Raw genomic sequence first — 57671 nt, forward strand, 5'->3', positions numbered from 1 at the left:
ACGTGCGCCAGGTGCGCAAGGACTGCGCCGCGGTGATCCTGTACACGGCCGAGAAAGCCACCTGGATGGCCGGCGAATCGGTGCAGATCCTGGGCGGCAACGGTTATATCAACGAATACCCGGTGGGCCGCCTGTGGCGCGACGCCAAGTTGTACGAGATCGGCGCCGGCACCTCGGAGATCCGCCGCATGCTGATCGGGCGCGAACTGTACGCCGAGACCATGTGATGCCGGCGTGACACCTGGCCGGGGGCCGGCATTGCGCCGGCCATCGCACCAAACAGCCAGCGCCGGTTTCCCGAACCAATTTACAATCTCCGGAACTTGTCGTCGTCTCTTCCTCGCCACCGGCCCGTGCCATGTCTCACTTCCCCAAGCTGCTGTCCTCGCAGATCGCGTACGACGTGGCCCGCACCATGCTGGACGGGTTCGACAAGCACTACCGCCTGTTCCGCGAAGTCAGCCACCAGGCCAAGCTGAGCTTCGAGGCGGCGGACTGGCACGGCCTGCAGCAGCTCCAGCGCGACCGCATCGCCTTCTATAACGAACGCGTGCGCGAGACCAGCCTGATCCTGGAGGACGAATACGATGCGGAAAACATCGAAGACGAGATCTGGCAGCAGATCAAGCTGCACTACATCGGCCTGCTGACCAACCATCACCAGCCCGAGCTGGCCGAGACCTTCTTCAACTCGGTGTGCACGCGCATCCTGCACCGCTCGTACTTCAACAACGACTTCATCTTCGTGCGCCCGGCCATCTCGACCGAGTACATCGAGAACGAGGAGTCGCCGACGCGGCCCACGTTCCGCGCCTATTACCCGGGCAGCCGCATCGGCATGGCGGCCTGCTTCGAGCGCATCGTCCACAATTTCCAGCTCGAACTGCCGTTCGAGGATCTGCGGCGCGACATCGACTACGTGGTGCGCGCGCTCAGCGATTACTTCGGCGACTTCCGCATCGCGCCGAATTTCCAGGTCCATGTGCTGTCGTCGCTGTTCTTCCGCAACAAATCGGCCTTCATCATCGGCCGCGTGCTMAACGCCGACCGTACTTATCCGCTGGCCATTCCCATCGTGCACACGCCCGAGGGCAAGCTCTCGCTAGACACGGTGCTGCTCAAGAAGGAACAGCTGCTGATCCTGTTTTCCTTCACGCATTCGTACTTCATGGTCGACATGGAGATTCCCTCGGCCTACGTCACCTTCCTGCGCGACATCATGCCGCGCAAGCCGCGGGCGGAAATCTATACCTCGCTGGGGCTGCAGAAGCAGGGCAAGAACCTGTTCTACCGGGACTTCCTGCACCACCTGCAGCATTCGTCGGACAAGTTCATCAGCGCGCCGGGCATCAAGGGCCTGGTGATGCTGGTGTTTACGCTGCCTTCGTATCCCTATGTGTTCAAGGTGATCAAGGACTACTACCCGGCACCCAAGGAAACCACGCGCGAGCTGGTCAAGTCGAAGTACCAGCTGGTCAAGCGGCATGACCGCGTGGGCCGCATGGCCGACACGCTCGAGTATTCCAACGTGGCCTTCCCGCTGTCGCGCTTCGACGATGCGCTGGTGGCCGAGCTCACGCTGCATGCGCCGTCGATGATCGAATACCAGCGCGGCAAGGACGGCGGCGAGGAGATCGTGGTGCGCCACGTCTACATCGAGCGCCGCATGACGCCGCTCAATATCTGGCTGCAGGAGGGCACGGAAGCGCAGGTGGAGCATGGCATCGTCGAATACGGCAATGCCATCAAGGAACTGATCGCCGCCAATATCTTCCCCGGCGACATGCTCTACAAGAACTTCGGCGTCACGCGCCACGGCCGCGTGGTGTTCTACGACTACGACGAGATCGAGTACCTGACGGATATCAATATCCGTCGCGTGCCGCAGCCGCGCAACGAAGAAGAAGAGATGTCCGGCGAGCCCTGGTACAGCGTGGGCCGCCACGACATCTTCCCGGAGACATACGGTACCTTCCTGCTGGGCGACCCGCGCGTGCGYGCCGCCTTCCTGCGTCACCACGAAGATTTCTTCGATCCTGMCATGTGGCAGGCTCACAAGGACCGGCTGCTGGCCGGTCAAATCCATGATTTCTATGCCTATGATGTCAAAGAGCGTTTTATCAACCGCTACGGCACGGCCGACGCTAGCGCCTTGCCTGGCGACGTGCCGCCCGCCACTGGCGAACCCGTTCCCGCAAGGAGAGTCGCATGAGTGATGCCATCGCCCAGCTGTTCCGCAACAACCGCGAGTGGGTCGACCGCGTCAACGCCGAGGATCCCAGTTTCTTCATGCGCCTGGCCAACCAGCAGGCGCCCGAGTACCTGTGGATCGGCTGCTCGGACTCGCGCGTGCCGGCCAACCAGATCCTGGGCCTGGCGCCCGGTGAAGTGTTCGTCCACCGCAATATCGCCAACGTGATTGCCCACAGCGACCTCAACKCGCTGTCGGTGATCCAGTTCGCGGTGGAAGTGCTCAAGGTTCGCCATATCACCGTGGTGGGCCACTACGGCTGCGGCGGCGTGAAGGTCGCGCTCAAGCGCCAGCGCATCGGCCTGGCCGACAACTGGCTGCGCCATGTGCGCGACGTGGCCGACAAGCACGGCGCCTACCTCGGCACCATCACCCGCGAGGAAGATGCCCACACGCGACTGTGCGAGCTCAACGTGATCGAGCAGGTCAGCAACGTATGCCAGACCACGGTGCTGCAGGACGCCTGGAGCCGCGGGCAGGAAGTCACCGTGCACGGCTGGGTCTACGGCGTGTCCGACGGCCTGTTGCGCGACCTCGGCATGGCCGCCAGCAACAACGACGAACTGCACGAGCAGCTCGACGCAGCCTACCGCCAGTTCGGCGATCCGCCGCAGGCTTCGATCCGCTGACGCTAGCGACGCGGCGCAGCACCAGCGAATAACAGACAGGGCGGCCCTGCCGCCCGCCATTGCCAATATCACTGGAGACATTCCATGCAAGATCCCGTTGTCATCGTATCCGTGGCTCGCACGCCAATGGCAGCCTTCCAGGGCGAGTTCGCCGCGCTGACCGCGCCGCAACTCGGCTCGGCCGCCATCCGCGCCGCGGTGGAGCGCGCCGGCCTGGCGCCGGAGCAGATCGAGGAAGTGGTGTTCGGCTGCGTGCTGCCCGCCGGGCAGGGCCAGGCGCCGGCGCGCCAGGCGGCCCTCGGCGCGGGCCTGACGATGGGCGTGGGCTGCACCACGGTCAACAAGATGTGCGGMTCSGGCATGCGCGCCGCCATGACCGTGCATGACGCGCTGGTGGCGGGCGCCTTCGAGATCGCGGTGGCGGGCGGCATGGAAAGCATGACCAATGCGCCTTACCTGGTGCCCAAGGGCCGCAGTGGCTACCGCATCGGCCACGGCATGATCTTCGACCACATGATGCTGGACGGCCTGGAAGACGCCTATATCCGCGACGAGAAGGGGGGCGGGCGCTCGATGGGTACCTTCGGCGAGGACTGCGCGGCCAAGTACGGCTTCACCCGTGCGGCGCAGGACGAATTCGCCATGGAAAGCGTGCGGCGCGCGCAGCAGGCCACCGAGCGCGGCGATTTCCGCTGGGAGATCGCCGCGGTGACGGTGCCGGGCCGCGGTGGCGACACCGTGATCGACACCGACGAAGGCCCGCGCCGCATCAAGCTCGACAAGATCCCTTCGCTCAAGCCCGCCTTTGCCAAGAACGGCACCATTACCGCCGCCTCGTCCTCGTCGATCAACGACGGCGCCGCGGCGATGGTGATGATGCGCGAATCCACCGCGAAGCGCCTCGGCCTGGAACCGCTGGCACGCCTGCTCGGTCACACCACGCATGCGCAGGAACCGGGCTGGTTCACCACCGCGCCGGTGGAGGCCATCGGCAAGCTCTACCGCAAGCTCGGCTGGACCACCGACAGTGTCGACCTGTTCGAGATCAACGAAGCGTTCGCGGTGGTGCCGATGGCCGCCATGCACGACCTCAAGATCCCGCACGACAGGGTCAATATCCACGGTGGCGCCTGTGCGCTCGGTCACCCCATCGGTGCTTCGGGCGCCCGCATCATGGCCACGCTGATCGGCGCGCTGCGCAAGACCGGCGGCAAGCGTGGCGTGGCCAGCCTGTGCATCGGCGGCGGCGAAGCCACCGCCGTGGGCCTGGAAATCGTCTGAGCGCCGCCGCACCGGCGGCAACGTGGCGGCCCGCCGCTGCGTGGCCGCCTGCCTGAAACCCGACAAACAAGAAGGAGTACGCCTTGCCTACCGCTCTCATCCTTGGTGCCTCGCGCGGCATCGGTCTCGAATTCGTGCGGCAGTACCGCGCCGACGGCTGGCGCGTGCTGGCCGTGGCGCGCAGCGACGATGGCATCGCGGCCATCGAAGCGCTCGGTGCCGAGGCGCTGCGCGCCGACCTGACCGATGCKGGCCAGGTTGCCGGACTGGGCTGGAAGCTCGACGGCGAATCCTTCGACGTGGCGGTCTACAACGCCGGCGTGATCGGCCCGCGCACCGAAGGCGCGCAGCCGGTCTCGCGCGAGGATTTCGACGCGGTGATGCATGTGAACGTGCTGGGACCGATGATGGCGTTGCCCCTGCTGTTGCCGATGGTCGAGACCGGCCGCTCGGGGCAGGGCGGCGTGCTGGCGGTGCTGGCCTCGCGCATGGGCAGCATCGGCGCCATGGACAGCAACCGCAGTTGGCTCTACCGCGTCAGCAAGGCGGCAGCCAACGCGGCGCTCAAGGCCGCCTCGCTCGACGCGCGCCATGCTACCTGCCTGGCCTTCCACCCGGGCTGGGTGCAGACCGACATGGGCGGCAAGGAAGCCGACATCACGCCCCAGCAGAGCGTTGCCGGCATGCGCCGCGTGATCGCCGGCGCGACACGGCACGACAACGGCGGCTTCCGCAACTACGACGGCGGCGTGATCCCGTGGTAAGCGCCACGCCCGCCGCGCCGCAGGCGACCGCCTTTCTTACCGCAACCACAACCACAACGCCATCAGTGACCTGACATGCTGCTCACGCCCGAACAGGAAATGATCCGCGACGCCGTGCGCCAGTTCGCACAGCAGGAAATCGCGCCGCACGCCGCCGCCTGGGACCGCGACAAGGTCTTTCCCAAGGCCGTGCACCGCGAGCTGGCCGCGCTCGGCGCCTACGGCGTGGCGGTGCCGGAGCAGTATGGCGGCGCCGGGCTGGACTATCTCTCGCTCGCGCTGATCCTGGAGGAGATCGCGGCCGGCGACGGCGGCACCTCCACCGTCATCAGCGTSAACAACTGCCCCGTGTGCAGCATGTTGATGGCCTTCGCCAGCGAAGCGCAGAAGCAGCAGTGGCTGGTGCCGCTGGCGCGCGGCGAGATGCTGGGCGCCTTCTGCCTGACCGAGCCGCACGTYGGCTCGGACGCCTCCGCGCTGCGTACCGCCGCCGTGCGCGACGGCGACCACTACGTGCTCAACGGCGTCAAGCAGTTCATCACCAGCGGCCAGAACGCCGACGTGGCGATCGTGCTGGCGGTGACCGACAAGGCGGCCGGCAAGCGMGGCATCAGCGCCTTCGTGGTGCCGACCACCACGCCCGGCTACGTGGTCGCGCGCATCGAGGACAAGCTCGGCCAGCATTCTTCCGACACCGCGCAGATCCTGTTCGAGGATTGCCGGGTGCCGGCGGCCAACCTGCTCGGCGAAGAGGGCGCCGGCTACAAGATGGCCCTGTCCGGGCTGGAGGGCGGCCGCATCGGCATTGCCTCGCAAAGCATCGGCATGGCGCGCGCCGCCTTCGAGGCGGCGCTGGCCTACGCCAAGGAACGCGAGAGCTTCGGCCAGCCGCTGTTCGCGCACCAGGCGGTGCAGTTCCGCCTGGCCGAGATGGCGACCAAGATCGAGGTGGCGCGCCAGATGGTCTGGCACGCCGCGTCGCTCAGGGATGCCGGGCGTGCGTGCCTGAAGGAGGCCGCCATGGCCAAGCTGTATGCCAGCGAGATGGCCGAGGCGGTCTGCTCGGCCGCCATCCAGGTGTTCGGCGGCTATGGCTATGTCAGCGATTTCCCGGTCGAGCGCATCTACCGCGACGTGCGCGTCTGCCAGATCTACGAAGGCACCAGCGATATCCAGAAGATCCTGATCGCGCGCGCGCTATCCTGACGGCACTTGTCCCCCGCGGGCCGGCGGCAAGCCGGGGACAAGCCAACGCACCACCGAAGCACCGAAGCACCGGATTCATCGCAGCATCGACCCCCGGCCAGACCCCAGGAGCCCCCCAGAGACCATGAGCGCCGCCATCGATTTCTACTTCGATTTCTCCTCGCCCTACGGCTACTTCGCCAGCACCCGCATCGACGAGCTGGCGCAGAAATACGGCCGCATCGTGGCCTGGCACCCGATCCTGCTCGGGGTGGTGTTCAAGACCACGGGCAGCGCGCCGCTGCCGCAGGTGCCGCTCAAGGGCGAATACTGCTGGCTGGATTTCGAACGCACGGCACGCTTCCACGACATCGAGTACCAGCGCCCGACGCATTTCCCGCTGCCCACCACGCAGGCCGCGCGCGCCATGCTATGGCTGCAGAACCATCACGGCGACGACATCGCCACCGCGTTCGCCAAGGCGGTCTACCGCGCGCTGTTCGTGGACGATATCAATATCGCCGAGCCGGCCGAGCTGGTGAAGCTGGCCGAGCCGCTCGGCATCGATGCGCACGCCATGGACGCCGGCGCCAGCAGCTTCCAGATCAAGGACCAGCTCAAGGCCGAGATCGAGGTCGCCATGGCCAAGGGCGTGTTCGGCTCGCCCTTCGTCATCATCGACGGCGCGCCGTTCTGGGGCTTCGACCGGTTCGACCAGATCGAGGCCCTCCTCAAGAGCCGGCGCCCGACGGAGCTGCGCGCGGTGGCCGCCAGCCCCGCAAGCACACCCGGCAACACAGATAGCAGCAAGGAAAAGAAACCCGCATGAATGCCAGCATCAAGCCGATCCGCCATCCCCGCTTCGATTGCGTGATCTTCGATTGCGACGGCGTGCTCGTCGACAGCGAGCCCATCGTCAACCGCGTGCTCAACCAGATGCTCAACGAGCTTGGCATCGAGATCTCGCTCGAGGATTCCACCAGGTGGTTCCTGGGCCGCGCGGTGCGCGAGGAGCTGGACAATATCGCCCTCAGGCGCGGCGCGCCGCTGCCGAAGAACTGGCTGTCGCAATGGCTGGCGCGGCGCAATGCCGTGCTCGAGGCCGAGGTGCAGGCCGTGCCGCACGTGCGCGAGGCGGTCACCGCCATCGCCGCGGCTGGCCTGCCCATCTGCGTGGCCTCCGGCGCGGACCGCGTCAAGGTCAAGCTGCAGCTGAGCCGCACCGGACTGGTGGCACTGTTCCAGCAGGATGAGCGCGAGCACATCTTCTCGTCCACCGAGGTCGAGCGCAGCAAGCCCGCGCCCGACGTGTACCTGCTCGCCGCGCGCACCATGAACGTGGAGCCGTCGCGCTGCGCGGTGATCGAGGACAGCCCGGCCGGCATCACCGCCGGCGTGGCGGCGGGCATGACGGTGTTCGGCTACGCCGCGCGCAACGATGCCGCCTCGCTGCTGGCGGCCGGCGCGCGCAGCACCTTCACGGATATGCGCGAGCTGCCGGGGCTGATCGGATGAAGGCGCGCGCGCCCGGCGCCGGCGCCTGTCCCTGCGGCGGCGGCGACTATGCCGCCTGCTGCGGGCGCTTTCACCGCGGCGAGGCCTTGCCGTCCAATGCCGAGCAGCTGATGCGCTCGCGCTACGCCGCCTATGTGCTGGGCGATGAGAACTGGCTGCGCCAGACCTGGCATCCGTCGACCTGCCCGGATGACCYGGCTGCCGATGCCGGCGCGCGCTGGCTCGGCCTTGCGGTCAAGGCGCACGCGCAGCAGGACGAGACGCACGCGCAGGTGGAGTTCGTCGCGCGCTACAAGGTCGGCGGGCGCGCTTTCCGGCTGCACSAGCGCAGCCGCTTCGTACTGGAGCCGCGCGCCGCCGGCGAGGCGCCGCGCTGGCTCTACCTGGATGGCGACATGCTTGGGGAGACACCATGACATTGAAAGCCGCAGCAAGCAGCAAGAATGCAGCCGCGCATGAAAGCGCGCATGAGACCGCGCATGAGACCGAATACCTGCTGTACGGTTTCGCGCAATCCGGCAATGCCTACAAGGTGGCCCTGCTGCTGGAGACCATCGGCGTGCAGCGCCGGCGCCAGTTGTGGACGCCGCGCTTCGTCGACTACTTCAACGGCGAGACCCATACGCCGGAGTATCGTGCCATCAACGAGATGGGCGAGGTGCCCGTGCTCGAGTTCGACGGCCGCCGGCTGTCGCAGTCGGGCGCCATCCTCGACCTGCTGGCGCAGCGCCTCGATGCATACGGCCCCGCCAGCGAGGTCGAGCGCTCCGAGGTATTGCGCTGGCTGCTGTTCGACAACCACAAGTTCACCGCCTACACCGCCACCTACCGCTTCCTGCGCACCTTTGCCAAGGCGCCGGATCCGGCGGTGCTGCAGTTMCTGCGCCAGCGCTGCGAAGGCGCCTGGAGCGTGCTCGACGCGCATCTGTCCGGGCGACCGTACGTGCTGGGAGAGCGTCTGACCATTGCCGATTTCTCGCTGGCCGGCTACGTGTTCTTCGACKACGAGATCGGCGTGCACTGGCGCAAGGAGTATCCGCGCATCCATGCCTGGACCGAACGCCTGCGTGCGCTGCCGGGCTGGAAGCATCCGTACGATCTGCTGCCGGGGCACCCGCTGGACAGGCGGGGCTGAATCCGGCGCCCGGGCTGTCCTTCTAGCCGCATTCGTCGGCGCAGTCGATGGCCCCGGTCAGCGGGGTTTGGGCATGCGAGGCCACACCGCATGTGGAGATACGCGCATGCTGACGGCGAGATGCCGGGGGCCATGGCCTTCTTCGTGGTTCGTCGCTCAACACGCTGCTAACGTGTAAAGCCGGGAATGTTTGCCAAGGGACCGGGGAGCTCCCTACCATGACTCTCCCCAACGCGCACGCCAGTGCCGCCCGCCTGCCCCCCCGCGCAGGCAGTGCAGGCCGCAGGCGCGCTCAACAAAGGAGGGTTTCCTTGGAAAACCAGTCCCAATCCCTGCCGCCAGTGCCCGCCGCGCCTTCGCTCGGCGAGCGCAGCCTGCGCGCGGTGTGGCATCCCTGCACGCCGCTGCGCCCTGACGCCGGCGAGCCGCCGCTGGCGATTGCCCGCGGCGAGGGCCCGTGGCTCCATGGCGAAGACGGCCAGCGCTATTTCGATGCCACCAGCTCGTGGTGGGTCAACCTGTTCGGCCACGCCAATCCCGATATCAACGCCGCGCTGCGCGCGCAGCTCGATACGCTCGAGCATGTGATGCTGGCCGGCTGCACGCACGCGCCGGCGGTGGAGCTTGCCGAGCGCCTGTCGGCGCTCACCGGCGGCGCGCTCGGCCATGTCTTCTATGCCAGCGACGGCGCGTCCGCCGTCGAGATCGCGCTCAAGATGAGCTTTCACTACTGGCGCAACACCGGGCTGCCGGGCAAGCGCGAGTTCGTGTGCCTGCGCCACGGCTACCACGGCGAGACCGTGGGCGCGCTGGCGGTGACCGACGTGGCGATCTTCCGCGACGCCTATGATCCGATGCTGATGCAGTCGCATGTGGTGATGTCGCCGGATGCGCGCCAGGCGGCGCCGGGCGAAAGCGCGGCACAGGTGGCGCAGCGTGCGCTGGATGAGCTCGAAGCGCTGCTGCAGGCGCGCGGCGGCCAGATCGCCGCGCTGATCGTCGAACCGCTGATCCAGTGCGCGGCCGGCATGGCGATGCACGATCCGCTTTACCTGGCGGGCGTGCGCGCGCTGTGCGACCGCTACCGCGTGCACCTGATCGCCGACGAGATCGCGGTGGGCTGCGGACGCACCGGCACCTTCTTCGCATGGGAGCAGGCGCGCACGCAGCCGGCGGGCGGCGCGGATGCAGGGCCGCTGCCGGCGCACCTGTGGCCCGATTTCCTGTGCCTGTCCAAGGGCATCAGCGGCGGCTACCTGCCGCTCTCGCTGGTGATGTCGCGCAGCGCGCTCCAGCATGCCTTCGTCTCGGCGCCGCACGAGCCGGACCGCGCCCGCAGCTTCCTGCACTCGCATTCCTACACCGGCAATCCGCTGGCCTGCCGCGCCGCGCTTGCCACGCTCGAGCTGTTTGCGCGGCACGACGTGGTGGCGCACAACCGGCTGCGCGCGCAATGGCTCGCGCAGGCCATGGCCGGGCTGGGCGCCGATGCGCGGCTCGAGCAGGTGCGCCAGCGCGGGCTGATCTGGGCCGCCGACGTGCGCGAGGAATATGTGCCGGTAGGCGCCGGCGATTTCGCCGCGCGCTTCCACCACGCCGCGCGCGCGCACGGCGTGCTGATCCGCCCGATCGGCCGCACGCTCTATGTCATGCCGCCCTACGTGTTCGACATGGACATGGCGCAGTGGCTGGCGGACCGGCTGCAAGCCACACTCGACACGGTACTGCCCGGCGCCTCGGCGCCGCAGGCGGCGCCGGCGCACCCCAAGGAGATACGCGATGCTGCTTGAACACCTGACGCTGGCCGCCGCCGAACGCGACGGCCAGGCCCTCACGCGGCGCCGCCGCACCGCGCACACCGCCTGCGCTCCGCACCAGGAAGTCAGCGACGCCTGCGGCGGCGAGCGCCATGCGCTGCTGACCTTCTGCAGCAACGACTACCTCGGCCTGGCCAATCATCCCGCGCTGATCGAAGCCCTGGGCGAAGGCGCGCGCCGGTACGGCGCGGGCAGCGGCGCATCTCACCTGGTGAGTGGCCATTCGCAGGCCCACCACGTGCTCGAGAGCGAGCTGGCGACCTGGTTCGCGCCGCATATCCCACATGCCGGGGCGCTTTACTTCTGCACCGGCTATATGGCCAACATGGGCGTGCTGAGCGCGCTCGGCAGCGCCGATGCCACGCTGTTCTGCGAGGAGCTGAACCACGCCTCGCTGATCGATGGCGCGCGCCTGGCCAGGGCCAAGGTGAGCCGCTATCCTCACCGCGACGTGGCCGCGCTGGACAAGCTGCTGGCCGAGTCCCCCACCCCGCTCAAGCTGATCGTCACCGACAGCGTGTTCAGCATGGATGGCGACCTGGCGCCGCTCGATACGCTGCTGGCGCTGGCCGAACGGCACGACGCCTGGATCATCGTGGACGATGCGCACGGCTTCGGCGTGCTGGGCGAGCAGGGCCGCGGCGTGCTCGAGCACTTCGCGCTGACCTCCCCGCGCATCATCTATATCGGCACGCTGGGCAAGGCCGCCGGCGTGGCKGGCGCCTTCGTGGCCGCGCATGGGACCATCATCGATCACCTCGTCAACACCGCGCGCCAGTACATCTACACCACGGCCGCGCCGCCCGCGGTGGCGCATGCGGTGTMGGCCAGCCTGGCGCTGATCGCCGGCGAGGAGGGGCACCAGCGCCGCGCCCACCTCGGCGAGCTGATCCGCACCCTGCGCGGCGGACTGGCCGGCCTGAGCCGCGCCGCCGGCTGGCGCCTGGGCGAGAGCGCCACCGCGATCCAGCCCGTGATCGTGGGCGACAACGTGGCCGCGCTGGCCTTGTCCGCGACGCTGGAAGCGGACGGCATCCGCGTCGGCGCGATCCGTCCGCCCACCGTGCCGGCGGGCACCGCGCGCCTGCGCATCACCTTGTCGGCTTCGCATGCGCAGGCCGATGTGGAGCGCCTGCTGGCCAGCCTGGGCAGCGTGGTGCCGCGCAAGGAGATGGCATGAGCGTGCAGCCGTTCGCCTGTTTCGTCACGGGCACCGATACCGGCGTCGGCAAGACCCACGCCAGCGCCACCTTGCTGCATGCGCTGCGCGCGGCCGGCCGGCGCGCCGTGGGCATGAAGCCGGTGGCCAGCGGCAGCGAATGGCGCGGCGACCACTGGCATAACGACGATGTGGCCCAGCTGCGCGCGGCCAGCGCGGTGGACGTGCCGCAGGCGCTGACCTGCCCCTTCTTGCTGCGCACGCCGGCATCCCCGCACCTGGCCGCCGCCGCGGAAGGCGTGCGCATCACCCGCGAGCCGATCCGCGCCGCCTTTGCCGGATTGCAGGCGCGCGCGGACGCCGTGGTGGTGGAGGGCGTGGGCGGCTTTCGCGTACCGCTCGACGGCGCGCCCCCCGAGGCGGGCGGCTGKGACACGGCCGCGCTCGCCATGATGCTTGACCTGCCGGTGGTGCTGGTGGTGGGCATCCGCCTGGGCTGCCTMAACCATGCGCTGCTCACCGCCGAAGCCGTGCGCGCGCGCGGCCTGCACCTGGCCGGCTGGATCGCCAACCGMATCGATCCGGCCATGGACCTGAGCGACGAGAACATCGACACGCTGCGCCAGTCGCTGGATGCGCCCCTGCTCGGCACGCTGCCGTGGCAGGTGCCGCCGGCGGAAGCCGCCAGCCGGCTGGCGCTCGCGCCGCTGCTGGCCTGAGCCGGCGCCAGCCTCACGAATACCGCAAGACATCCTGGAAAAGACAACGATCATGACCAACACGACCTTTGCCGGCGAGACCGTCGCCACCATCTCCGCCGACAGCCTGCGCCAGACCGCGCGCCGCTTCACCGAGGCCGCTCCCGCCAAGCCTGGCGACTGGGCCGTGGCCGACGTCGCGGCGCTCTACGCGCTGCCCTTCAACGACCTGCTGTTCCGCGCCCAGCAGGTGCACCGCGAGCACTTCGATCCMAATGCCGTGCAGCTCTCCACCCTGTTGTMGATCAAGACCGGCGGCTGCGAGGAAGATTGCGGCTACTGCCCGCAGAGCGCGCACCACGATGCCGGCGTCACGGCCGGCAAGCTGATGGCGCTGGACGAGGTGCTGGAAGCCGCGCGTGCCGCCAAGGCCAGCGGCGCCGGGCGCTTCTGCATGGGCGCGGCATGGCGCAGCCCCAAGGAGCGCCACCTGGAGCCGGTGATCGAGATGGTCAAGGAGGTCAAGGCGATGGGCCTGGAGACCTGCGTCACGCTKGGCATGCTGGAGGCCGAGCAGGCGCGCCGCCTGAAGGATGCCGGCCTGGACTACTACAACCACAACCTCGACACTTCGCCCGAGTTCTACGGCGAGATCATCACGACCCGCACCTATCAGGACCGCCTGGACACCATTGGCCATGTGCGCGACGCCGGCATCAACGTCTGCTGCGGCGGCATCGTCGGCATGGGCGAATCGCGCGACGCGCGTGCCGGCCTGATCGCCCAGCTCGCCAACATGGACCCGTACCCGGAATCGGTGCCCATCAACAACCTGGTCGCCGTGGAGGGCACGCCGCTGGCCCACGCCGAGCCGCTCGATCCGTTCGAGTTCGTGCGCACCATCGCGGTGGCCCGCATCACCATGCCGCGCGCCATGGTGCGCCTGTCGGCCGGGCGCGAGACCATGGACGACGCGCTGCAGGCACTGTGCTTCATGGCCGGCGCCAACTCCATCTTCTACGGCGACCGCCTGCTGACCACCGCCAACCCGCAGGCCGACCGAGACCGCGCGCTGCTGGCCCGCCTGGACATCCGGACCGAGGGCTACGCCGGCTGACCTTGCCGGCATGGCGGCACAGGTTGCGTGGCGGACGCAGCGCAAGGCCCCCGGTGCCTGCGCGAGGCGGTCCGCCACGCGCACCACGAAGCCGGCAGCCATCCCCATTCCCCCGCTCCTCTGCMATCTCTGCGAAAATACGACGAAACGCGACAAGAACCCCACCGTGGAGAAGAGATGAAGTTGCAGCTGTATGTGCCGGACGGCCGTTACCAGCCCTGGACCGACGGTTTTGCCGAAGCCCTGCCCGAGGCGCAATGCGTGACCTGGGAAGACAGCAAGAACGAGCGCGCCGACTACGCCGTGGTGTGGCGCCCGCCGCTGGAAATGCTGCGCGGGCGCACCGACCTCAAGGCTGTGTTCAACCTTGGCGCCGGCGTGGACGGCATCCTGCGGCTGCGCGACGCTGACCCGCAGGCGCTGCCGGACGGCGTGCCCATCGTGCGCCTGGACGATGCGGGCATGGCTGCCCAGATGATCGAATACGTGACGCACGCGGTACTGCGCTACTTCCGCCGCCTCGACGAGTATTCGCTGGCCCAGCAGGCCGGCAACTGGCGCTTCCTCAAGCCGCATCGCCGCGCCGACTTCACCGTGGGCGTGATGGGCGTGGGCACGCTCGGCGCGCAGATCGCGCAGGCGCTGGCCGGCTTCGGCTTCCCGGTGCGCGGCTGGAGCCGCACGGCACGCGAGATCGAGGGCGTGCAGGGCTTCTCCGGCGAGGCTGGCCAGGCCGGGTTCCTGGACGGCCTGCGCGTGCTGGTCAATGTGCTGCCGCTGACGCCGGAAACCGAGAACATCCTGGACGCCGGGCTGCTCGGCAAGCTGGCCAAGGGCGCCTACCTGGTCAACGTGGCGCGCGGCCCGCACCTGGTCGAGGAAGACCTGCTGGCGGCCGTGCAGTCCGGCCAGATCGCCGGCGCCATGCTCGACGTGTTCCGTACCGAGCCGCTGCCGGCCGAGCATCCGTTCTGGCGCGAGCCGCGCATCACCATCACCCCGCATATCGCCGCGCTGACCCTGCGCGAAGACAGCATCGCCCAGATCGCCGGCAAGATCCGCGCGCTCGGCGCGGGCCAGCCGATCGCCGGCGTGGTCGACCTGCAGCGCGGTTACTGAAGACACACACAGGAGCGCGGCGTGCGCGCCGCGGTCGAAGACAGCACAAGGAGGAGACGCCATGACCCTGCCCAACTATGTGAAGATCGTCGAGGTCGGCCCGCGCGACGGGCTGCAGAACGAAAAGGCGATGGTGCCGACCGAGGTCAAGGTCGACCTGATCAACCGGCTCAGCGATGCCGGCTTCGTCAATATCGAGGCGGCCTCGTTCGTCTCGCCCAAATGGGTGCCGCAGATGGCCGACGGCGCCGACGTGATGGCGCGCATCCAGCGCCGCCCGGGCACGCTGTATTCGGTGCTCACGCCCAACCTCAAGGGCTTCGAGGGCGCGGTGGCCGCCGGGGCGGACGAGGTGGTGATCTTCGGCGCCGCCAGCGAGGCCTTCTCGCAGAAGAACATCAACTGCTCGATCGCCGAGTCCATCGCGCGCTTCGAGCCGGTGGCCGCCGCCGCCAAGGATAAAGGCCTGCGCCTGCGCGCCAGCATCTCGTGCGCGCTGGGCTGCCCCTACCAGGGCGAAGTGCCGGTGCACGCGGTGGTGKACGTGGTGCGCCGCATGCGCGAGCTTGGCTGCGACGAGATCGACATCGCCGACACCATCGGCGTGGGCACGCCCGGCCGCGTGCAGGAAGTCATGCACGCGGCGGCGGCGGAGTTCCCGGCCGACCGCCTCTCGGGCCATTTCCACGATACCTACGGCCAGGCGCTGTCCAATATCCTGGCCAGCATGCAGGCCGGCATCTCGACCTTCCACGCCTCGGTCGCCGGTCTCGGCGGCTGCCCTTACGCCAAGGGCGCKACCGGCAATGTCGCCACCGAAGATGTGTTGTACATGCTGCACGGCATGGGCATCCACACCGGGATCGACCTGGAGCAGGTGGTGCGCGCCGGCGATTTCATCTCGCAGTCCATCGGCCGCGCCAACAGCTCGCGCGTGGGCCGCGCGCTGCTGTCCAAGTGGGCGGCGGCCGCCGATGCCGCTGGCGCCGCGCCTGCCTGCGTGTGAGACAGATACGGAACAGATGATATGAACGATCGCTCCCTGCATGGCTCCCTGGATAGCGCTGATGCGTCGGCGACGCTGCCCGAGGCGGCCCAGCGCGTGGCCGGCCTGCTGGCCGGCCTGGGCCACGCCAAGCCCGTGGTGATGCTGCCGGCCACCGGCAAGACCTCGGCCGAGGCCGCGGCCGGCCTCGGCTGCTCGGTGGCCGAGATCGCCAAGTCCATCATATTCCGCCGCGTMGCCGACGATGCGCCGGTGCTGGTGATCGCCAGCGGCAGCAACCGCGTCGACGAGGCCAAGGTGGCCGCCGTGGTCGGGCCGCTCGGCAAGGCCGATGCGAAATTCGTGCGCGAGAAGACCGGCTATGCCATCGGCGGCGTCTGCCCGATCGGCCACGCGGTGGCGCCGGTGATGCTGCTCGACAGCGACCTGTTCCGCTACGACAGCCTGTGGGCTGCCGCCGGCCATCCGCACGCGGTGTTCAACCTCACCCCGCAGGAGCTGCAGCGCATGACCGGGGCCGCGGTGGCTGACGTGGCGCAGCGCGGGCTGGCATGATGCCGCGGCGTGCCCACCGCGGCTGGCACTGACGCCATGTCGCGGCTTTCCCGCCTGGTCGCCGAGCTGACGCGCGGCGCGCAAGCCGCGCAGCACGCGCAGCCGGTGCCGTCGCCGTGCCGCAATGTCTGCCGCATGGATACGGCCAGCGGCTACTGCGAAGGCTGCCTGCGTACCATCGAGGAAATCGCCGCCTGGTCCGGCAGCGACGACGCCGGCAGGCGCGCGACCTGGGCGCGCCTGCCCGCCCGCGCCGCGCAACTGGCGGCGCAGGCCTGCGCGGGACCGCGCGCCTGCGACACCGACTGAGGTTTCCCGACAGAAGTTTCCCGACAGAAGTTTCCCGACTGAGGTTGCCCATGACTGCTGTCCACGATCCTGCTGTCATCGATTGGTACTTCGACCCGATCTCGCCGTTCTCCTATCTCGCCTTCGAACGGCTGCCGCGCGTGCTGCCGGCCGGTGCGCGGGTACGCTACGTGCCGGTGCTGTTCGCGGGCCTGCTGCGGCACTGGGGCAATGTCGGCCCGGCCGAGATCGCGCCGAAGCGCCGCTTCACCTTCGAGCATGTGGCCTGGATCGCGCACCGCGACGAGACCCCGCTCGCCATGCCCGCCGTGCACCCCTTCAATCCGCTGCCCCTGTTGCGGCTGGCGGTGGCGCTGGAGCTGGACGGCAGGCTGTCGCGCGAGACCCTGGCGCCGCTGTTCGGTTTCGTCTGGCAACAGGGGCGCGTGCCGCAGCAACAGGCGGATTTCGACGCGCTGTGCGCCACGCTGGGCGTACCCGCCGCTGCGCTGGCGCAGGAGGCGGTGAAGGCGCGCCTGCGCGAGCACGGCGAAGAGGCGGTGTCGCGCGGCGTGTTCGGCGTGCCCACCGCCATCGTGCAGGGGGRTGCCGCGGGGCAGCTGTTCTGGGGCCTGGACGCGCTCGACATGCTCGGCGCCCGGCTGCGGCAGGATCCGTTCTTTGCCTCCGCTGCATTTCGCGCCGCCGGCGCGCTGCCTGTMGGCCCGGGCCGCGCGGACGCGCCGAAGCCCGCCGGCCAGTAGCAGCGCAGCGGCACGACAAGCCGTACAAGAGCAAGAGCAAGAGCCGGAACAAGAGCAAGAACAAGAGACGAGACAACGCCAGATGCCCGAACCCTTCACGCCACCAGTCCTGCCGGCCACCCTGCGCGTGTTCGAGCGCGGCTGGCTGTCGGCCAACAACATCCTGTTCCTCGACGGCGACGACACCGCGCTGGTCGATTCGGGCTATGTCACGCATGCGCCGCAGACGCTGGCGCTGGTCGAGGCCGGCCTGCGCGGCCGGCCCCTGCGGCGCCTGGTGAACACCCACCTGCACTCCGACCATTGCGGCGGCAACGCCATCCTGCAGCGGCGCTGGCAGCCGCGCACGCTGATTCCGGCGGCGGAGGCCGCCGCCGTGCAAGGCTGGGATGACGACATGCTCAGTTATCGCGCCACCGGCCAGCAATGCGACCGTTTCGGCTTCGATGACGTGGTGCAGGACGGCGATGTGCTGCGCCTGGGCGGCATCGACTGGCAGGCGGTCGCCGCGCCCGGGCACGATCCGCACGCGGTGATGCTGTTCGCCCCGCAGGAGCGCATCCTGATCTCGGGCGACGCGCTGTGGGAGAACGGCTTMGGCGTGATCTTTCCCGAACTCGACGGCGAGAGCGGCTTCGCCGAGCAGGCTGCGGTGCTGGAGCGTATCGCCACGCTCGGCGCGCGCGTGGTGATACCCGGCCACGGCCGGCCCTTCACCAATCTGGCCGCCGCGCTCGACGTGGCCGGCGCCCGCCTGGCCTACCTGCGCGCCGACCCCGCGCGCAACGCCGCGCATGCGGTCAAGGTGCTGCTGAAGTTCAAGCTGCTCGAGCAGCAGCGCATGCCGTATGGCGCGCTGCTGGCATGGATGGAGCAGACGCCGCTGATGCAACGCATCCATGCCCGCTTCATGGACGGCGAGGATCTTGGCGGCATGCTCGGGCGCATGCTGGCGTCGCTGGTGAAGGCCGGTGCGCTGGCGATGGAAGGCGCGGACGTCTGCAATCGCGACTGAGCGGCGGCGGCGCCCTCGTTTTCCGTTTGATCGCGCCAGCCGGACGCCGTAGCATGTAGGCAAGCGCCCCGACCATTTGCGAGGAAGCCGCCGATGCCTGTMTTTCCCGTCGTATTGCTCCAGCCCCTGGTTGCCCATCTTTCGCCCTCTGCGATCCACGCGCACGGCGCCGACCTGCTGGTCGAACTGGCCCCCTTCCTGCTCGGCGGCGCACAGGTGCGCACCGCGCTGCGGCTCGACGGCCTGAGCCTGCCCAGCCGCAGCCTGGCAGAGCTGGCGGGCAGGCGCCTGCGTTTTCCGCTCAATCCCGAGCCGGGCTACATCGACGGCTCGCTCTATGTGGAAGGCCGTCACCACGCGGTCGACGTCAGCGAGCTGCGCTTCGGCGAGCTCGACGCGCAGGGTCTCGACGTGGCGATCGAAGGCCGCATTCATTTCGATGACGGCGCCGGTTTCGACGACACCGCGCTGAGCCTGGCGGCCCGCATCGCCGCGCCGCTGTCCGAGCCCGAGCTCGATGCCGCGATCGACCGCGCCGCGGCCGAGGCAGGCATCGCCAGCGCGCGCCAGGCCGGCAAGGCGATGGCGATCCTCAGCCGCGATCCGCGCCTGCGCCATGCCGACATGGCCCTGCTGCATGCGCGCGTGCAGGCCCGCCTGCTGATCGCCGGGGCAATGGCCCGCGGCGGCGGGTCCCGGCGCTGAACGGTGACAGGAACGCGAGGACACACCATGCAAGCGCTCCACGGCCAGGGCTTCCAGCTTCGTCCGTTTCGCTACACCGACGTGCCGCAGTTCGTCGCGGCCGTGCATGAATCGCTCGACACCGTGGGCAAGTGGATGCCCTGGTGCCACGCCAGCTACAGCGTGCGCGATGCCGAGAGCTGGTTCGACATGTGCACGGAAGCCATGGGCACCGGCGAAGCCTATGACATCGGCGTGTTCGCGCCGGACGGCAGGGAGCTGTACGGCGGCGTCTCCATCAACCAGATCAACCGCGACTACAACTTCGGCAACCTCGGCTACTGGATACGGCAGAGCCGCCAGCGCCAGGGGCTTGGCGCGCGCGCGGCCGACCTGATGGCCTGCTACGGATTCCACCGGCTCGGGCTGACGCGGCTCGAGGTGGTCGCCGCGGAGAACAATGTGCTCAGCCGCGCGGTGGCGGAGAAGATCGGCGCGCAGTTCGAATGCATCGCACGCAACCGGCTGGTGCTGCACGGGGTACCGTGCGCGGCGGCAATGTACTCGCTKGTACCGCCGTGGTACCAGGCTGCCGGCCAGGCCGGCAGCGCGCGGAAATCAGGCGCCGCGTGAGGCGCTACTTCGTGATGGCGAACGCGTAGGTCCGTTCATCCTGCCTCGGCACCACCTTGTAGCCCTTCCTGGCCGCCCAGACATTGATCTGGAAATACAGCGGGATCACGCCATAGTCCTTGATCCCGACCTCGGTCGCCTCCTGCAGCAGCTTCTCGCGCGCACGGTCGTCGATGGTGGTCAGCGCGGTGGTCAGCTTGGCATCGAGTGCGGCATTGCTGTAGCGCCCGCGGTTGGATGCGCCCCAGCCGCGGGCGGGATCGTAGGTGGCCAGCAATGACTTGAGCGAGGAGCCGGCTTCGCCGGTGTCGGCGCCCCAGCCGGCCAGCATGAAGGAGAAGTCGAGCTTGTTGGCGCGCGTGAAGAAGGTGGCGGACGGCATGGCTTCGACGCGCGTCTGGATGCCGACGCGCGCGAGCATCGAGGCGATGGCCTGCGCCACCTGCTCGTCGTTGACGTAGCGGTTGTTGGGCGCGTGCAGGGTAAGCTGGAAGCCGTCCGGGTAGCCGGCATCGGCCAGCAGCTTCCTGGCCGCGGMGGCGTCGAAGGTGTCTGGCTTGAGCGACGGCACGTAGCCGAACAGCGTGGAGTTKACCAGCTGGCCGGTGGGCTCGGCGGCGCCTTCCATCACGCGCTCGACGATGGCCTGGCGCGAGATGGCATGCGAGATGGCCGCGCGCACGCGCGGGTCCTTGAGCGGGTTCCTGGCGAGCGGCTTGCCGGCCTTGTCGGCGGCGAAGGGCGTGACGTCGCGGTTGCTGTCCAGGTGCAGGTACATCATGCGGAAGGTCGGCACCTTGAACACGCTCACGTTCGGATCCGAGGAGAGCTTCCGGATATCCGAGGTGGGCACGTTCTCGATGACCTGCACGTCGCCGGCCAGCAGCGCGGCCACGCGCGGGGCGTCGCTGGTGAGGATGCGCAGCGAGACGGTGTCCCACTCGGGCTTGTTGCCCCAGTAATTGTCGTTGCGGGCCAGCTCGATGCGGTCGCCCTTGCGGAAGCTGACGAACTTGAAAGGCCCGGTGCCGACCATGGCGCGGCCGCTGTTGAAGTCGTCGCCGGTGGCATTCTCGGCGACCTTCTTCGACACCATGTAGATGGTGGAGAGGTCGTTGGGCACCAGCGGGTACGGCCCGTTGGTGGTGATGCGCACGGTCAGCTTGTCGACCGCGACGATGTCCTTGAAGCCCTTGGTGTAGATGGTGTACGGCGAGGGGCTGTTCTTGACGGTGGCGGGGCGGTTGAGCGAATAGACCACGTCGGCCGAGGTGAATTCGCTGCCGTCGTGGAATTTCACGCCGGGGCGCAGCTTGATTTCCCAGGTGGTGTCGTCGACCGGCTTCCAGGACAGCGCCAGGGCGGGCTTGAAGCGCATCTTCTCGTCCTTGGCGATCAGCGCTTCGAACATGTGCTCGGCCACGTTCGCATTGGGCGTGACGTTGTGATAGTGCGGGTCGAGCGAGGTGATGTCGCCGGACAGGCCGATGGTCAGCCCGGCGGCCATGGCGGACGGGGAGAGCGATGCGCAGGCGAGGCTTGTGGCGAGTGCTGCGGCGCCAAGGGCGCGGCGGATGATGGTCATCGGGTGGTCCCTGTTGGCTTGGAGCGGTGAGGCATTGTCGGGACTCGCCGGCGCGGGTGTCAAGGCGGGCCGACCCGCAGCGCCGGATGCACCGCGGCGAGGCGGCGATGCACGCTGCGCGTGCTTCTTTCCGCGTGCCTTGCCGCGCTTTCACCGTGGCAAGGCACGGGCGCGGTGCGACTGGCCTGCCGCGAATCGGCGCGACTGTCCCTGTGCGGCCTGGCGGCCTGGCCGTATATTGGATGCAGCGCGCGCAGCCGCGCTGTCCGCMAATGCAACTGCAAGCTCCCGACGACCATGCTGAAGATCCTGGGAAAGGCCTCCTCCATCAATGTGCGCAAGGTGCTGTKGTGCTGCGACGAACTTGGCCTGCCCTTTGAGCGCGAGGACTGGGGCTCGGGCTTTCGCGCTACCGATACGCCGGCGTTCCTGGCGCTCAATCCCAACGCGATGGTGCCCGTGCTCGACGACGGCGGCTTCGTGCTGTGGGAGTCGAACGCCATCATCCGCTACCTGGCGGCGCAATACGGCGGCGCGGCCATCTATCCCGCCGCCCCGCGCGTGCGCGCGCGCATCGACCAGTGGATCGACTGGCAGGCGTCGGAGCTGAACCCCGCCTGGCGGTACGCCTTCATGGCACTGGCGCGGCAGTCGCCAGCGCATCAGGACGCTGCGCTGGTCGAGGCGTCCGTCGCAGGCTGGTCGCGCTGCATGGGCATCCTCGAGCGGCAACTCGCCGCCACCGGCGGCTATGCCGCCGGCAGCAGTTTCTCGCTCGCCGATATCCCGCTCGGCCTCTCGGTCAACCGGTGGTACGCCACGCCGCTGGCGCACCCGGACTATCCCGCGGTGGCGGCGTACTTCGCACGCTTGCGTGGCCGCGCGGGGTTTGCCCGGCACGGTTGCAACGGCATTTCCTGAGGCGGGCGGCCTGCGCCGCCGCTCAGAACGAGGTGCGCAAGCCGATCTTGACGTTGCGTCCCGCCAGCGGCGCGATGTCGCGCAGGATCGAGGTCGAACTGCGGGCGTCCTGGTTGGTCAGGTTGTCGCCGCGCAGGTAGATCAGCGTCTGGGTGCCGGCCATCTTGAACTTGTAGGTGATGGACAGGCCGAGCAAGGTATAGCCGTCGGTGGGCGTGTCGTTGGCCGGCACGCGCGATTGCCGCGCGGCGTAGGTCACGTCCGCGCGCGCGCCCCAGGGCCCCGCGCCGTAGACGATCGCGCCGCCCAGGCGCAGCGGCGACAGGCGCGGCAGCGGCTCGCCGGTGGCGCGGTTCTCGCCGTGCACGTAGTCGGCGCGCGCTTCCAGGTCGACGGTGTCGCTGCCGGTCAGCAGCTTCTGCGCCACGCGCGCGCGGCCTTCGGCCTCGAATCCATACAGCGTGGCCGGCACGCCCATGTACTGCATCACCGGCAGCGCGCCGGCGCTGCCGGGCGTCACGAAATCGCCTTCCGCGTCGCGCGCGGTGCCGGTATTGGTCAGCGCCAGGTAGTTCGAGAAGCGGMTGTAGTAGCCAGAGATGCCGGCGCTGTGCGGGCCGGACTTGAAGCGCAGGCCCAGGTCCAGCGAGGTGGCGCGTTCCTTGGCGGCGTTGGGGTCGCCTTGCTCCCACGAGCCGGTGGCCACGTGGGGGCCGTTGGCGTAGAGCTCGTAGAAGGTGGGAGCGCGCTCGGTGTAGGCCAGGTTGCTGGTCAGCGACCAGGCCGGGGCCAGCTTGTAGAGCAGGCCGGCCGAGGCGCTGCCGGCGTTGAAGCTGCGGCTGGCGTCGGAAAAGCGGTCGTTGCCGTCGGCATGTGCCTTGACGCTGGTGTGGTCCATGCGGCCGCCCAGGTTGAGCTTGAGGTCGCCGTCGGCGGTCAGCGGCATTTCCTCGAAGATGAACAGGGCGGCGTTGTCGGTGTCGGTGCTCGGCACGAAGGCTTCCTCGCCCAGCGCCGAAAAGCGTGTCGAGCCGAACTGGGTGCCGATCACGCCGGTCATGTTGCCGATGCGCGCATGCTTGGCTTCGAAGCGCGCGTCCCAGCCGTTGTTCTTGAAGATGGTGCCGGTCTGGCCGGACTCGATTTCCTTGTGCTCGTAGTCGGTATAGCTGAACTTGCCCTTGACCGACTCGATGAAGCCGCCGGTCTGGTTGGCCAGGTTGCGCGCTTCTCCCTCGAGCGCGAAGCGCTGCTGGCGCATCTGCAGGCGCACGTCGTCCTCGGCCGGGKTGCCGTACTCGTTGTGGTACTCGCTGTAGTTGGCGCCGACGAAGCCGTCGACCCAGGTGTAGGAGCCGCCCAGCGAGCCGCCTTGCTGCTGTGCGTTGCTGTTGGGCAGGCGGCCGTAGGCCTCGGATTCGCCTGCGGGCAGCGGCTGGCTGTTGCGCAGGCTGGCGCTGCGCGCATAGCCGGGGATGCGCAGGTCGCTGGTCTTGCGCACGAAGCCGTCGGCGTGGACGGCGAACTGCCCGTTGCCGGCCTCGACCAGCCCGCTGGTGCCGCGCGCGCCGTCGCCGCCGGCGGTCGCGCTGGCGTCCACCGTGCCGCTGACGCCCTCGATCGGCTCCTTGGGGATGCGGTTGTCGATCACGTTGACCACGCCGCCGATGGCGTTGCCGCCGTACATCAGCGCGGCCGGCCCGCGTACCACTTCGATGCGCTCGGCCACCAGCGGGTCCACCGGCACCGCGTGGTCGTTGGAAAGCGTGGAGGCGTCGATGGTGCTGCCGCCGTTCTGCAGCACCTTGATGCGGTCGCCGTCCAGGCCGCGGATGATCGGGCGGCTGGCGTTGGGGCCGAAATAACTGGAGGACACGCCCGGCAGCTTGTCCAGCGTCTCGCCCAGCGTGCTGGCCTGGCGTACGGCGAGGGCGTCGCCGCCGAGGCTGGAGACCGGCGCCACCAGGTCGGTGAGCTCGCTGCCGAGCGGATTGGCGGTGACCACCACTTCGCGCAGGGTCGCGGCTGCCGGGGTGGCGGCAGGGGCAGCGGTGGCGGAGGTGGCCGGCGCGGCGGGAGCGGCAGGCGTGCCCTGCGCCAGGGCGCAGGTGGAGGCCGAGGCGATCAGGGCCACGACGGCGGCCAGCGGCGTGCGCCGCAGGAAATATTCTTGTTGGAGGCGGTAAGACATGGCTCGCGGTGCTCTTGGATGCTGTCGAGCGCGCGGCGCCGGCGCCCGCACGTGTGCCTCGGGCTGCCCGGCGCGGCAGGAAGGCGCGGGCGGCGGCGGGCACGGATTGCGGATCGTGGCGCGTTGCGTCAGGGAACGGGCGGCGGCATGGCTGCCGCGGCCCGGAAATCAGGCGAGAGCGGAGACGGCCGGAGGCGCGCGCGAGTGGAAGGGCCTGGCCGGCGGCAGGTCAGGCTTGCGCCAGCCCTTGGTTGGCGGCAGCGGGGATTGCAGGTGTGTCAGCGCCGGCAGGGCCGGCGTGCCGCAATGGCTTGCGGCCACGGTGGCGCCGTCGAACAGGACGCAGAAGTGCCCGGCCAGCTTGAGCGACAGCGGGGTGTCGGGTTCGGGCTGGGCCACGTGTCCGGACGCGCTGGCCGCGGCGGCGGCAACGGCGGCCGGGAATTCGTGCGTGGCGCTTTCGCGCTCGCCGGCCAGCGCCGGCGCATACAGCAGCCCGCCGTGATGGATGCGGTGGGTCAGCCCGGCATGCTGGGACAGCAGCAGGCATAGCGCCAGCCACAACGCCGGCCACAGGCCGAGGCCATGCGCGCGGCGGCGCTGCAGGCGCTGCCAGKGAGGCAGAGGCTTAGTGGCCATGCCCGCCGTGCCCGTCGTCGTGGCCATGCGCGTGACCATGCGCGTGGCCGTGATGATGGCCATGGCCGTGGTCATCGCAGCCGCAGTCGTCGCCATGCACGTGATCGTCGTCCAGGCCATCTTCCCAGGCCGGGAACGGGTCGGGGTAGCTCGCCCAGGCTTCGGGGCCRCCCGCCATCTCGGCATCGGTCAGCAGACAGGCGTCGAGCAGCGCTTCCAGCGCGGGGCGGTCTAGGTCCTGGCCGATCAGCACCAGTTCCTGGCGGCGGTMGCCGAAGGGAGCGGGCTGGCCGTCCACGGTCATGTCGGCTTGGATCTCGGCGCGGCTGTCTTCTTCCTCGGGCCATTCGGACGCATCCAGCGCGGCCCACCAGGCGCCGGCGCCGCCGTGGCGGCACACGCCGCCGGCCTGGCCCCAGGTGCCCGCCGTGTCCATGCGGGTGGCCAGCCAGAAGAAGCCCTTGGAGCGCAGCACGCTGCCGTGCTCGCGCAGCCATTCGGTGTGGATCAGGTCGGCGAAGCGCTGCGGGTGCAGGGGGCGGCGGCGGCGGTAGACGAAGCTGCCGATGCCGTAGGCCTCGCTTTCCGGCACATGCTCGCCACGCAGCTCGGCCAGCCAGCCGGGGGCGGCGGCGGCGGCGTCGAAGTCGAAGCGGCCGGTGTCGAGCACGCTGTCCAGCGCTACCTTGCCGAAGCTGGCCGGCACGATGGCCGCGCGCGGGTTGAGCGAATGCAGGATGCCGGTCAGGCGCGCGCGTTCGGTGTCGCTGACGAGGTCGAGCTTGTTGAGCACGATCACGTCGCAGAATTCCACCTGCTCGATCAGCAGGTCCACCACGGTGCGGTCGTCGTCCTCGTCGCGGGCCTGGCCGCGGTCCTGGAGGAAATCGGCTTCGTTGAAGTCCTGCAGGAAATGCGCGGCGTCGACCACCGTGACCATGGTGTCCAGGCGGGCGATGCTGTCCAGCGCCACGCCCTGCTCGTCCTCGAAGGTGAAGGTTTCGGCGACGGGCAGCGGTTCGGCCACGCCGGTGGATTCCACCAGCAGGTAGTCGAAGCGGCMTTCGCGCGCCAGCTTGCCGATCTCGGCGAGCAGGTCCTCGCGCAGCGTACAGCAGATGCAGCCGTTGGACAGCTCGATCAGGCGCTCGCCAGCCTGTGCCACCAGGCCGTCGCCGACCAGCCGGGCGTCGATGTTCACGTCCGCCAGGTCGTTGACGATCACCGCCACCCGCTTGCCTTCGCGGTTGGCGAGGATGTGGTTGAGCAGGGTGGTCTTGCMGGCACCGAGAAATCCGGACAGCACGGTGACGGGCAGGCGATCGGCCATGGCGGGAAGGCACGCCGGGAGAAGGCGCGCGTGTTATTGCAACAAAGTTGCGACTGTATCAGAAAGCGGGAGGTTCCGGGCCTTCCGGGCGCGTGGGGCGCACGAATCCTGCCGTCCCTAATGATAGGTCCGTGACTGTGACACCACAACGGCGTGTCGGGAAGCTGGCGCCCGCCCGGGCAACATGGAAGGCGGCGGGCCGCAAGCAGGGCCCCAATCGGCGCCCCAATCGGCGTCCCAAGCAAAACGGCCCGGAAAACCGGGCCGTCTGGGAGCGCGGGGGGCGGGGCCGGCTCAGTCGCCGAACAGCTTCTGGCGCAGTTCCCTGCGCTGCTGGGCTTCCAGCGAGAGCGTGGCGGTGGGGCGCGCCAGCAGGCGCGGCACGCCGATCGGCTCGCCGGTTTCCTCGCACCAGCCATAGTCGCCGGACTCGATGCGGGCCAGTGATTGCTCGACCTTCTTGAGCAGCTTGCGCTCGCGGTCGCGCGTGCGCAGTTCGAGCGCGTGTTCTTCCTCGATGGTGGCGCGGTCAGCCGGATCCGGGACGATCACCGTTTCACGCAGGTGCTCGGTGGTCTGATCGGCGTTCTTCAGGATATCGTCGCGCAGCTGCTCAAGGCGATTCTTGAAAAAGGCGAGTTGCGCCTCGTTCATGTAATCCTTGTCGCCCATCTTCAGGATTTCAGCTTCAGTCAGAAGTTTATTGCTGCTCATGGTTGCTGCTGATTCTCTTGTTGATGCGACCGGCGGCGTCTTGGTCCGCTCGGGTGCAGTGTCCTGCCGCTTGCGCGGCTCGGACGTTTCGCTCTGGCTGGCTGCAKTCTTGCTGCTTTGCGTGCCTCCCTTGGCCTCGCCCGCACCGGCGTGCACCGTGCTGCCGCGGGGAGCAGGCGCAGCCTTGGTGGGCCGCGCCTTCAGCGTCTCGGCCGCAGCGCTACCGTTTTTGCTGCGGCTTTCTTTCGTTTTCGTTGCGGCTACCATGGGACACCTCTCTTTCTCGCGTCGGTCGATGTCGGCGCGGGAGGGGTGCCCCGGGCGGAAGGCGGTCCCCGCACGAAGCACTGCGACCGCACCTGCCGGCAGCCCGCCTCATGCTGACGACGACCGCCGCCCTGCATTGCGCGGATGCCGCAACCGAGGCTGCGTAACCCGCACTAAATCCAGACTATTGTACTTGAACAAAAATTTTGGAGATATGGGGGAAAAGCGGGGGAGTTTTCCCTGAGTTCCCACCCCCCTCGCCGGAGGGGGATGGCAGGGCAGGCCTTGGGCGCCCGCCGCGGGGTCAGGCCAGGCAGGTAGCCAGGCCCTTCAGGATGGCGTCCTTGGGCAGGTCCACGCCGATGAACACCATCTTGGTGCCGGGGGTTTCGTCGCCCCATTTGGCGCCGATATCGCTGCCCATGAGCTGGTGCACGCCCTGKAACACCACCTTGCGGTCGACCGCGTCCATGTACAGCACGCCCTTGTAGCGCAACAGGTGCTCGCCGTAGACCGACAGGATGCCGGACAGGAACTCCTCCAGCTTGCCATAGTTGAACGGCTTGTCGCTGCGGAAGACGAAGGAGCCGATGCGGTCGGTGTGATGGTGATGGTGGTGGTGGTCGTGCTGGTGACCGTGGCCATGATCGTGGCCGCAATCGTCCGCGCACTGGTCGCCGTGGGCGTGGTCGTGCCCATGGTCGTGCTCGTGCTCTTCCTCCTCGGCGCGCAGGAAATCGGGGTCGATCTCCAGCTTTTMGTTCAGGTTGAAGCCGCGCAGGTCGAAGATCGTGTCGATCGGCGCCTCGCCGAAATGCGCCGTGCGCACCGGCGCGCGCGGGTTCATGTGCAGCAGGCGGTGGCGCAGATCGGCCATGTCGGCTTCCGGCACTAGGTCCGCCTTGGTGATGAAGATGGCATCGGCAAAGCCCACCTGGCGCTGCGCTTCTTCCTGCTTGTCGAGCTGCAGGTGGGCGTGCTTGGCGTCTACCAGGGTGATCACGGCGTCCAGCAGGTAGCGCTGGGCGATCTCGTCGTCCATGAAGAAGGTCTGGGCCACCGGGCCGGGGTTGGCCACGCCGGTGGTCTCGATCACCACGCGGTCGAAATCGATCTCGCCGGCGTCGCGCCGGGTCACAAGCTGCGACAGCGCGGCCACCAGGTCGCCGCGGATGGTGCAGCAGATGCAGCCGTTGCTCATCTGCACGATCTGTTCGCGGCCATCCTGCACGAGGATTTMGTTGTCGATGTTTTCTTCGCCGAACTCGTTCTCGATCACGGCGATCTTCATGCCGTGCTGCTCGCTCAGGATGCGCTTGAGCAGGGTGGTCTTGCCGCTGCCGAGGAAGCCGGTCAGGATGGTGACCGGGATCAGTTTTGACATTGTTTTCTCCGGGAAGGGAATTCCGCCTGGCCTGGCGTGCGCGGGGCCGGTGTTGTTTGGGGTGATGCCGGGGGCATGTGCGGGCAAGCGGTGCGCAAGCTCATCCGGTGCGCCCGGGTGTGCGCGCGCCGCATTCGGCGCAGACGCCGTTGACGGTGAGCTCCACGTGCTCGACGGCGAATCCGCTCGGCACGCTGGGCGCCGACTGGGCCGGCACGCCGGCGCCATCCAGGCAGAAAGTGCGGTCGCAGCGGTTGCAGTGAAAGTGGCTGTGCTGCCGGTGCACCYGGGCGCGCGCGGCCTCGTGCTCGACCAGGCTGAAGCGGAATACGCGGTCGTGGCCGGCGCGCTTTTGCGCCAGGCCCTGCTCGACCAGCCAGTCCAGCACCCGGTAGACGGTKACGCGGTCGACCGCCTCGCCGTCGGCCGGCATGCGGTCGATCACTGCCTGGTGGGTGAGCGCTTCGTCGCTTTCCATCAGGCAGGCCAGGATGCCCAGGCGCGGCTGGGTGACGCGGGCGCCCAGTTCGCGCAGGCGCTCGTGGGCGGCTTCCAGGGTGGCCGCCGCCGGCGCCATGCTTGCGGCAGGCGTGGCCAGGTTGGGGATGGGGCTGCTGCTCATGGGCCGATTTAACCATAGCCCCCGTACTGATGCAATTCAGTTGCGTCAACTGCGCTTCGGCACAGGCCGCTTCCGGTGGCTGGCCGGTCTCGCGCCGGGCTTGCCCCGGCAGCGTCCCGKGAGCGGCTATCATCGGCAGCAGCAGGCCGCGCCGCGCATCCCGGGAGGGCTTCGCGCCCGGCGGCCCGCCGCATTGCCGCGCATGAATTGACGCAGATCCGCCAGGAGACTCCGAAGATGCAGAACGATGCCAGTGCCCTGCTGTTCCCCAATTTCKAGCCGTTCCGCATGCAGGTCGGCGAGGTGACCATCGCCGGCGTGCAKGGCGGCTCGGGCCCGCCCTTGCTGCTGTTGCACGGCCATCCGCAAAGCCACCTGATCTGGCACAAGGTGGCGCCAGCGCTGGCCGACCGCTTCACCKTCATCGCCACCGACCTGCGCGGCTACGGCGCCAGCGACGCGCCCCCGGGCAGCACCGGCCACGAGAACTACAGCAAGCGCACCATGGCGCAGGACCAGGTGGACCTGATGGCCCGCCTGGGCTTCGGCAGCTTCGCGCTGTGCGCGCACGACCGCGGCGCGCGCGTGGCGCACCGCCTGTGCATGGATCATCCGGGCGCCGTCACGCGCGCCATGCTGCTCGACATTGCGCCCACGCTGGCGATGTACGAGCGCACCAGCATGGCCTTTGCCGCAGCCTACTGGCACTGGTTCTTCCTGATCCAGCCGGCGCCGTTTCCCGAAACGCTGATCAATGCCGAGCCCGAGTTCTATCTCAAGAAGCTGATGGGCCTGCGCCAGGCCGGCCCCAGTCCCTTCGTCCCCGATGCAATGGCTGCCTACATTGCCGCCATGCGCGATCCGGCCCATGTGCACGCCATGTGCGAGGACTATCGCGCCGCGGCCACGGTCGACCTGGATCACGACCGCGCCGACCGGTCCGACGGCCGCCGCGTGGCAGGCCCGCTGCGCGTGCTGTGGGGCGAGCACGGCGTGGTGGCGCGCTGCTTCGAGCCGCTCTCGCTCTGGCAGGAGGTCGCCGCCGACGTCAGCGGCGGCGAGGTGCCGTGCGGTCACTACATTCCGGAGGAAGCGCCGGAGATCCTCCTGCGTGAGATGCTGGACTTCTTCTGCTGAAGGGAGGTTGCCGCGTAAATGCAGAAGCGGTGAAGAGAGAAGCGGTGAAGTTAAGATGTGATGAAAATGTATTCCCGGGTTTTTCCGGATATTTGACACTTTTCGACATTGATAGCATTGCGCTCCGGTTGCGCGGCGGTTGCCGCGGRCCGCATACGCTGTGCCTTGCGCCATGGTCGGCGCCGCCGTTCCGGACGGGGTCGGCGGCACAGGATCGGCGGCACAGGAGCGGCGGCGCCCGACAGGGCGCGCGCCGGTCCGGCCGGGACAGCGTGGAATGGGAATGAGCCGGGTATCCAGGAGAAAAGCATGAAACGAGTTGCACAGTTTGTAGCGGCCGCGCTGGCGGTTGGCGTGATGGGCGTAAATGCGGGCGCGCAGGCGCAGGAATTCCCGGGCAACAAGCCAGTGTCTGCCGTGGTGCCGTTCGCGGCGGGCGGTCCGACCGACAAGGTCGCGCGCGAGCTGGTCATGATCATGTCCAAGCACCTGGGCACCACGATGGTGATCGAGAACCTCGGCGGCGCCGGCGGCACCATCGGTGCCAAGAAGGTGGCGCAGTCCAAGAACGACGGCTACACCATCCTGATCCACCATATCGGCATGTCGACGGCGCCGGCGCTGTACCGCAACCTCGGTTTCGATCCCCTCAAGGATTTCGAAATGGTGGGCGAGATCGCTGACGTGCCGATGGTGATGGTCGGCAACAAGACCCTGCCGCCGAGCAACTTCAAGGACCTGCTGCCGTACATCAAGGCCAATTCGGCCAAGCTGTCGCTGGCCAACGCCGGCATCGGCTCGGCCTCGCACCTGTGCGGCCTGCTGTTCCAGAGCGCGATCCAGACCGAGCTGACCACGGTGCCCTACAAGGGCACGGCGCCGGCGCTGACCGACATCCTGGGTGGCCAGGTCAACCTGATGTGCGACCAGACCACCAATATCGCCGGCCAGCTCAAGGCAGGCGCGCTCAAGCCCTACGCCGCCATGCAGAGCCGCCGCGTGGAAGCCTTCAAGGACATCCCGACCGCGGCCGAGCAAGGCCTGCCGGGCGTGGAAGTGAAGATCTGGCACGCCATGTACGCGCCCAAGGGCACGCCCAAGCCGGTGGTGGACAAGCTGTCCGCCGCGCTGCAGAAGGCCGTGACCGACCCGACCTTCCGCGCCAAGATGGCCGAACTGGGTGCGGAAGCCGTGCCTGCCCCGCGCGCCACGCCGGATTCGCTGAAGACGCTCCTGACGGCCGAAATCAACAAGTKGACCCCGGTCATCAAGAAGGCCGGTGTCTATGCCGACTGATCTCGCGGCGCGATCCGGCGAGACCAGGCGCTGAATCCAGCGCCGGATGATGAAAAGGCCACGCGTGAGCGTGGCCTTTTTGCTTGCCGCTTCGCGCGGCCATCCGCCCGCCGCTTGGCGGCACCGCGGGTGTCTCGTCTATATTGGTCTGGTGCCCGTGCCCGGCAGGCGGCCCGGGTGGCACGGCCCGCACGGCGGCTCTTGAATTCGTGGGCACCCGTCGCCAAGTAGCCTCCAGGCATATTCACGCGAAGGCATCATGGAACAGTATCACGGCACTACCATCGTCAGYGTCCGGCGCGGCAACCAGGTTGCGCTGGGCGGTGACGGCCAGGTCACTCTGGGCAATATCGTGATGAAGGGCACCGCCCGCAAGGTGCGCCGCATCTACAACGGCAAGGTCCTGGTCGGCTTCGCCGGCAGCACMGCCGATGCGTTCTCGCTGCTCGACCGCTTCGAGGCCAAGCTGGAGAAATACCAGGGCAACCTGACCCGCGCCGCCGTCGATCTCGCCAAGGACTGGCGCTCKGACCGCGCGCTGCGCCGGCTCGAGGCCATGCTGATCACCGCCGACCGCGACACCACGCTGGTCATCACCGGCAACGGCGACGTGCTCGACCCCGAGGGCGGCATCGCCGCGATCGGCTCGGGCGGCGCCTATGCCCAGTCGGCCGCCAAGGCGCTGGTGGAGAACACCGAACTGGCCCCCAGGGATATCGTTGAAAAGTCGCTGGGCATCGCCGGCGAGCTCTGCATCTACACCAATACCAATTTCGTCATCGAGACGCTGGAATAAGCGTCGGCCGGCCGCGCTGCCCGCAGGCGCGCGCCGGTCCGTCCCTTCTTGAACGGATACCATGTCGCATACCATGACCCCGTCGGAAATCGTTTCCGAACTCGACAAGCACATCATCGGCCAGGACAAGGCCAAGAAGGCGGTGGCGGTCGCGCTGCGAAACCGCTGGCGCCGCCAGCAGGTGGAAGAGCCCCTGCGCCAGGAAATCACCCCGAAGAACATCCTCATGATCGGGCCGACCGGCGTGGGCAAGACCGAGATCGCGCGCCGCCTGGCCAAGCTGGCCGACGCGCCCTTCATCAAGATCGAGGCGACCAAGTTCACCGAGGTGGGCTATGTCGGCCGCGACGTCGACACCATCGTGCGCGATCTCGCCGAGATGGCAGTCAAGCAGGCGCGCGAATCCGAAATGAAGAAGGTGCGCACCAAGGCAGAGGAATCCGCCGAGGACCGCCTGCTCGACGTGCTGCTGCCGCCGCCGCGCGACATCGGCTTCAACCAGCCCGAGGAAAAGGATTCCAACACCCGCCAGGTGTTCMGCAAGAAGCTGCGCGAAGGCCAGCTCGACGACAAGGAAATCGAGCTCGAGGTTTCCGCMGGCGCCCCCAGCATGGACATCATGGGTCCTCCGGGCATGGAAGACATGACCGAGCAGATCCGCACGATGTTCGCCGGGCTCGGCCAGGGCAAGAAAGCGCGCCGCAAGATGAAGGTGCACGAAGCGTTCAAGCTGCTGATCGACGAGGAAGCGTCCAAGCTGCTCAACGACGAAGAGGTCAAGCACAAGGCGGTGGCCAACGTCGAGCAGAACGGCATCGTGTTCCTGGACGAGATCGACAAGATCGCCAGCCGCAGCGAAGTCGGCGGCGGCGAGGTCTCGCGGCAGGGCGTGCAGCGCGACCTGCTGCCGCTGGTCGAAGGCACGACGGTCAACACCAAGTACGGCATGATCAAGACCGATCACATCCTGTTCATTGCCTCCGGCGCCTTCCACCTCTCCAAGCCCAGCGACCTGATCCCGGAACTGCAGGGCCGCTTCCCGATCCGCGTCGAGCTGGAATCGCTGTCGGTATCCGATTTCGAAGCCATCCTGACGCAGACCGACGCCAGCCTGACCAAGCAATACCAGGCGCTGCTCGCCACCGAGCAGGTCCAGCTGGTGTTCGCGCCGGACGGCATCCGCCGCCTCGCGGAGATCGCCTTCTCGGTCAACGAAAAGGTCGAGAACATCGGTGCGCGCCGCCTCTACACGGTGATGGAGCGGCTGCTGGAAGATCTGTCCTTCCACGCCACCAGGTCGTCCGGCGAGACGGTCACCATCAACGCGGCCTACGTGGACGAGCGCCTCGGCGACCTGGCCGGCAACGAAGACCTGTCGCGCTACGTGCTGTAAGCCATGGTTCCGGCCATCGAGGCCGGCGATCGCCCCGCGCGGGACCTGTGTCCGCGCGGGGCGATCTGCATTCGGGCCTAGTGCGCGTGCCCGGCATGCCCGGACGCGGCGGGGGCCACGACCTCGAGTTCCGCCGCCGGCGTCTTCAGCTCATGCAGGCTCTGCCCCTCGGCCGGCACCTGCGTCCACGCCGCGCTCCCGTCCTCGCATTCCTGCAGCACCGGGAAATACAGCTTGCCCGCCTGCTCGGGCAGCTTCATCAGCATCACGAACTCATCGAAATGCGCGTCGGCCAGCGAGCCGCCGAACCAGCGCACCGTGCGCACGTCCTCGGTCACGGTCTTGCCGTGGGAGCTGCGGGGCCTGGCCAGCGCGGCGCGCTTGATCTCTAGCTGCCAGCCTGCCTTGGGCTGCGGGTGCGCGCCCTGCACGCTCTCGGGAATGGTCACCGTGATGGCCCTTGTCGCGCTGCCGTTGCAGCCATGGCCCACCATCAGCGCGCCCTTGAAATAGCTGCCGGCGGCAGCGCTCTTCTGCTCGAACACGATATGGGCGAAGGCGGGGGAGGCCGCGCTCGCGGCGAGCGCGGCAAGCACKACGGCAGCTGCGGGCAACAGGCGGGATGCGGTCATCTGGTTCTCCTTGGAAGCGCAACAGTCTAGCGCCAATGGTACGCCCCGCCCCTGCGGCGCCGGGACGCAGGGCCCCGCGAGGCAGGTTGCACCATGTGTGGGAATTGTCTGACGAGGCTTTCGGAGCCGCACGCCTGCTTGCGGGCGGTGCCGCTGCGTAATCTTGTTCATACGGTGTGGGCAAGAGCGGACCGCCGGCGGCCAGAGCCAGCGGCAGGACGCCATCCACGATATCCCGCCACTGAAAAGGAGCATGACATGATGAAGAAATGGCTGATTGCAGTAGCGTGTTCGATGATGGTTGCAGCCCCGGCTGGCTACGCGCTGGCACAGGGTGCGCCGGGATCGAAGGCTGACTACGACGCCGCCGTGAAGACGGCAAATGCCAACTACAAGGCCGCGCGGGCCCAGTGCGACAGCCTCAGGGACAACGCCAAGGACGTGTGCGTGAAGGAAGCCAAGCGCGACCAGGACGTTGCCAAGGCCAACGCCGAAGCCACGCGCGACGGCACCGCCAAGGCGCGCGCCAAGGCCGAGAAGACCAAGGCCGACAGCGACTACGACGTCGCCAAGGAAAAGTGCGACGACCAGAAGGGCAACAACAAGGACGTATGCGTGAAGGAAGCCAAGGCCGCGCACGAGCAGGCCCTGGGCGTGGCCAAGGTCGACAAGGCCGCCGCCACCGGCACCAGCACCGACGTGGCCGAAGCGCGCCGCGATGCCAAGAAGGACACCGTGGACGCCTCCTACAAGGCCGACAAGGAAAAGTGCGATGCCATGTCGGGCGATGCCAAGGACAGGTGCCAGGCCAACGTGAAGACCAAGTACGCCAAGTAAGCGTGAATCAAGCGTGAAAGGTKACCGGCCCKCGCCCGCGGGCCGGTCACGCGGATCGGGCCTGTCCGGAGCGATCCGCGACGATGCGCAAGGTACGCGTATCCACTGCATATCCACTGCATCCACGACCACATCCACGACCAAGGAGCACACATGAACTGGGATCAGATCGAAGGCAAGTGGGACCAGGCCAAGGGCAAGATCAAGGAAAAGTGGGGCGAGCTCACCGACGACGACCTCACGCGGATCCACGGCAAGCGTGACCAGCTTGCCGGCCGCATCCAGGAACGGTACGGATATACCAAGGAACGTGTCGAGGAAGAAATGAAGGCATGGGAGCGTGACACGCGCTGGTAAGGACGGTAAGCATTGGTAAGCGCACTGGCACGCACTGCCATGTGATGCCAAAGTGGCGGCCGGCTCGATCGAACGATCGCAGCCGGCCGGTTGCCGCCCCCGCCGCACTCCCGCCCGGATATCCGCCGGCGGGCTTTCCCACGATGCGTGTGGCGATGCGGGCAGCGTCCATGGCCTCTGCGCCGGCCCGCCCAAGGGCCGCATGCCACTGCTGCAGGCCGGTCTTCATCAACCAGAGAAATCCACCAGGCAGGAGGACCGAAATGAAACGCGAGCTACTGTCCTACTTCGCAGTGCTGGGCGGCATCGCTGCCGCGACCCTGTTCCTGTGCGCACGTCCCGATGCCGCGCCGGCCCCCCGCGCGGCGGCGCAGCCCGCGGCGCTGCGGCACGCCGTCATGGCACGCGCCGAGGCAACGCCGCCGGCCGCCGAACTGKCGGTGCAGGCCGGGGACCTCGGCTCGCGCGCCGACCGCCATGCCAGCGACGCGCTGCGCCTGGCGCAGCAGCCGGCGCGGGACGAAGACCTCGAGTGGGATTACGTGCAGCTGCGCCTGTGAGCGCAGCGGGCGCACCGCCAGGGATTCCCGGCGGCGCGCCCGCGCCACGCTAGCGCGAGACGGGCCGCTTGCCCAGCTTGCGCTGCAAGGTGCGCCGGTGCATGTTGAGCGCGCGCGCGGTGGCCGAGATATTGCCGTCGTGCTCGGCCAGCACGCGCTGGATATGCTCCCACTCCAGGCGCGCCACCGATAGCGGCACGGGCTCTTCCATGGCGGCTTCGGCCGCGTCCTCCGATACCCCCGCCATCAGCGCGGTCAGGATCGAATCCACATTGGCCGGCTTGGCCAGGTACTCGTCGGCGCCATGCTTGACCGCCGCCACCGCGGTGGCGATGCTGGCGTAGCCCGTCAGCACCAGGATCCGCGCATCGGGCAGCGCAGCCCGCAGCGGGCCGACCAGGTGCAGGCCCGATTCCGCCGGCGCGGTGCTGCCGGCCTCGGGCGGCGCGCTCAGGTGCAGGTCCAGGGTGATGTAGGCGAACGGCGTCTGCGCGGCCAGCGCCAGCGCCTGCTCGCGGTTGTGCGCGATCTGCACCGCATAGCCGCGGCGGGTCAGCGCGCGCGCCAGCGCGCCGGCGAACACGGCATCGTCGTCGACGACCAGGAAGGGCGCGGCATTGCCGGGACCGGTCGGCTCGGCGGCGGCGGAATCGTGGGAAGCGTCGGTCATGGCTGGGTMGTTGTCATGGGTGAGGCAATCGGAGGGACATCCTGCGGCGCGGCGGCCGGCTCGGGCAAGTGCAGCTCGGCTACGGTGCCGCCCTGGTGATGGTMGTGCCAGGCCAGCCAGCCGCCCATCTGCAGCGCTGCGCTCTGCGCCAGGTAGGCGCCGATGCCCTGGCCGCCGTGCATGCTGGTCATCGGTGCTTCGCCCAGCCGCGCGCGCTGCGCGGGCGGGATGCCGAGGCCACGGTCGGTGACGCGGAAGGTCAGCGTGGGCTGCTCGCCCTCGTCTTCCAGCGCAATGGCCAGCCGCAGCGGCACCTGCTCGTGGCCGGCGGCCAGCTGGCTGCGCGCGGCGTTGTCCAGCAGGATGGTCAGGATCTGGCCGACGCGGGCGGCTTCCACCGGCTGCGCGGCAGCCTCGCCGACGACGCTGGCCTCCAGGCGCGCGTGCGGGTGGCGCAGCTGCCAGCGCTCCACGAAGCCGTCCAGCCATGCGTCCACGCGCTGGGGCGCGGCGGTMTCGTGGTCGTCGCGCAGGCGCGCCAGGATCGACTTGCACAGCTCGAGCTGCTGCTCCATGGTCTGCAGGTCGGGCAGGTAGGCGCCGATCCGGGTGACGCCGAGCCGGGCGTCCGCGGCATCGGCGCGCAGCTCGCCCGCGATCACGGCCAGCGTGGCCAGCGGCGTGCCGATCTCGTGGGCCACCGCCGCGGCCTGGTCGTTGAGCGCCTCGATGCGCGCGTCGCGCAGCAACTGCTCGCGCGCAAGGTTCAGCTCGGCATCGCGCTGGCGCAGCACGTTGGACAGGCGCGCCACGAACACCGCGATCATGGTCGCGCTGACCACGAAATTGAGCCACATTCCGGCCAGGTGATAGTTGATGGCGTTGTCCGGGTTGTACAGGTTCAGCGGCACGTACTCGACCAGCATCAGGCTGTAACAGGCCATCGCGTAGAAGGCCAGCACCACCACGTGGCGCCACGGCAGGATGGCCGCGGCGATGGCCAGTCCGGGCAGGTAGAAGGAGACGAAGGGGTTGGTCGCGCCACCGGTGAAGAACAGCGCGGCCGACAGCGCGGTCAGGTCGACCAGCAACTGCCCCATCAGCTCGGCGTCGCCGGGCCGCGCGCCGCGCCCGCGCTGCTGGCGCAGGCGCAGGCCGGTCAGCAGGTTGAACAGCGTCTGCAGCGTGAGGATGGCCAGCAGCGGGCTGTAGGGCAGGATCACGCCTGCCACCGCCTCGCACGACACCAGCAGCAGGGCCTGGCCGCCCAGCAGGGCCCAGCGCAGCCAGAACAGGCGGCGCAGGCTCACCAGGTTGTGGCGCAGGGGGCCGGGTCGGGKAGTGGCCGGGCCGGTCGGCACGGCGGCAGTGGATTCCATGCCGCGAGTTTAACAACGACGCAGGGCCGGCCTGCGCTGTGCGACACCTTGCCGCATTGGCCCGCTGCGGGCCCGCTGCCAGACTGCCCGGTTACGTGCCGCCATCGTCGCCATCGCCATCGCCATCGCCATCGCCGCGGGCATGGTCTAATGATCCGTTTGCAGTCCAATACCCGTTCAGTGGAGATGATTCCCATGCAAGCCAGATTCCTCGCGGCCGTGCCCGCCGCCCTGCTCGCCGCGCTGTGCTCGGGCGCGGCCTTCGCGCAGGTCGATGTCAGCAACGCCTGGGCGCGCGGCACGGTGCCCGCGCAAACCGCCACCGGCGTTTTCATGACCTTGCATGCGCACGAGCCGGCCAAGCTGGTCGGCGTGAGCACGCCGGCCGCGGCCACCGCCGAAGTCCATGAGATGAAGATGGACGGCAATGTGATGCGCATGCGCGCGGTGGGGGCGCTGGACCTGCCCCGCATGCAGGACGTGGAACTCAAGCCGGGTGGCTACCACGTGATGCTGATGGGCCTCAAGGCGCCGCTGAAGAAGGGCGATACCGTGCCGCTGACGCTCAAGATCGAGCAGGGCGGCAAGGTCATCGAGCAGAAGGTCGACGCCGAAGTGCGCGACCTGGCTGCAGGCGCCCCCGCCGCCGGTGCGCACGCCGAGCACAAGCACTGAGGCCTGGCGCCCGGGGGGCCGGGCGCCGCGGCGTCAGCGCCGCAGGCTGATGGCGTCGCCAGGCTCATCGCCGGCCGCGACCGCCGTCACCCGCTCGCGCAGCCAGGTATGGCCGGGATCGGCCTCGGTGCGGTCATGCCAGATCAGGGTAAAGGCAAAGCCCGGGAGCGCGAAGGGCGGTTCGAACACCGCGAAGCGCGCATCTTCCTCGAAGGCGGCCAGGCTGCGGCGCGCCGTGGTCAGGACCAGGTTGGTGCCGGCAATCAGCGCCGGCGCCACGCTCCAGTGAGGCAGCACGCAAGCGATCTTGCGCCGCCCGCCGATCTTGGCCACGGCGGCGTCGATGGCGTCCACGCGCTCGCTGTGGGTTGCCACCAGCACATGCGAGCGGGCCAGGTAAGCCACCTGGTCCAGCTTGCCCKGGCCGCGCACCGTCGCCGCATCCACCATGCAGGCATAAGACTCATCGAACAGCGCCGCGCCGCGCACGCCTTCGGGCAGTTGCTCGAACACGCCCAGCGCCAGGTCGATCTCGCCGTCCGCCACCTTGGCCACCATGCTTTCGCGGCTGGCCTGGGTGACGACCAGGTCGATGCCGGGCGCGGCCTTGCGCACCGCGCGCAGCAGCCCGGGCAGCAGCGCCATCGCACCGTAGTCGGACATTGCCAGGCGGAAGCTGCGGCGCGCCGTGGCCGGCTGGAAACCCGACGGCCCCAGCAGGATGCGCACCTGCGCCAGCGCCTCGGCCAGCGGCCCGGCCAGTTCGTGGGCGCGCGCGCTGGGCACCAGTCCGCCCTGGCCGCGCACCAGCAGCGGATCGTCCAGCAACTGGCGCAGGCGGCCCAGCGCATGGCTGACGGCCGGCTGGCTCAGGTGCAGCCGCAGGGCGGCGCGGGAAATATGTCGTTCGGCCAGCAGGGCTTCCAGCACCACCAGCAGGTTCAGGTCGATTGCACGTAGATCATTCATGGGGCGAATATTAACCGTATGAATCGAGAATTGGAAATTCGCCGTGCAATATTTCACACTGAGACATCGAATCGAAGCCGAGGGAGAGATGCGATGTCCAGTCTCAATGCCGTGCCGCCGCTAGCCGCCGGCCTGTTTCCTGTCCTGGTGGCCGTGGCCGCCGGGGCGGTCATCCCGTTCCAGGCCGGCGCCAATGCGATGCTGGGCCGCAGCCTCGGACATCCGCTGTGGGCGACCGTGGCCTCGCTGCTGGTCAGCCTGGCGGTGGTGCTGCCGGTGCTGCCTTGCTCAAGGCGCCCTTGCCGGCGCTGGCGCCCGCCGCGCGCGGCCCGGCCTGGATGTGGGCCGGCGGCGTGGCGGGGGTGTTCTATATCACGGCGGCGCTGATCCTGGCGCCGCGCCTGGGCGCGGGGGGCTTTCTCGCCGCCGTGGTGGCGGGGCAGATGGTGGCGGCGCTGGTGATGGACCAGTTCGGGGTGGCCGGCTTCGCCGTGCGCGCGCTCACACCGGGGCGGGCCGCCGGCGCGCTGCTGGTGGTGCTGGGGATGGCGCTGATGCAGTATGCGGGCAGCCCGGCCGCCGACCGCGTGACGCAGCCGGCCGGCTGATCAGCCGGCGTCGGCGGCTTTGCGGCGCCGGGCCAGGCAATCCGGGCACAGGCAATGGTGGCCGGGCACGATGCGCCGTGCCGGCAGCAGTGGCTCGCTGGCGCACCAGCACTGCGGCAGGCCGGCCGCGTAGCCGCACACGAAGCTCGCACCGCAGGCGCTGCAGTGCTCGACCGGGCGCAACTGGCCGGTGAGCACGGTGGCGGGGTCGCTCATGGCCGGGAGCCCGGCTCGTCGGGCTCGTCCTCGCGGCCCAGCCGGCTCATGGCGGTGCGCATCAGGCGCATCTGCGCCGAAAAATTGGTGCAGGCGTCGCAAATGGCAAGGTGAGCCCGCATGCGCACKCGCTCGATCMAGCTCAGCGGGCGGTCCATGCCTTMCATCGTCAGGCGGTGGATTTCGCGGCAGTTCGGCAGCAGGGGATCGCGGGGTGGCGTATCTGGCATCTCAGTCTCGGTCGGTCAGGCCTTGTGCCCGAACCAGTTCAGCTCCAGGCATTCGCGCAGGCGCATGCGGGCACGGTAGAGCATGACCCAGGCATTGGTCGTGGTGATGCCCAGTTCCTGACAGATTTCCTCGGTTTCCAGCTCCAGCCATTCCCGCATCATGAAGATGCGGCCGATTTTGGCCGGCAGCTTGTCGACGCACAGCTGCAGGATCTCGAAGAACTCGCGCCGCTCCAGTGTGCGGTCCGGGTTGCCCCAGTCGGAGGGCGGCGTGTGATAGTGGCCATTCTTGGTGAACAGGGCGTCCATGGCGTCGACGTCCGACTGCGCTTCGCCATCGTCGTCGCCGCCAAGCGCCAGGCGCACCTCGCGCCGGCCGCTGCGCAGGGTGTCGATGATCTTGTGCTTGAGGATGCCGATCAGGTAGGTCTTGAGCGCCGACTGGCCGGAAAAGCGCTCGGGGTGCTCGAGCGCGGCCACCAGGGTGTCGGACACGGTATCCTCGGCCAGTGCCTCGTCGCGCAGCTGCAGGCGCGCGAAGCGCAGCAGGTGGGGACGCAGGGCATTGAGTTCGTCCGGGTGCAGGCTCATGGTTGTCTTGCCGCTGTTCTTGTGTGGCGTGGTGCTCGCGCGGCCGTCGGACTGTTGCGCAGAGGGAACGCCATGGTGCACCGCAGGACGCATGCACCGGCCTTGCACCCCCGCAGTGCCCCCGTTGGTTCGCGTGCGCCCCGGTTTMTTGTAAAATCGGCGCCTGCCGCGGCCGGAGGTGGCTTGTTCGGGGCAAAAAGCCCGGAAACACTTGCCTGCCGCAGGTCAGAATCGCCATGATACCTGTTGAATCTCACGGATGTCCCTTGCCATGAACGCCGACACCCCTGGGCCTGCCGCAACCGCGGTGGCCGCCATTGCCCCAGCCCTCAAGGCCGAAATCCTCGCCGAGGCGCTGCCMTATATCCGTAAGTTTCACGGCAAGACCATCGTGGTCAAGTACGGCGGCAACGCCATGACCGAGGAAAAGCTCAAGCACGGCTTCGCGCGCGACGTGATCCTGCTCAAGCTGGTCGGCATGAACCCCGTGGTGGTCCACGGCGGTGGCCCGCAGATCGACGAGGCCCTGAAGAAGGTCGGCAAGGTCGGCACATTCATCCAGGGCATGCGCGTCACCGACGAAGAGACCATGGAAGTGGTCGAATGGGTGCTGGGCGGCGAAGTCCAGCAGGACATCGTCATGCTGATCAACCAGTACGGCGGCCAGGCCGTGGGCCTGACCGGCAAGGACGGCGGCCTGATCCGCGCCAAGCGCCTGAAGATGCMGGACCGCGAGAACCCGGGTGCCTTCATCGACATCGGCTACGTGGGCGATATCGAGGCCATCAACCCGGCCGTGGTCAAGGCGCTGCAGGACGACGCCTTCATCCCGGTGATCTCGCCGATCGGTTTMTCCGACGACGGCCAGGCCTACAACATCAACGCCGACGTGGTGGCTGGCAAGATGGCCGAGATCCTCAAGGCCGAGAAGCTGGTCATGATGACCAACATCCCGGGCGTGATGGACAAGGCCGGCAACCTGCTGACCGACCTGTCGGCGCGCGAGATCGAGGAACTGTTCGCGGACGGCACCATCTCCGGCGGCATGCTGCCGAAGATCTCGTCGGCGTTGGACGCGGCCAAGAGCGGCGTCAATTCGGTGCACATCGTCGACGGCCGCATCGAACACTCGCTGCTGCTCGAAATCCTGACCGAACAGGCGTTCGGCACCATGATCCGCTCGCACTAGAGCGGCGTCCCCAGGCAGCGCGCGCCGCGCGCTGCCAACCCGGTCTCTCTCTCCTTCCCGCGTGCCAACACCAACACCGCCCCCGCGCCGAAGCCTGCGCGGTGCGCGCCGACGCCGCCCCGCGGGCGACAATTCCGGCCGCACCGTCTGGTTGTTCGACCTCGACAACACGCTGCACGACGCCTCGCACGCGATCTTTCCCGCCATCAACCAGTTAATGACGGCGTACGTGGCGCGCGTGATCGGCTGCGACGAGGCCACCGCCAGCGAGGTGCGCGTAAAGTACTGGCAGCGCTACGGTGCCACGCTGCTCGGCATGATCCGCCACCATGGCGTGGACCCGGCCGACTTCCTGCGCGCCGCGCACGACTTCCCGGAACTGGCGCAGATGGTGCGCGTGCGGCGCGGCCTGGTCGCGCACCTGCGCCGGCTGCCCGGGCGCAAGATCCTGGTGACCAATGCACCTGCCGAATACGCGCGCGCGGTGATGCGCGTGGCCGGCATCCGGCACTGCTTCGAGCGCGTGGTCGCGGTCGAGGACATGTGGGTGCACGGCCACCTGCGGCCCAAGCCGGACCGCCGCATGCTGCGCCGGCTGCTGGCCCAGGAGGGCGTGGCGCCGCACCGCGCGGTGCTGGTGGAAGACACGCTGTCCCATCTCAAGCGCTACGCCGGCACGGGCATCCGCACCGCATGGGTGACGGGCTACCTGCGCACGCTGGCGCCGTCGCGCCCCCATGATGTGCCGCTGCCGGCGGGCGCCGCGGTGGCGGGCGCGAGCGGCGATGCCGTGCTGCGCAGCACGCTGGATGCMGAGGACCGCCGGCACGCCGGCCATGCCGCGCAGGAGCGCAGCGTGACGCTGGTGGCGGCCGAGACGCAGGACCCGCCGGCCGCCTCCGTGGCGGGCACGAGCGCGCCGCAGGCGCAGCCGGCTTCGCTGCCGCGCGTGCGCGCGCGCATCGTAAATCGTCCCGGCTATGTGAACGTAAAAGTACAATCCATGCATCAACTCAAACAAAGAATGCGGGGAATCGGGTMATGATGCAGAGCAACGGGCGCCCGTCGGGCGCCGCTTCGAGCGCCGCTCCGGGCGCCTCCGCAGTCGCCGGCGGGCCAGGMGCGGGCGCCGACGGGGCGCCGGCACGCAAGCGCCCGCGTCCGGGCGAGCGGCGGGTGCAGATCCTGCAGACACTGGCCGGCATGCTGGAAGTGCCGCGCGGCGAGAAGATCACCACCGCGGCGCTGGCCGCCAAGCTTAGCGTCTCCGAGGCGGCGCTGTACCGCCACTTCGCCAGCAAGGCGCAGATGTTCGAAGGCCTGATCGGCTTTATCGAGCAGACCGTGTTCGGCCTGATCAACCAGATCACCACGCAGGAAGAGCACGGCCTGCGCCAGGCGCACGCCATCGTGCGCATGCTGCTTTCCTTCGCCGAGAAGAATCCCGGCATGACGCGCGTGCTGACCGGCGAGGCCCTGGTTGGCGAGCACGATCGCCTGCAGGAACGCATCAACCAGGTGGTCGACCGCATCGAAGCCTCGCTGCGGCAGTGCCTGAAGGTCGCCATCAGCCAKGGCGCTTTCCCGGCGGACGCCGACGTATCGGTGCGCGCCGCGCTGATCATGGCCGCCGTGCAGGGCCACTGGCACCGCTACGCCAAGAGCGGCTTCCGCAAGCTGCCGAGCGAGAACGCCGAAGCGCAGCTGCGCGTGCTGCTGGGCTGAGCCGCCTGCGGCTTCCCGTTTTTMCCGCCGCATCTTCCTGCATCTTCCTGCATCTTCAGGCACCTGGGCACCTGGATGCCCCGCACTCATTCCACGAGTGCGGGCGCGCCATGCCGCGCGCGCCCGGCCCGCTCCAGCCAGCGCCGCAGGCTGGCGCCGAGCGTACCGGCKGCGAGCAGCGGCAGGCCGATCCACAGGCATTCGAGCCAGAAGCGCGCAGCGCCGAACAGACCCGGCGGCGACAGCGGCAGCGGCCGCCAGGGCAGAGTCACGCKCTGGCTCGTGAGCGGGAAGAACAGCGCGGCGCCGATGCCGCGGTCCATGAGCAGGTCCAGCATGGGGTGCGACACGGCGCTTGCCGCCACGAACAGGAATGAGATTCCGCGCCGCCAGCCGCAGCGCCGCGCCGCCAGCGCGGCCAGCAGGCCGAGCGCCAGCGCSAAACCGATCGAGTGCGTCAGGCCGCGGTGGCCGAACACCGTGTCGTAGCGCACGCCGGCATACCAGACGTTGAGCATGTCCAGGTCCGGCAGCACGCTCGCGGCGACGCCCGCGAGCAGCAGGCCGGCCGGCACGCGGCGCGTGCCGAGGGCGGCCGCCAGGGCCAGCGGCGGGGCGCAATGCAGATAGGTGGGCATGGCATGGTCTCCTTGCTCAGGCTTGCCCGGCGGGTGCTTCGGCGGGGGCCTCGGGCTTGTCGCGCAACGGCTGCCAGGCCGCGCCGGCCGCGTACCAGTCGATGCGGCGGGTCAGCACCATGATGGCCGCCAGGATCACGAACAGCAGCAGCGAACCGAGCATCAGCGCATTGTCCTCCGACAGCAGCAGCCCGTAGAGCGCGCCGTACAGCACGGTCAGGAGCACCGCGAACGCCAGCCCGCGCCGCCAGCTCTGCAGCACGAAGGACAGGTAGAAACCGAGCAGCCCGATGCAGGCGGTGCTGGCGGCCAGGTAGGCCAGCGCGAAGGCGATATGCTCGGACAGGCTCAGCAGCAGCAGGAAGAACACCGCCAGCGCCAGGCCCACCAGCAGGTACTGGATCGGATGGATGCGCAGGCGCTTGACCAGCTCGAACATGAAGAAGCCGGCAAAGGTCAGCAGCACGAACAGCGAGCCGTACTTTACCGCGCGCTCGACTTGCAGGTAGACGTTGACCGGCTCGATCAGCGTCACCGAGACCGTCTCCAGCATGCCGTCGCCGGAGCCGGCGAGCTGGTTGCGCACGCGCGTGTTGTACGCGGTCACGCTCCAGTTGCTGCGAAAGCCCCCGGCGTCCACGCTGCGCGTGCGCGGCAGGAAGGTGCCGTCGAAGCTCGGGTGCGGCCACGCCGACGCCAGCGAGATATCGTTCTGGTCGGCCACCGGCGCGAAGGCCAGCGACTGCGCGCCMAGCAGCKGCAGCGTCAGCGAGAACGGGACCACGCGCCGCGTGCCGGTCGCGCCGGTTGCGCCGTCGAGGCTGGAGGCGGTCCTGGCCGCGATCTCCGGCGCAGGCTTGGGCGCGGGCAGGTCGATATCGGCGTGCAGGCCCTGCGGCAGGTTCTTCAGCCCCGCGCCTTGTTCGAGCTTGAGGCGCTTGCCGTCGAGCTCGAGCGTGGGCGTCGCCATCAGCCCGCGGGTGTCGCCGAGGCCGATCGCCACGAACGGCTGTCCCGGCTCGAAGCTCACATGCCCCGCCGAGCGCGGCAGCTCGCCGGCATCGGGCAGGGCGATGGTGCCTTGCCAGCGGCTCTGCAGCTCGTACACCAGCACCTTGTGGATGCCGCGGTAGCGCTCGTTCGGCGTGATGTCGCCGCTCACGCGCAGCGTGGCGGGGAACACCAGCATCTGCTTTTCCTCCGCCTGCAGCACGGTGGCATTGGGCTGCTTGGGGTCGCTACGGTCCGCCACGCGCGTGACTTCCTTGTACGGCAGCACCAGCACCGGGCCGGTCAGGGTTTGCGGGCCGGCGTAGCTCTGCCAGACGCTGCGCACCGCCTGGTCGCGGTATTGCCTGCGGTCCTGCACGGTGTTGTCGACCAGGTGCAGGGGAATCAGGATCAGCAGCACCAGCAGGGCGGTGATGGCGGACTTGAAGAACAGGATGCGGTTCATGGCGGCAAGCGCGAGAGTCAGGATGACGCCAAGCTTAGGACCGCCGTGTGAGGTGCCGAGGAAGCCTGTGTGAAGCKAGTGTGTGGCGAATGTGGCGGTGCCGCGGGCGCGCCCGCCGTGCTATGCCGCCGGCAAGGTCAGCGTGGCACAGGCCCCGCCTTGCGCGCGGTTGGCCAGTGCGATCCCGCCGTGGTGCAGCGTGGCGATCTCGCGCACGAAGCACAGGCCCAGCCCGGTGCTCTTGTCCTGCCCGCCGGGGCGCGGCAGCGAGTAGAACCGCTCGAACAGGCGCGGCAGCGCATAGTCCGGGATGCCCGGGCCCTGGTCGGCCACGTGCACGGCGACGGTGTCGCCGGTCTGCTCCACCGACACGGCCACGGTGCTCTGCGCGGGGGCGAAGTCGAGTGCGTTCTCCAGCAGGTTGGCCAGTGCCTGGTGCAGCAGGAACGGATCGCCCTCCACGACCGCATCGGACTGTGCGGGCAGCAGGTGCAGCGACAGTTCGCGCTGGCGCGCGCGTGGCTCCAGCTCCAGCAGCAGTTGCCCGATCAGCGGCAGCAGCGCCACGCGCTCGCGCGTCTCCAGGCGCTGGCATTGTTCCAGCGCGGCCAGCGCCAGCAGTTTGCGGATCATCTGCTCGAGGCGCTGGGCCTGGCGGCGGATATTGGCGACGAAGCGGCCGCGGTCCGCCGCGCTCATGTCCTCCTGCAACAATTCGGCCGCGCCGCTGATGGCCGCCAGCGGGCTCTTCATCTCGTGCGTGAGGGTGTGGATGTAGTGCTCGACGTACTGCTTGTCCTCCAGCCGCAGGCGCATGCTTTCCACCGAGCGGCCGAGCTCGGCCAGCTCGCTGGCGCCGCGCAGCGGCATCTCGGCGCGCTCGCCCGCGGCCACCGAACGCGCGTATCGCTGCAGGCGGCGCAGGCCGTGCACCAGCCACAGCGTGCAGGCCAGGCCGATGACGAAGGCGCCGCCCATCAGCAACAGGCCGTTGAGCAGGATCTTGCGCTGGCTGCGCTCGATGAACGGCGCCATGGTGACGTTCGGCTTGGCCACCGTCAGCACGCCGATGATCTTGTCGCCGTCGMGGATCGGCGCGGCCACGTGCATGACCGTGCTGGCGTCGTCGTCCGGGTTGGCGCGCGTGCTGCGCGCACCGTATTCGCCGCGCAAGGTGCGGTAGACATCGTTCCAGCGCGAGTAGTCCGCGCCCACGGCGGCATCGCCGGAATCGAAACGCACGATGCCGCCGGCGTCCGTGATGTAGATGCGATAGCCCACCGCGTCCTTGTGCATGCCCCACACGTTGGCGTCGACCTTGTCSTCGCGCAGGCGCGCCATGCGCCGAGCGAAGGCCCCGTCGGCGATGTGGCCGCTCTTCATGTCGTCGGCGGCCAGCACTGCGAGCACGTGCGCGGTGTCGACCAGCGTGTCCTCCATGGCCTGCCGCACGCCCGGCTTGACCTCCTGCACGAACACGCGCAGCGTGAGAAAGGCCGCCAGCCCGACGATCAGGAAGAAGCCGAAGAAGATGCGAAGGCCGATATGCATGCGTGGCGGTCAGTGCAGGGTGAACGGGGGGAGGCGCTCAGCCTTCGAGCGAATAGCCCATGCCGCGATGTGTGCGGAYCGGGTCGCAGCCGGGGTCGAGCGCGCGCAGCTTGGCGCGCACGGTCTTGACGTKGGTGTCGACGGTGCGGTMGCTGGTGTCGGCGGCGTCGTGCCAGACCAGCTCCATGAGCTGCGCGCGCGAATAGATGCGGCCCGGGTGTCCGAGCATCAGTGCCAGCAGCCGGTATTCGTAACGCGTCAGGTMCAGCCACTGGCCGCGCCAGGCCAGGCGCGCGCCGTCGGCGTCGAGCGTGAAGCCATCGGGCCGGGCGTTGGCGGGCGGCAGTGGCGCGACGGGTTGCGCCGACAAGCGCGTGCCGGCGCGGCGCAGGATCACCCGCACCCGTGCGGCCAGCTCGCGCGGCGAGAAGGGCTTCACCACGTAGTCGTCGGCGCCGATCTCCAGGCCGACGATGCGGTCGATTTCCTCGTTGCGCGCGGTCAGGAAGATCACCGGCACGTCGGAGAAGGTGCGCAGCGTGCGGCAGACCTCGAAGCCGTTGATGTCCGGCAGGCCCACGTCCAGGATCACCAGGTCGGGCACCTGCGCGCGCAGCCGCTCCAGCGCGGCGCCGCCGAGCGCGCAGTGGGCGACCGTCATGCCGTCGGTGGACAGCGCATAGAGGATGGTGTCCGCGATCGCGGCTTCGTCTTCGATGACCAGGATACTGGGCGGGTTCGTCAAGGCAAGGCTCGTTGGCAGTAGGGGCAGGCAGCGGTGCGGCCGGTTTGCTCTATAATAAGCGGGTCGCGCCGATTTGATGACTGGCTTGCGGGCGCGCGGCAGCCTCGGGCTMCATTGCACATGCGTGCGGGAGCGTCGCGGCGGCCAATATAAATGCGGCTAAAGAGGTTGGGTCGGTACCCTGCCACGCAAGGCACCGACGCGCGGGAAACAAGACCCGCGCAAAACCCGATTGGCTGCGCCGCCGTTCATGCAAAGAGCAATTCAAGCTGCATGCAACGGCCACGCAAATGCCGGTCGGGTTTTTTTATGCCCGTTCGCTGACGGGCCGATTCCATGACAGACGTAGCTACGCCTCCTGCCACGCTGGCCTTGCCCGCCGATTCGGTCGGCATCGTCACGCCGCAGCGCATGCATTTCCCCGAGCCGCTGAAGCTGCGCAACGGCACCTCGATCACCGACTACGACCTGATGGTCGAGACCTACGGCACGCTCAACGCAGCCCGCTCCAACGCCGTGCTGGTGTGCCACGCGCTCAATGCCTCGCACCACGTGGCGGGCGTGTACGCGCACGATMCGCGCGACGTGGGCTGGTGGGACAATATGGTCGGCCCGGGCAAGCCGCTCGACACCAACCGCTTCTTCGTCATCGGCGTCAACAACCTCGGCTCGTGCTTCGGCTCGACCGGGCCGATGAGCCCGAACCCCGCCACCGGCAATCCCTACGGCGCGATGTTCCCGGTGGTGACGGTGGAAGACTGGGTCAACGCGCAGGCGCGCGTGGCCGACCAGTTCGGCATCGCGCAGTTCGCCGCGGTGATGGGCGGCAGCCTGGGCGGCATGCAGGCGCTGGCCTGGAGCCTGATGTATCCGGAGCGGCTGCGCCACTGCATCGTGGTGGCCTCCACGCCCAAGCTGTCGGCGCAGAACATCGCCTTCAACGAGGTGGCGCGCAGCGCCATCCTGTCGGACCCCGACTTCCACGGCGGCAACTACTACGCGCACAACGTCAAGCCCAAGCGCGGCCTGCGCGTGGCGCGCATGATCGGCCATATCACCTACCTGTCCGACGAGGACATGGCCGAGAAATTCGGCCGCGAGCTCAAGACCGACGACATCCGCTTCTCGTTCGACGTCGAGTTCCAGGTGGAGAGCTACCTGCGCTACCAGGGCGACAAGTTCGCCGAGTATTTCGATGCCAATACCTACTTGCTGATCACGCGCGCGCTGGACTACTTCKATCCGGCGCTGGCGTTCGGCGGGGACCTGAAGCGCGCGGTGGCGCAGACGCAGGCCAGCTTCCTGGTGGCCAGCTTCACCACCGACTGGCGCTTCGCGCCCAACCGCAGCCGCGAGCTGGTCAAGGCGCTGCTCGACAACAAGCGCCCGGTCAGCTACGCCGAGATCGACGCGCCGCATGGCCACGACGCCTTCCTGCTGGACGACCCGCGCTATCACGACCTGATGCGCGCCTACTACGAAYGCATCGCCGAGGAGATTGGCGCATGAATGCCGCTGCCAACCCCAATATCCTGGCGCTGCGCCCGGACTTCCGCGCCATCGCGCGCTGGATCGAGCCCAATTCCACCGTGCTCGACCTGGGCTGCGGCGACGGCAGCCTGCTGCGCGTGCTGCAGGACGAGCTGGACGTGCAGGCCTACGGCATCGAGATCCAGGACCAGGGCGTGCTGGCCTGCGCGCAGAAGGGCGTGCACGTGATCCAGCAGAACCTGGAAGGCGGGCTGGCGCTGTTCGAGGACAAGAGCTTCGATACGGTGATCCTGTCGCAGACGCTGCAGACCATCCACAACACGGCGCAGGTCCTGCGCGAGACGCTGCGGGTGGGGCGCGAATGCATCGTGTCCTTCCCCAACTTCGGCTACTGGCCGCACCGCCTGTCGGTGTTCCGCGGCCGCATGCCGGTGTCGGAGGCGCTGCCCTACCAGTGGTACAACACGCCCAACGTGCGCGTGCTGACCATCAGCGACTTCGAGGCGCTGGCGCCCAAGGTCGGGCTGCGCATCGTGGACCGCGTGGTGATGCACGAGGGCGTGACCGTGAACTGGGGCGGGAACTGGCGCGGCAGCCTKGCGGTGTACCGCGTTTGCGCGACCTGATCGCGACCTGATCGCGACCTGAGCGCCAACTGAGCGCAGGCTAGCCGCTCGCGCCGTCTCCCGCGCCGGCCTGCGCCACCAGGTGGTCGACGAAGGCGCGGACCTTGGGCGCCAGGTGGCGCGTCGGCGTATAGACCGCGTAGGCGGTGCCCACATAGGGTTCCAGGATCTCCCAGCCGTCCAGCACGGCCGCCAGCCTGCCGGAGGCCAGTGCCGCCGMGGCGGAGAAATCGGGCACCAGTCCGATGCSGCCGCCGGCCTCGGCCATGGCCACGATCGCCATGCTGTTGTTGAGCGTGACCCGTGGCGGGATCCGCAGCGACACGGCCTGGCCGTCGTCCTTGCGCCGCAGGCTCCAGCGCTCGCCGAAGGCGCCGTAGCCGAGGTAGATGCAGCGGTGCGTGGCCAGCGCGGCCGGCTCCTGCGGCGTGCCGTGCCGCGCCAGCCAGCCGGGTGCGGCCACCAGCCGGTAGCGCACCGGGCGCAGCGGCCKGGCCGCCAGGCCCGGCGCCAGTTCGCGCGCGATGCGGATGKCGACGTCGACGCCTTCCTCCACSAGGTCCACCAGCCGGTCGGCCAGCGTGAGCTGCAGGTCCAGCTGCGGGTAGCGGTCCAGCAAGGCCGGCAGCAGGGGCGCCAGCCACGCCTGGCCGAACACCACCGGCGCCGTCACGCGCAGCAGCCCTTGCGGCGCGGCGCCGTAGGCTCCGGCCAGCGTGTCGACTTCCTGCGCCGCCGCCACCATGCGCGCGCAGGCGGCATGCACGGCCTGGCCCAGTTCGGTGAGCGCGAAGGCGCGGGTGGTCCGCTGCAGCAGGCTGCCGCCGATGGCCGCCTCCAGCCGCGTGACATGGCGGCTCACCGCCGACGGCGTCATGCCCAGCTGGCGCGCGGCGGCGGAGAAGCTGCCGCATTCCACCACCCGGGCAAACACGGCCATGGCATTGAGTTGCGCGACGGGCATGGATGACCTCCTGCATTTGTGACGGCAGGTCAAATAGTAATTGCATTGCTGATGGATTGTTGACCTGTGTGCATGGTGAAACAATGCATCCATGCAAAGCACAATCCGCAGGAGAACGACATGAGCAGCAATCAATCCACTGCCGCCGCCGGGGCGCATGGCGCGGCGCCTGCCGCCGGCTCCGGGCAGCGTGGCGGCGCCTGGCGCATGGTGGCGGCCATGGCGCTCTCGGGGACCATCGGCTGGTTCGTGGTCACCAGCGGGCAGCCGCCGGTGGACGTGGTGTTTTTCCGCTGCCTGTTCGGCGGCGCCGCGCTGCTCGGCACGCTGGCGCTGCGGCGCGGCTGGCAGCCCATGCGCCGCGCCGAATGGGGCTGGCTGGCGCTGGGTGGCGTCACGCTGATCCTCAACTGGCTGTGCCTGTTCTCGGCCTATGCCTATAGCGGCATCTCGGTTTCCACCGTGGTCTATCACACCCAGCCGTTCTTCCTGCTGCTGCTGGCGGCGCTGTTCCAGCGCGAAGCCATCGCGCCCGGGCGGCTGGCCTGGCTGGTGCTGGCCTTCGGCGGCGTGATGCTGATCACCGGCATCGAGCATGGCGGCGCCGGCCGCGGCATGCTGGCCGGCGTCGGGCTGGCGATGCTGGCGGCCCTGCTGTACGCCATCACCACCATGGCCACGCGCCGCCTGAAGGGGATTCCTGCCGGGCAGATCGCCGGGCTGCAGATGGTGCTGGGCGTGCTCATGCTGTCGCCGCTGGCGCATCCGGCGGTGGCCAGCTTCGATGGCCGTACCTGGGGCGCGCTGCTGGCGCTGGGCCTGGTGCATACCGGCGTGATGTACACGCTGCTCTACGGCGCTTTCCAGCGGCTCAATGTGCTGTCGATCGCCACGCTGTCGTTCGTCTATCCGCTGGTGGCCATCGTGATCGACGTGCTGGTGTTMGGCGTGGTGCTCACGGCGCTGCAACTGGCGGGCATGGCGATGATCCTGCTGGCGGTGGTAGGCAACCAGCTTGGCTGGGCGCCCTGGCAGCGCAGGCGGGCAGGGGACTGACGGCAAACACGCCGGTTCAGCGGACCAGGGCGGTTTTGGCGTATTATCGAACGGTCGTACTTTTTTGTAGACCGATCATCCGGTCCCGATTGCAGAACCACAAGACGCCGAGACGCCGAGACATCATGACCGCCACGCAAGTCGCCAGCCTGCCCGTCMATTCCTTCGACCACGCGATCGCGCTGGAGCCGGCGGGCGGCAACCTCTTCCACGGCCGCACCACGCCCGCATACTGGAACATGATCGGCCCGTTCGGCGGCATCACGGCGGCCACCCTGCTGCAGGCCGTGCTCCAGCATCCGGCCCGGCTCGGCGATCCGTCCGCGCTGACCGTCAACTTCGCCGGCCCGATCGTGGAAGGACCGTTCGTGATCGAAGCGCGTCCGGTGCGCACCAACCGCAATACGCAGCACTGGTMGATMGAACTGCGCCAGGGTGACGAGGTGGCCACTACCGCCACGGCCTTTTTTGCGGTGCGCCGCGAGACCTGGGACTGCACCGAGGCGGCGTTCCCGCAGGTGCCGGCCGCCGACGCCGTGCCATCCATGGCGGGCTTCGCCCCGGTGCGCTGGCTCAAGGCCTACGATCTGCGTCYGGTGCGCGGCGCCAGGCCCGATGCCGAGCCTGGCACCGAGAATCCCGACAGCCTGACCCAGTTCTGGCTGCGCGACGCGCCGGCGCGCACGCCGGACTTTGCCGCCATGGCGGCGTGGTGCGACACCTTCTACCCGCGCATCTTCCTCAAGCGCGCCGGCTTCGTGCCGGCCGGCACGGTGTCATTGACCACGTACTTCCATGCCGATGCCGCCACCCTGGCCGGCCTGGGCGACAGCCATGTGCTGGGCAGTGCGCAGGCGCAGGTGTTCCGCCAGGGCTTCTTCGACCAGAGCGCCCAGATCTGGAGCCCGCGCGGCGAGCTGCTGGCCACCTCGCACCAGATCGTCTACTACAAGCAGTAAGGAGGCCGCGGCCGCCGGCTCAGGCGGTCACGGCGCGCGCGCTGGCCTCGTAGCGGTGCACGGTGTTGCGCATCGCCCAGAGCAGCGCCACGCCCGGCAKCGCCACCACCACGGTGCTGAGGTAGAACGCCGGCCAGCCGAAGGCCTCCACCAGGTAGCCCGAGCTGGGGCCCACGTAGACGCGCCMGACCGAGGCCAGCGCCGACAGCAGCGCGTACTGGGTGGCGGAAAAGGAGCGGTTGCACAGCGTCATCAGCAGCGCCACGAAGGCGGCCGTGCCCATGCCGCCGCACAGGTTCTCCACGAAGATGGTGGCGCCCATGCTCCACAGGTGCGGCGGCGTCACCGCCAGCAGCCAGTAGCCGAGGTTGGACACGGMCTGCAGCACGCCGAACAGCAGCAGCGAGCGGTACAGGCCAAGGCGCACCATCAGCGTGCCGCCAAACAGCGCGCCGACGATGGTGGCGGCCAGTCCCAGCGTTTTGTTGACCAGGCCCACTTCGCCGGCCGAGAAGCCCACGCCGCGGATCAGGAAGGTGGTGGAAAGGCTGCCGGCAAAGGCATCGCCAAGCTTGTACAGCACGATCAGCAGCAGCAGCCACCACGCGCCCGGACGCGAGAAGAAGTCGCGCAGCGGCCCCAGCACCGCCTCCTCCATCKAGCGCGGCGTGCGTGCCGGCGACTCGGCCTCGGGCGCCCACCACAGCGAAAAGATACCGATGCCCATCAGGCCGGCCATCAGGATGTACATCYGCTGCCAGCCCATCACGCGGTCGGCCAGCCACAGCGCCAGGCCGCCCGACACCAGCATCGCCAGCCGGTAGCCCAGCACCTTGACCGCCGCGCCGACGCCGCGCTCGGGCGCGCGCAGCACGTCGGTGCTGTAGGCGTCGAAAACGATGTCCTGCGAGGCCGACAGGAAGGCCACCAGCGTGGCCAGTGCGGCCAGCGTCCACAACGCCTCGCGCGGCGGGCAGAAGGCCATCCCGGCGATGCCCAGCACCAGCGCGAGCTGCGTGACCAGCAGCCAGCCGCGGCGCCGGCCAAGCAGCGGTGGCGTGTAGCGGTCCATCAGCGGAGCCCACAGGAACTTGAAGATATAGGCCTGGCCCACCAGCGAAAAGAAGCCGATGGTCTTGATGTCGAGGCCTTCCACCGTCATCCAGGCCTGCAAGGTGCCGGAAGTGAGCGCCAGCGGCAGGCCGGAAGCAAAGCCCAGCGTCAGCATGGCGCCGATGCGGCGGTTGCGGAAAATGTCGAGATAGTCTTGGAAGGTCATGAATCAGTGGGCATCAGGCCGGGCGAGGCGCCGTGTATTATTGCATTACCGTTGCGGCCGGCCCCGGTGGATGTCCGGCCCTTTTCCAGTCCAAATCGTTCCGCGTGCCGCCGACCGCTTCCGGGGAATCTTCCATGTCCGATTGCCAGCGTTGTCAGAACCGCCACCGGCGGGCCGGGATGGCGATGCCGCGGCGGTTCGCCGCACTGGCCCTGGCCGCCTCGGCCGCGTTCGGCATGACGGCGGGCCTGGCGCAGGAGGCCGGGCCCGACGACGGCATCCGCGTGCAGCGCGGCGGCGCCTCGGTGCGGCAGATCGTCCCGGTCGAGGTGATCGAGCAGCAGGCCTCGCAGGAGTACGAGCAGCTCAAGGAAGAGGCGCAGTMCAAGCGCACGCTGATGCCGGACAGCAATCCGCAGCTGATCCGCCTGCGCGCCCTCGCCAAGCGGATCCTGCCGCAGACGCCACGCTGGAACGAGCGTGCGCGGCAGTGGAAGTGGGAGGTCAACCTGATCACCTCGAAGCAGGTCAATGCCTTCTGCATGCCGGGCGGCAAGATCGCTTTCTACACCGGCCTGCTCGAGCAGCTCAAGCTGACCGACGACGAGGTCGCCATGGTGATGGGGCACGAGATCGCCCACGCCCTGCAGGAGCATGCGCGCGAGCGCGCCGCCAAGTCCGAGATCACCAATCTCGGCGCCAATGTCATCTCGCAGCTGTTCGGCTTCGGCAACCTGGGCAATATGGCCATCGGCGCCAGCGCGCAGCTGCTCACGCTGCGCTTCTCGCGCTCCGACGAGACCGAGGCGGACCTGGTCGGCATGGATATCGCCGCGCGCGCCGGCTTCGACCCGCGCGCCGCGATCTCGCTGTGGCAGAAGATGGGCATGGTGTCGCAGGTCGCGGCGCAGCCCGGCTCCGAGTTCCTCTCCACCCATCCCTCCGGCCGGACCCGTATCGCCGAGCTCGAGAAACACATGCCCGAGGTGTTGCCGCTGTACGCGCGCGCCATCGAGTCCAATATGGCCAGGCTGCCGGCTTACCGCGCCAATATGGCCAACCTGGGCGACGCGCCGGTCGACAGCGGCGACGACGACCGCCAGGCGCCACTAAAAAAGTAAAGACGGCCAGGGCCTCCGCCTTGCGGCGTATCGCATACGATGAAAGGCAGGCGTGGCTGGCGTGGTCCGGGCCGCCCGCCGGGTGCCATGGCGCGCAGCGCCGATGGCATTTCCCGTTGCGTCGCTGAGCAAGGAGCGGAACATGAAACGATGGGTGCGGTTCAGCCTGATGGCCGGTGCCCTGCTGGCCGGAGCCAACGCGCAGGCCGGCGACCAGTTGCTCAACCAGCCGATCGACAAGGCGCTGGCGTCGGCCGATGCCAAGGCGCGCGTCGATCCGTCGATCAAGCTCCAGTTTGGCCTCAACCGGCCGGCCGATGTCCAGGGCGGGCAGTCGTTCAAGACCGTCAAGCGCATCCGCCGGCCCATTGACACTAGCAGCGCCACCGGCGGCCCGCCGCCGCCGGGCGACGAGGAACTGTGCGCGACCACCTTCGTGCAGGCGGTGCAGGAGCTGCAGCAGCGCGCGATGAAGGAGGGGGGCAACGCGGTGATCGATATCCGCAGCAACTGGAAGAACGACGAGACCGCCAGCGACAGCACCTATGTCTGCGCCAAGGGCGGCGTCTTTATCGGCGTCGCGCTCAAGGGCGTGGTGGTCCGCACGGGCAGCTGAGCCCGGCTGCGGCCGCCCACGAAAAAAGCCGGCGGCTGCCGGCTTTTTTCGTTTGCCGCKAGCGGCAGGGCGAGGATCAGGCGCTGAGCCCGGTTGCCTCGTCCGCGCCCACGTGCACGTTCATGCATTGCACGGCGGCGCCGGCGGCGCCCTTGCCCAGGTTATCCAGGCGCGCCATCAGCACGATGCGCTCGGCCGAGCCGAACACGAACAGGTCCACGCGGTTGGTATCGTTGCTGGCCTGCACGTCGAAGAAGCCGCCGTCGAGATTGGCCTCATCGCCCACCGGCATCACGCGCACGAACTGCTCGCCTTCATAGTGCTTGCGATAGATGTCGGCGATCTGCTCCGGCGTGACCTTGCGCGCCAGGCGGTCCGGGTACACCGGCACCGTCACCGCCAGGCCCTTGAGGAAGTTGCCGACGATCGGGTTGAAGATCGGTGCCTGCGCCAGGCCGGTCTGCACGCGCATTTCCGGCAGGTGCTTGTGCGCCAGGCCCAGGCCGTAGGGACGCGGGCTGTTCAGCTTCGGGTTACCGCCGGCTTCGAACTCGGCAATCATCTGCTTGCCGCCGCCGCTGTAGCCGGTCAGCGAGAAAGCCGAGACCGGATAGTCGGCCTGCATCACGCCGGCTTCCACC

General features: G+C 68.8%; 61 protein-coding genes and 1 pseudogene (1 of these 62 running past the window's edge). 41 read left to right on the top strand and 21 right to left on the bottom strand.

Features of this window, described 5'->3' with window-relative positions; translation table 11 throughout:
- The 22 genes from AC1DKV_RS20060 to AC1DKV_RS20165 form a co-directional block, all read left to right on the top strand.
- On the top strand, positions 1-227 hold a 227-nt coding region (locus AC1DKV_RS20060), incomplete at its 5' end, for an acyl-CoA dehydrogenase family protein (protein WP_441650184.1).
- 131 nt (positions 228-358) lie between these two features.
- Positions 359-2212 (top strand): bifunctional isocitrate dehydrogenase kinase/phosphatase, encoded by a 1854-nt coding sequence (gene aceK / locus AC1DKV_RS20065; protein ID WP_477137833.1) that lies wholly within the window; start codon positions 359-361, stop codon positions 2210-2212.
- Positions 2209-2880 carry a carbonate dehydratase gene (can, locus tag AC1DKV_RS20070; RefSeq protein WP_477137834.1) on the top strand — a complete coding sequence of 224 codons (672 nt, stop codon included), beginning with the start codon at positions 2209-2211 and terminating at the stop codon, positions 2878-2880. Before aceK ends, can begins: the two co-directional genes overlap by 4 nt.
- Before the next feature lie 84 nt (positions 2881-2964).
- Entirely contained in the window at positions 2965-4161 is a 1197-nt protein-coding gene (locus AC1DKV_RS20075; protein WP_441617394.1) for an acetyl-CoA C-acetyltransferase, read from the top strand.
- A gap of 83 nt (positions 4162-4244) precedes the next feature.
- Positions 4245-4925: an SDR family oxidoreductase gene (locus AC1DKV_RS20080; RefSeq protein ID WP_441617396.1), complete on the top strand. Its 681-nt coding sequence runs from the start codon at positions 4245-4247 to the stop codon at positions 4923-4925.
- Positions 4926-5000: 75 nt separating this feature from the next.
- On the top strand, positions 5001-6131 hold the full coding sequence (locus tag AC1DKV_RS20085; RefSeq protein WP_441650193.1) for an acyl-CoA dehydrogenase family protein: 1131 nt from the start codon (positions 5001-5003) through the stop codon (positions 6129-6131).
- A 124-nt stretch (positions 6132-6255) separates the two neighbouring features.
- A complete protein-coding gene (locus AC1DKV_RS20090; protein WP_441650194.1) occupies positions 6256-6939 on the top strand; it encodes a 2-hydroxychromene-2-carboxylate isomerase in 684 nt (227 codons plus the stop codon).
- Entirely contained in the window at positions 6936-7625 is a 690-nt protein-coding gene (locus AC1DKV_RS20095) for an HAD family hydrolase (RefSeq protein ID WP_441650195.1), read from the top strand. The genes AC1DKV_RS20090 and AC1DKV_RS20095 overlap by 4 nt, the downstream gene beginning before the upstream one ends.
- On the top strand, positions 7622-8041 hold the full coding sequence (locus tag AC1DKV_RS20100) for a YchJ family metal-binding protein (protein WP_477137835.1): 420 nt from the start codon (positions 7622-7624) through the stop codon (positions 8039-8041). The genes AC1DKV_RS20095 and AC1DKV_RS20100 overlap by 4 nt, the downstream gene beginning before the upstream one ends.
- Positions 8038-8760, top strand: a complete 723-nt coding sequence (locus tag AC1DKV_RS20105) for a glutathione S-transferase family protein (protein ID WP_477137836.1) — start codon at positions 8038-8040, stop codon at positions 8758-8760. The genes AC1DKV_RS20100 and AC1DKV_RS20105 overlap by 4 nt, the downstream gene beginning before the upstream one ends.
- Positions 8761-9071: 311 nt before the next feature.
- Positions 9072-10550 (top strand): adenosylmethionine--8-amino-7-oxononanoate transaminase, encoded by a 1479-nt coding sequence (bioA, locus tag AC1DKV_RS20110; protein WP_441650198.1) that lies wholly within the window; start codon positions 9072-9074, stop codon positions 10548-10550.
- Positions 10540-11757, top strand: a complete 1218-nt coding sequence (gene bioF / locus AC1DKV_RS20115) for an 8-amino-7-oxononanoate synthase (RefSeq protein ID WP_477137837.1) — start codon at positions 10540-10542, stop codon at positions 11755-11757. Before bioA ends, bioF begins: the two co-directional genes overlap by 11 nt.
- Positions 11754-12455 carry a dethiobiotin synthase gene (gene bioD, locus AC1DKV_RS20120; protein WP_477137838.1) on the top strand — a complete coding sequence of 234 codons (702 nt, stop codon included), beginning with the start codon at positions 11754-11756 and terminating at the stop codon, positions 12453-12455. Before bioF ends, bioD begins: the two co-directional genes overlap by 4 nt.
- Positions 12456-12507: 52 nt before the next feature.
- Positions 12508-13551: a biotin synthase BioB gene (gene bioB, locus AC1DKV_RS20125; RefSeq protein WP_477137839.1), complete on the top strand. Its 1044-nt coding sequence runs from the start codon at positions 12508-12510 to the stop codon at positions 13549-13551.
- A gap of 177 nt (positions 13552-13728) precedes the next feature.
- Entirely contained in the window at positions 13729-14670 is a 942-nt protein-coding gene (locus tag AC1DKV_RS20130; RefSeq protein ID WP_441617414.1) for a 2-hydroxyacid dehydrogenase, read from the top strand.
- A gap of 61 nt (positions 14671-14731) precedes the next feature.
- The gene (locus AC1DKV_RS20135) at positions 14732-15676 is read left to right on the top strand and encodes a hydroxymethylglutaryl-CoA lyase (protein ID WP_477137840.1); all 945 of its coding nucleotides are present in this window, start codon (positions 14732-14734) and stop codon (positions 15674-15676) included.
- Positions 15677-15697: 21 nt separating this feature from the next.
- Positions 15698-16231: a YbaK/EbsC family protein gene (locus AC1DKV_RS20140; protein ID WP_441617418.1), complete on the top strand. Its 534-nt coding sequence runs from the start codon at positions 15698-15700 to the stop codon at positions 16229-16231.
- A 36-nt stretch (positions 16232-16267) separates the two neighbouring features.
- On the top strand, positions 16268-16540 hold the full coding sequence (locus AC1DKV_RS20145; RefSeq protein ID WP_441617419.1) for a DUF1289 domain-containing protein: 273 nt from the start codon (positions 16268-16270) through the stop codon (positions 16538-16540).
- Positions 16541-16590: 50 nt separating this feature from the next.
- Positions 16591-17283: a DsbA family protein gene (locus tag AC1DKV_RS20150; RefSeq protein ID WP_477137841.1), complete on the top strand. Its 693-nt coding sequence runs from the start codon at positions 16591-16593 to the stop codon at positions 17281-17283.
- Between the two features lie 82 nt (positions 17284-17365).
- Entirely contained in the window at positions 17366-18298 is a 933-nt protein-coding gene (locus AC1DKV_RS20155) for an MBL fold metallo-hydrolase (RefSeq protein ID WP_477137842.1), read from the top strand.
- A gap of 93 nt (positions 18299-18391) precedes the next feature.
- Positions 18392-19003, top strand: coding sequence for a hypothetical protein (locus AC1DKV_RS20160; RefSeq protein ID WP_441617424.1), 612 nt, complete (start codon positions 18392-18394; stop codon positions 19001-19003).
- Between the two features lie 27 nt (positions 19004-19030).
- Positions 19031-19615, top strand: coding sequence for a GNAT family N-acetyltransferase (locus AC1DKV_RS20165; RefSeq protein ID WP_441617425.1), 585 nt, complete (start codon positions 19031-19033; stop codon positions 19613-19615).
- Between the two features lie 4 nt (positions 19616-19619).
- Here the strand turns inward: AC1DKV_RS20165 and AC1DKV_RS20170 are convergent, their stop codons facing one another.
- On the bottom strand, positions 19620-21200 hold the full coding sequence (locus tag AC1DKV_RS20170) for an ABC transporter substrate-binding protein (protein ID WP_477137843.1): 1581 nt from the start codon (positions 21198-21200) through the stop codon (positions 19620-19622).
- Between the two features lie 297 nt (positions 21201-21497).
- On the opposite strand from AC1DKV_RS20170, the gene AC1DKV_RS20175 reads away from it, so the two are divergent.
- Positions 21498-22121 (top strand): glutathione S-transferase family protein, encoded by a 624-nt coding sequence (locus tag AC1DKV_RS20175; RefSeq protein ID WP_477137844.1) that lies wholly within the window; start codon positions 21498-21500, stop codon positions 22119-22121.
- Between the two features lie 22 nt (positions 22122-22143).
- Here AC1DKV_RS20175 and AC1DKV_RS20180 read toward each other — a convergent pair whose 3' ends face one another.
- From AC1DKV_RS20180 to AC1DKV_RS20205, 6 genes are all read right to left on the bottom strand, one after another.
- A complete protein-coding gene (locus AC1DKV_RS20180) occupies positions 22144-24312 on the bottom strand; it encodes a TonB-dependent receptor (protein WP_477137845.1) in 2169 nt (722 codons plus the stop codon).
- A gap of 168 nt (positions 24313-24480) precedes the next feature.
- Complete coding sequence (locus AC1DKV_RS20185; RefSeq protein WP_477137846.1) at positions 24481-24951, bottom strand: hypothetical protein; 471 nt, start codon at positions 24949-24951, stop codon at positions 24481-24483.
- Complete coding sequence (gene zigA / locus AC1DKV_RS20190; RefSeq protein ID WP_477137847.1) at positions 24941-26281, bottom strand: zinc metallochaperone GTPase ZigA; 1341 nt, start codon at positions 26279-26281, stop codon at positions 24941-24943. The genes AC1DKV_RS20185 and zigA overlap by 11 nt, the downstream gene beginning before the upstream one ends.
- A 294-nt stretch (positions 26282-26575) precedes the next feature.
- Positions 26576-27262, bottom strand: a complete 687-nt coding sequence (dksA, locus tag AC1DKV_RS20195) for an RNA polymerase-binding protein DksA (protein WP_477137848.1) — start codon at positions 27260-27262, stop codon at positions 26576-26578.
- Between the two features lie 304 nt (positions 27263-27566).
- On the bottom strand, positions 27567-28646 hold the full coding sequence (locus AC1DKV_RS20200) for a CobW family GTP-binding protein (protein ID WP_477137849.1): 1080 nt from the start codon (positions 28644-28646) through the stop codon (positions 27567-27569).
- A 100-nt stretch (positions 28647-28746) separates the two neighbouring features.
- Positions 28747-29268, bottom strand: a complete 522-nt coding sequence (locus AC1DKV_RS20205; RefSeq protein ID WP_477137850.1) for a Fur family transcriptional regulator — start codon at positions 29266-29268, stop codon at positions 28747-28749.
- 237 nt (positions 29269-29505) lie between these two features.
- On the opposite strand from AC1DKV_RS20205, the gene AC1DKV_RS20210 reads away from it, so the two are divergent.
- The 4 genes from AC1DKV_RS20210 (at position 29506) to hslU (ending at position 33890) form a co-directional block, all read left to right on the top strand.
- On the top strand, positions 29506-30405 hold the full coding sequence (locus tag AC1DKV_RS20210) for an alpha/beta fold hydrolase (RefSeq protein WP_477137851.1): 900 nt from the start codon (positions 29506-29508) through the stop codon (positions 30403-30405).
- Positions 30406-30714: 309 nt separating this feature from the next.
- Complete coding sequence (locus AC1DKV_RS20215) at positions 30715-31701, top strand: tripartite tricarboxylate transporter substrate-binding protein (RefSeq protein ID WP_477137852.1); 987 nt, start codon at positions 30715-30717, stop codon at positions 31699-31701.
- 259 nt (positions 31702-31960) lie between these two features.
- Complete coding sequence (hslV, locus tag AC1DKV_RS20220) at positions 31961-32497, top strand: ATP-dependent protease subunit HslV (RefSeq protein WP_441617445.1); 537 nt, start codon at positions 31961-31963, stop codon at positions 32495-32497.
- Between the two features lie 61 nt (positions 32498-32558).
- The gene (hslU, locus tag AC1DKV_RS20225; protein ID WP_477137853.1) at positions 32559-33890 is read left to right on the top strand and encodes an ATP-dependent protease ATPase subunit HslU; all 1332 of its coding nucleotides are present in this window, start codon (positions 32559-32561) and stop codon (positions 33888-33890) included.
- Positions 33891-33967: 77 nt separating this feature from the next.
- On the opposite strand, the gene AC1DKV_RS20230 is transcribed toward hslU, so the two are convergent.
- Positions 33968-34522 (bottom strand): YcnI family copper-binding membrane protein, encoded by a 555-nt coding sequence (locus AC1DKV_RS20230; protein ID WP_441617449.1) that lies wholly within the window; start codon positions 34520-34522, stop codon positions 33968-33970.
- A 258-nt stretch (positions 34523-34780) separates the two neighbouring features.
- On the opposite strand from AC1DKV_RS20230, the gene AC1DKV_RS20235 reads away from it, so the two are divergent.
- From AC1DKV_RS20235 to AC1DKV_RS20245, 3 genes are all read left to right on the top strand, one after another.
- On the top strand, positions 34781-35359 hold the full coding sequence (locus tag AC1DKV_RS20235) for a hypothetical protein (protein WP_441617451.1): 579 nt from the start codon (positions 34781-34783) through the stop codon (positions 35357-35359).
- Between the two features lie 153 nt (positions 35360-35512).
- A complete protein-coding gene (locus tag AC1DKV_RS20240; RefSeq protein WP_441617453.1) occupies positions 35513-35716 on the top strand; it encodes a CsbD family protein in 204 nt (67 codons plus the stop codon).
- A gap of 263 nt (positions 35717-35979) precedes the next feature.
- Complete coding sequence (locus tag AC1DKV_RS20245) at positions 35980-36276, top strand: hypothetical protein (protein ID WP_477137854.1); 297 nt, start codon at positions 35980-35982, stop codon at positions 36274-36276.
- A 49-nt stretch (positions 36277-36325) separates the two neighbouring features.
- On the opposite strand, the gene AC1DKV_RS20250 is transcribed toward AC1DKV_RS20245, so the two are convergent.
- Positions 36326-36946, bottom strand: a complete 621-nt coding sequence (locus tag AC1DKV_RS20250; protein ID WP_441617457.1) for a response regulator transcription factor — start codon at positions 36944-36946, stop codon at positions 36326-36328.
- On the bottom strand, positions 36943-38325 hold the full coding sequence (locus AC1DKV_RS20255) for an ATP-binding protein (protein ID WP_477137855.1): 1383 nt from the start codon (positions 38323-38325) through the stop codon (positions 36943-36945). Before AC1DKV_RS20255 ends, AC1DKV_RS20250 begins: the two co-directional genes overlap by 4 nt.
- A gap of 195 nt (positions 38326-38520) precedes the next feature.
- Here AC1DKV_RS20255 and AC1DKV_RS20260 point away from each other — a divergent pair, with 195 nt between their 5' ends.
- Positions 38521-39000, top strand: a complete 480-nt coding sequence (locus AC1DKV_RS20260; protein ID WP_441617461.1) for a copper chaperone PCu(A)C — start codon at positions 38521-38523, stop codon at positions 38998-39000.
- 33 nt (positions 39001-39033) lie between these two features.
- Here AC1DKV_RS20260 and AC1DKV_RS20265 read toward each other — a convergent pair whose 3' ends face one another.
- A complete protein-coding gene (locus AC1DKV_RS20265) occupies positions 39034-39969 on the bottom strand; it encodes a LysR family transcriptional regulator (RefSeq protein WP_477137856.1) in 936 nt (311 codons plus the stop codon).
- 198 nt (positions 39970-40167) lie between these two features.
- Between AC1DKV_RS20265 and AC1DKV_RS20270 the strand changes: the two are divergent.
- A pseudogene (locus AC1DKV_RS20270) lies at positions 40168-40577 on the top strand (DMT family transporter).
- Here the strand turns inward: AC1DKV_RS20270 and AC1DKV_RS20275 are convergent.
- Genes AC1DKV_RS20275 through AC1DKV_RS20285 form a run of 3 tightly spaced genes read right to left on the bottom strand, consistent with a single transcriptional unit; the run spans position 40578 to position 41614 of the window.
- Positions 40578-40793, bottom strand: coding sequence for a cysteine-rich CWC family protein (locus tag AC1DKV_RS20275; RefSeq protein WP_441650131.1), 216 nt, complete (start codon positions 40791-40793; stop codon positions 40578-40580).
- Positions 40790-41023, bottom strand: coding sequence for a zf-HC2 domain-containing protein (locus tag AC1DKV_RS20280; protein ID WP_477137857.1), 234 nt, complete (start codon positions 41021-41023; stop codon positions 40790-40792). The genes AC1DKV_RS20275 and AC1DKV_RS20280 overlap by 4 nt, the downstream gene beginning before the upstream one ends.
- Before the next feature lie 15 nt (positions 41024-41038).
- Positions 41039-41614, bottom strand: coding sequence for a sigma-70 family RNA polymerase sigma factor (locus AC1DKV_RS20285; RefSeq protein WP_441617471.1), 576 nt, complete (start codon positions 41612-41614; stop codon positions 41039-41041).
- 271 nt (positions 41615-41885) lie between these two features.
- Here AC1DKV_RS20285 and argB point away from each other — a divergent pair, with 271 nt between their 5' ends.
- From argB to slmA, 3 genes are all read left to right on the top strand, one after another.
- The gene (gene argB, locus AC1DKV_RS20290) at positions 41886-42803 is read left to right on the top strand and encodes an acetylglutamate kinase (RefSeq protein WP_477137858.1); all 918 of its coding nucleotides are present in this window, start codon (positions 41886-41888) and stop codon (positions 42801-42803) included.
- Between the two features lie 61 nt (positions 42804-42864).
- On the top strand, positions 42865-43848 hold the full coding sequence (locus tag AC1DKV_RS20295) for a pyrimidine 5'-nucleotidase (protein ID WP_477137859.1): 984 nt from the start codon (positions 42865-42867) through the stop codon (positions 43846-43848).
- Positions 43845-44528: a nucleoid occlusion factor SlmA gene (gene slmA / locus AC1DKV_RS20300; protein WP_477137860.1), complete on the top strand. Its 684-nt coding sequence runs from the start codon at positions 43845-43847 to the stop codon at positions 44526-44528. Before AC1DKV_RS20295 ends, slmA begins: the two co-directional genes overlap by 4 nt.
- An 86-nt stretch (positions 44529-44614) precedes the next feature.
- On the opposite strand, the gene AC1DKV_RS20305 is transcribed toward slmA, so the two are convergent.
- From AC1DKV_RS20305 to creB, 4 genes are all read right to left on the bottom strand, one after another.
- Positions 44615-45166: a metal-dependent hydrolase gene (locus AC1DKV_RS20305; RefSeq protein WP_477137861.1), complete on the bottom strand. Its 552-nt coding sequence runs from the start codon at positions 45164-45166 to the stop codon at positions 44615-44617.
- Between the two features lie 16 nt (positions 45167-45182).
- Positions 45183-46622 (bottom strand): cell envelope integrity protein CreD, encoded by a 1440-nt coding sequence (gene creD, locus AC1DKV_RS20310; protein ID WP_477137862.1) that lies wholly within the window; start codon positions 46620-46622, stop codon positions 45183-45185.
- 120 nt (positions 46623-46742) lie between these two features.
- Positions 46743-48173, bottom strand: coding sequence for a two-component system sensor histidine kinase CreC (gene creC / locus AC1DKV_RS20315; RefSeq protein ID WP_477137863.1), 1431 nt, complete (start codon positions 48171-48173; stop codon positions 46743-46745).
- Positions 48174-48210: 37 nt separating this feature from the next.
- Positions 48211-48918, bottom strand: a complete 708-nt coding sequence (gene creB, locus AC1DKV_RS20320) for a two-component system response regulator CreB (RefSeq protein ID WP_477137864.1) — start codon at positions 48916-48918, stop codon at positions 48211-48213.
- Positions 48919-49254: 336 nt separating this feature from the next.
- On the opposite strand from creB, the gene metX reads away from it, so the two are divergent.
- A complete protein-coding gene (metX, locus tag AC1DKV_RS20325; RefSeq protein WP_477137865.1) occupies positions 49255-50427 on the top strand; it encodes a homoserine O-succinyltransferase MetX in 1173 nt (390 codons plus the stop codon).
- Positions 50424-51035, top strand: a complete 612-nt coding sequence (gene metW, locus AC1DKV_RS20330; RefSeq protein WP_441617489.1) for a methionine biosynthesis protein MetW — start codon at positions 50424-50426, stop codon at positions 51033-51035. Before metX ends, metW begins: the two co-directional genes overlap by 4 nt.
- 40 nt (positions 51036-51075) lie before the next feature.
- Here the strand turns inward: metW and AC1DKV_RS20335 are convergent, their stop codons facing one another.
- On the bottom strand, positions 51076-51999 hold the full coding sequence (locus tag AC1DKV_RS20335; RefSeq protein WP_477137866.1) for a LysR family transcriptional regulator: 924 nt from the start codon (positions 51997-51999) through the stop codon (positions 51076-51078).
- Positions 52000-52206: 207 nt separating this feature from the next.
- Here AC1DKV_RS20335 and AC1DKV_RS20340 point away from each other — a divergent pair, with 207 nt between their 5' ends.
- Positions 52207-53055 carry a DMT family transporter gene (locus AC1DKV_RS20340; protein ID WP_477137881.1) on the top strand — a complete coding sequence of 283 codons (849 nt, stop codon included), beginning with the start codon at positions 52207-52209 and terminating at the stop codon, positions 53053-53055.
- A gap of 125 nt (positions 53056-53180) precedes the next feature.
- Positions 53181-54014, top strand: a complete 834-nt coding sequence (locus AC1DKV_RS20345) for an acyl-CoA thioesterase (protein ID WP_477137867.1) — start codon at positions 53181-53183, stop codon at positions 54012-54014.
- A 19-nt stretch (positions 54015-54033) separates the two neighbouring features.
- Here the strand turns inward: AC1DKV_RS20345 and AC1DKV_RS20350 are convergent, their stop codons facing one another.
- Positions 54034-55293 (bottom strand): muropeptide transporter, encoded by a 1260-nt coding sequence (locus AC1DKV_RS20350; RefSeq protein ID WP_477137868.1) that lies wholly within the window; start codon positions 55291-55293, stop codon positions 54034-54036.
- A gap of 185 nt (positions 55294-55478) precedes the next feature.
- On the opposite strand from AC1DKV_RS20350, the gene AC1DKV_RS20355 reads away from it, so the two are divergent.
- Together AC1DKV_RS20355 and AC1DKV_RS20360 are read left to right on the top strand one after the other, a co-directional pair.
- Positions 55479-56414, top strand: a complete 936-nt coding sequence (locus AC1DKV_RS20355; protein WP_477137882.1) for a M48 family metallopeptidase — start codon at positions 55479-55481, stop codon at positions 56412-56414.
- A gap of 142 nt (positions 56415-56556) precedes the next feature.
- Positions 56557-57030 (top strand): excinuclease ATPase, encoded by a 474-nt coding sequence (locus AC1DKV_RS20360; protein ID WP_441617497.1) that lies wholly within the window; start codon positions 56557-56559, stop codon positions 57028-57030.
- A 76-nt stretch (positions 57031-57106) separates the two neighbouring features.
- On the opposite strand, the gene argC is transcribed toward AC1DKV_RS20360, so the two are convergent.
- Positions 57107-57671, bottom strand: the 3' portion of a protein-coding gene (argC, locus tag AC1DKV_RS20365; RefSeq protein ID WP_441617499.1) for an N-acetyl-gamma-glutamyl-phosphate reductase. The gene runs 383 nt beyond the window's last position; only the last 565 of its 948 coding nucleotides appear in the window; its start codon lies beyond the right edge, outside the window; the stop codon is at positions 57107-57109.

Source organism: Cupriavidus sp. 05T41 (assembly GCF_056396525.1).

Coding starts and splice junctions, on each gene's coding strand:
- AC1DKV_RS20090 (WP_441650194.1), top strand. CDS start 6,256: ATGAGCGCCGCCATCGATTTCTACTTCGATTTCTCCTCGCCCTACGGC.
- AC1DKV_RS20095 (WP_441650195.1), top strand. CDS start 6,936: ATGAATGCCAGCATCAAGCCGATCCGCCATCCCCGCTTCGATTGCGTG.
- AC1DKV_RS20130 (WP_441617414.1), top strand. CDS start 13,729: ATGAAGTTGCAGCTGTATGTGCCGGACGGCCGTTACCAGCCCTGGACC.
- AC1DKV_RS20145 (WP_441617419.1), top strand. CDS start 16,268: ATGTCGCGGCTTTCCCGCCTGGTCGCCGAGCTGACGCGCGGCGCGCAA.
- AC1DKV_RS20235 (WP_441617451.1), top strand. CDS start 34,781: ATGATGAAGAAATGGCTGATTGCAGTAGCGTGTTCGATGATGGTTGCA.
- AC1DKV_RS20240 (WP_441617453.1), top strand. CDS start 35,513: ATGAACTGGGATCAGATCGAAGGCAAGTGGGACCAGGCCAAGGGCAAG.
- AC1DKV_RS20250 (WP_441617457.1), bottom strand. CDS start 36,946: ATGACCGACGCTTCCCACGATTCCGCCGCCGCCGAGCCGACCGGTCCC.
- AC1DKV_RS20260 (WP_441617461.1), top strand. CDS start 38,521: ATGCAAGCCAGATTCCTCGCGGCCGTGCCCGCCGCCCTGCTCGCCGCG.
- AC1DKV_RS20275 (WP_441650131.1), bottom strand. CDS start 40,793: ATGAGCGACCCCGCCACCGTGCTCACCGGCCAGTTGCGCCCGGTCGAG.
- AC1DKV_RS20285 (WP_441617471.1), bottom strand. CDS start 41,614: ATGAGCCTGCACCCGGACGAACTCAATGCCCTGCGTCCCCACCTGCTG.
- AC1DKV_RS20360 (WP_441617497.1), top strand. CDS start 56,557: ATGAAACGATGGGTGCGGTTCAGCCTGATGGCCGGTGCCCTGCTGGCC.